The sequence below is a fragment of the Tissierella sp. P1 genome (assembly GCF_002266425.1).
Lineage (GTDB): Bacteria > Bacillota > Clostridia > Tissierellales > Tissierellaceae > Tissierella > Tissierella carlieri.
In genome coordinates this window covers 1-57,671 of sequence record NZ_NPMN01000015.1, presented here as the reverse complement: position 1 = coordinate 57,671, position 57,671 = coordinate 1, and the positions used below count along the sequence as shown (strand labels likewise).

Below are 57,671 nucleotides of genomic sequence, written 5' to 3'. Positions count from 1 at the left end.
TGTTTATTTATCTATCATATTTTTCTAATATCTTAATCCCTTCTTGTATCAAGGACCTAGCACCATCTAAGTCTTCATGGGCTCTAACTGAATTGTGGAATCCTTCTCCATTTTCAACGAATACAAAGTCCCACTTAAATTGTGCTCTTCTATGAATATCTCTTAGATGCGTTAAATCATCTTCACTTAAAACTCCATCTTCAATGGCTGCTGTCAACCTTTCAATAAAGTCTAGAAGCTCAGCACTTACTTTCTCTTGCTTATCGTATACTCCCCTTTGAACATCTTCTACTTTAGCTATAAGGTCATCTGTAGTCCCACCATGACATGATATACAAGATTTATTTAGACCTTTCTCTGATTTAAGCGGACTTGTCCATTGATGAGATCTCAATAAGTCATCACCTTTTTCTTCAATCTCAGGCATATGACAGTCTGCACAAGATAATCCCATATTGTAGTGAATACTTCCATTAAAAGTCTCAAACTCTGGATGTTGAGCCTTTAAAAGATCTGCACCAGTAGTAGGATGAACCCAATCAGTTACGTTGTTTTCTTCATAGTAAGCTAGCATACTATCAGTATCTGTACCCTTTTCCCAAGGTAAAATTACTTTCTTAGTTTCTGCATCCATGTAATACTCAACATGGCACTGAGCACAAGCTAAAGTTTTAGAATTAATTTCCTCATCAATATGATTCAATGCATCTGTTAAATGACTTCTCGTTAAATTAACTACACCAGGCTCATTCTTGTGACAATCGTAACAGCTAATAGTAGACATTTGTGGATTTTCCGCAACAAATTCCTCAAAATTCAACTTGTTAACTTCTACTCCATCTCTCTCTAAAACCTCAATGAAATCAGATGTCTTACAACTCAGACAACTAGCACCTGCTTTTGGTCTTGCAGTATTCATAACATCCTCTAAAGCGTATGAATGTCCTCTTGCTCTTAAGTACTCTTTGCTAAAACCATAACCATCATAAAATACTTTAAGGTCTGGATACTTTTCTAAGTAATCAATAGGTACTGAGCCACCAAAAGTAGTCTCTTCCATTTCTTCATTTCTCATATAGGACGCATATATTTCTGGATACTTATCTTGCCACTCTTCCGCCCTAATGATACCCTCTTTCTTCTGGCATCCAGTAGAAAATAATAAGACTAATAAGCCAATTAGCAATAACCTTTTCTTCTTCATAACAGTCTCCTTTCTCTTAGCTTGGTTTTCTTCTCTACACCTTCACTAAAATGTTGCAAAAGATTGTTAATATTTAATTTTAATTATATAATTTTATCCATTTTATGTCAATAAAGTTCTCCATTTTTGCCTTTTTATCTCATTTCACTTTGATATTTTTTTGTTTTTATATATAATTGAATTATACATCAAATTATAAATATAATAGGAGAAACCATATGGAAAAAATGGGAAATAAAAAGGAATTTGAAAAAAATATTGTTAGGAAAATGATATATATTTACTGTAAGAAAAAGCATAACTCTGAAAATGAATTATGCTCAGAATGTGAAGATTTAATTCTTTATTCCTATTCTAGAGTTGACAATTGTCCACATACGCAATCAAAAACCTTCTGTAGTTTCTGTGATACAAGCTGCTATAGAGAAGACTATAAGGAGAAAATAAAAGCAGTGATGAGATTCTCTGGTCCTAGGATGCTCTATCACAATCCCATTATTACAATAAAACACCTAATATATAGCAAATTATTTCATTAGTACTATTATGCAGTATAGTTATTATATGATAGCAAGACTTAGTTTTACCAGTCCCTACAGGACTTCCATATTCCCATGATTATGAATATCAACAAAACCAGATGCTAAAAAATTTCCTTTTCCATCAATGACCAAATCTATATTTTCTATTTCTATATTGCCTTCCATACCTATATCAACTATTTTATCTTCATCTACAACCATACTATAACCAAAAAATATTTCATAGAGATTCATTAAATTTATATTTCTTATTAAAATCACCTTTTTTAAGCTTATTAAAATTCTCTAGCTAAAGCTCTAATCTGAATATATCTTATAAAGAATCATATTGCAATTTTCTGTAAATAATTATTTTAAAATTATTGAAAATTTATATCTATCCATGATTTTCAAGAAACTTTTCGAAATTCTTAAATTCTTTTTTCACTAATTATTTGTATTCTTTATACTTAATTGGGTAAGTATAGATTATTATAATAGCAGAGGTGATTTTATGAAAAATTTAATAAGTATTGAATACTGTACTTCTTGAGGTTATCTAGGAAGAGCAGTTGCTCTAACACAGAATATATTAAATGAACATAAAAATTCCTTAGAGACGGTAAATATAATTCCATCTTCTGGAGGTGTCTTTGAAGTAAAACTTGATGATAAGCTTATTTTTTCTAAAAAAGAATCAAATCGTTTTCCAAATGATAATGAAGTTGAAGCATTAATTAGAGAAAATTTATCTTAATTTTATAGAGCTACTGGAAATCCAGTAGCTCTATCTCATATGCTGTTAGGTCAATAGTCACTTTTTGTAAAATGAATCAACCCTAAAATTGTCAATACTATACCAGTCATTGAATAAACTATCTTCCCAATCCATACTACTACGGGTACAACAAATGCAACCTCACCATCTGCTCCAAGGGGTAGTGTTAGAGGAAAATCCTGAAAAAAATTGCTGCCAAACAGATCAATGATACGAGGCATTGGTAAATAACTGAACAATAACATAAGAGGCATCAATGCATATAGAAGTGTAGGATGCAATCGTCCAGCAATAATACCTAATCCAAGGATGAACAACATTGAAGGTAATAATGTAATCAATATAGGTAATATAAAGACACCAAAGTTAGTGAAATGAAAATTATTGGCATAAAACCACAAACTAAATCCAATTGGTATGGCAGCAATCAGCAGAAATCCTATGATCATTGCACTGCAACGAAGTAATAGTAATACACTTAGATTAATAGGGGTTGCATTTCTTAAGGTGCTCATTCCCTGTTCTTGGTTTGAATAAAGAAATGAAACGAAGAAAAGCAAAGCAATCAGCAAAATAGGTAAAATTTTCGCAAGAAACATGCCATAACTCCATCCCGAAAAGGGTGCTGTATTGGAAACACCTAGGATAACTACAGTTTCTAATAAATGCTTGCTATATAAAGCAACTATTACTAGTAGACCTAGAAAAAATTTATTTACAAGCAAGCGACGAAGTTCATATTTGAATAACTTAGTCAATGATTAACTCCTCCTTTCTTAGTCCACAGGCTTCTAAAAAATCATTGTAAGTGATATAGGGAGGCATTTCTGTACCACCATTTTGATACAATTCTGCCAAAATTTCATCTATTCTCTCCTCTCCCCCACCAACTCAGCGGCTTTATAGATTGTAAGTGGCATGACACTATACATATTTGTGCCTGTATTACTGGAATATAGTCTAGCAGCATATTTTTCCGGAAGGATGTCCAGATATTCAGGATGTCTATTATAAAAGTTATTTTTTTGATCCTTTACTTCTTGTTTCCAAACTTCTACATAATTTTTTTGTGCATATTCAGCACCAAATTTTTCTTTTGCAATTCTGTAAGTAGTGTAAACAGTAACCCCCTCATCAGTCCAGTCTAGATTTTCCATATCCATAGACTGTGCACTCAATCCCCACCATTGATGAGCAATCTCATGGGATAACACTTCACCACTGGATGCACCATGTTGCTTGTTATTCAAATTCTCATCACTGAAATAGATTTCGCCCATGAAACTACAATTTTTGATTGCACCTCCCCCAAATAAGAAAGCCGAACTTTGTATAATTTTGAATGGATATCCAGGTGTGGCAAAAAGTAATGGACCATAATGGTCAGTGCAATAGGCAATTGTATGCTCCATTATATTTTGTGCATCCATCTTTTCCATAACTTTTTGATGCTTACTACTATAATAAAACTCAACTGGCATATTACCACCATCTATTTCCAACTTCACATAATCACCTGCAAAAATATTTAATCGACTACCAGTATCATGAGCAAGCCAAGTCTTGGTTCCATCATCATTTTCCGATAATAGCTTTACTGTATCGCCAGTTGCTATCAAATTCAGATTCTCGGGAATTGTAAACCGTCCTGTAATCTGACCTCCTTCTTCTGATGATGGAATTTCTAATATAGGGGCTAAGTCCTTTCCACCCAGATCAATATAATTGTCACCAATATGTGACCCTCCAAATGTAGACACCACCACCGACCATATCTGATGCATTCCCCCATAATCTATAGATAGCTCTATATCCTTTTCAGGAGGTAATTCAAAGATAACATATTTAAAGTTATTGGTGTCATTATTCAAATCAGAAAAGGCCACCTCTTCCCCATTGGCCGTGATTTGCTTAATGGTATATCCTGGATTAATCCCCAAGCGACATTTTGGGGAAACAGTATTTTCATTTTGAATATGGTAAATCGCAGTTCCAGATAGTGTCCCTCTCTTTGTGTTGAAGTTAATATCGATGCTTGTATCCTTTAGAGCTAACTTTGTAAACTCTTCATTTATATTTAAAGAAGTATCTATATTCTGCCAATCTAGTGGACTGTGGTCTACATAAGGCTGATTTACATACATATAATATCCACCTATAATCAAAGTTACAGATAGCAAAGGAATATAAATTCTACGTCCATTACGAATCAAAGAGCCAAGTAGTCCTTTGCCATATCTTCGAACACATAACATGGATAGAAGCCATATGCCAATCAGGATTGAGAACCAAAACAGGCGGTTGTAGGATGCCATACGAAATACCTGGGCATTACTGAAATCATCTGATAAAATAGGAACTAACGGATTTACCCAACGAAGAATGTAATCATCGGCAAACCATCGACTAGTGCTAAGTAGGAAAAATACAATGAATAATACAAAGCTAAGGTCAGTTCGATGGATAATCTGATAAAATGCTGCTATAGCTAGAATAGAAATCCAAAGTGAAGGCAACATTAAAATAAAATAACTGTTCAAATATATCTTCAAATTAAAAATATCACCCATTTTCAATACAGTATAAGGTAAATGCACAATTGTAGCCACTAAGACAGTAACTGTTGCTGATACAATTACCCCAAATAATCGTGCAATATTTAATATATGGGGAGAGACTATTGTATCAGTCAATTCTGCAGTAAGATTTTTATGTACTCTATTCAATTCAAATAGGGTCAACAAAGCAAACAATATCGCGCCACCTAAAGCCCCTATTAATACCGGATTAGCAATAAATCGTGAAGCAGTAGTCAATGGCGGAACAGGTCCAGACAGATTATATCCACCAAGGGGTACAAGAACAGAAAGAGCTATAATGAACCATGTAGTTTTCGAACGGAAGATACGATTTACTTCCACTCGAAAATAGGATAAAAAATTCATCGTCCCTCCTCCCCATTTTCAATCAAATATATGTATGCATCTTCTAAGTTTGGTTCCGTCGGATGTGCAAAATCAGGCAATACCCCCGCAACAATTCGACAAGATATACCATTGGCAGTAGTCATACGAGCAGTCACTTTAAATCCATGTTCTTCATTTTCCTGAATTTCTTTATTGTACACTCCTACATGTCCATATGCTGACCGAATTAATTCCTCAGATCGTCCATCAAACAATATTCTTCCATGATTCATAACAATGAGCCGATTGCAGACGGACTGGACATCCTCAATAATATGTGTGGAAAGCAGCACTATTTTATCCTGTGCATTCTTAGAAAAAAGGTTACGAAAATTAATACGCTCCTCTGGATCAAGCCCTACCGTTGGTTCGTCAAATATCAGAAACTGAGGACTGCCTAAAAGCGCTTGTGCAATTCCAACACGCTGACGTTGGCCACCAGATAATGTATTTATCCGTGCCTTTCGCTTTTCAGTAAGATTGGTCTCCCGAATGACTCTTTCTATTTCAGCCTTGCTCTCTTTAATCCCCTTCAAGGCTGACATATAATCAAGGAACTGCCAGACAGTCAACTCGTCATATAATCCAAATTTCTGAGGAAGATACCCTAAAGCAGCCTTGAGTTTTTTTTCATTTTTAACCAGTGGTACATCATCCAACCGTATTTCTCCTGTAGTAGGCAGTAGTCCCGCAACCAATAACTTCATCAGAGTGGATTTTCCTGCACCATTAGGGCCTAGTAAACCAATGAAATTAGGACTTTGCATTTCAAGGGAAACATCCTGCAACGCCTTTTTCCCTGTTGGATAAGTCATATTCAGATTTTGAACAGAAATCTTCATAGATATATCATCCTTTCTTGTTTTATATACAAGAACAGGATAACAAAACAGTTTGAGGTTTCTTTGTTGTTAATATGTAGTTTGTATGAAGTCTAAAAAAACAACGTCTAGGAAGCAAAATGTTCCCAAACGTTATTTATTTCAGTTTAAAAGTAAATTGCACTCCATCGGCTGTGTTTTCAATTTTATAGTCTGCTCCATGTTGCTCTAGAATCATTTTTACAATATATAATCCCAAGCCGCTACCCCCACTCTGACGATTACGTGATTGTTCTACACGATAAAAGGCCTCAAACAACCGTGGCAATACCTCCTGTGGAATATGAATACCAGTGTTCTCAATGATGAATAACATACCAGATTCCTCAGCCTTAGCCTTAATACGAATTAATTGGTTTTCAGGTGAATAGTATGCCGCATTGGAGATAAGATTTACAAGCACTTTATTAATCATAGCAAAATCGGCAACAATTGGGATATATTCATCAATTTCTGTTTTGAGTATAAGGTTCTTCTTTTCTAGAAGTTCTGCGTGCTCTAAAATCTGTTTATGCACAAGCTTAGAGAAATCTAACTCCTCCTTATGTAAAGAGAATTCATAGGTTTCCATGCGTGAAATTGTTAGTATCTCTTGAACTAATTCCTCCATTGTTCCTGCTACAGTTAATGCTCGGGAGAGATATTTGTCCCTATCCTTATAAACCCCTACATGCAGCAGCATTCCCTCAATCTGTCCCTTAATAACCGTTATAGGGGTTTTTAGTTCATGGGAAACTGCTGAGAAAAATTCCATTCGTTTACGCTCTAACTCTCGCTCCCTATCAATATCACTTTTCAGCTCTATATTCGCTTGCTGCAATTCCCTTAAAGCATTTGACAAACGCCGTGATAATTCATTGAGACTGTGTGCCAATACACCGATTTCATCCTTACGATTATCTTTACAATGCCAGTCAAATTCCAAATTTGACATCCTTTTAGAAATACCGCTAAGTTTTATAATGGGACGAGTCACATATCTAGAATAGAATAAAGAGCCGAGAAAGGAGATACACAGGATTGTTACAATCAGCCACAGGAGAATCCTCTCCAGTGCTTCTACTGCTTGATTGACACCCTGTAGAACACTCGATACCACTAGCACATACTGATCATCTGAATCAACGAAGGTAAAAGGATATTCTTTGTTAGTTGTCATAGACATACTATCTCCTATGGATGTTACAGTCATATTGCTTATGGACTCCGATTCAGTAATCGTTGATTCCGACTCAGTAATCATTACTCCAATAAAAACACCATTGTGTATATAAGAAGTCTCGCGATTAATGGGAATATCTATGGAATTGCCTTGTGCATCCAATATCTCAAAATTTATTCCAACATTAGAACCAACTTCCATGATAAATCGCTCAAAAATATCTTCACAGTTTTGAAGATCGGTATTCTTTAGTTCATTCACTAGTTTCTGTAGTTTCCTATCTAGTTGGATACTCAAATCTGAAGTATAAGTAAGAGGCATAAACCATGCAATAAAAGAATATGTAAATACACATGCAAGAGCTAATAGTAAACTAGTCATAAGAAATATTTTTATCGTTAAGCTACTTCTAATTTTCTTTATCAATACGATAACCCACCCCTCTTATGGTCTCGATATAATCAACGCCAAGCTTTTTCCTCAGATTTTTAATATGTGTATCCACCACACGCTCATCCCCGTAAAAGTCATATTCCCATAGACGATTTAATAGCATTTGTCTGGTAAGTACCTTACCTTGATGGATCAAAAGCTCCCGAAGCAGTTCAAACTCCCGTAAGGTCAGGTCAATTATCTTCCCATTCATACAGATCTGGTATCCATCAATATCCAATATAAGTCCCTGATAAGAAATTTGATTACATCTGGGCTTAGCAGCTGTACGCCGCAGCACTACTGAAATCTTGCGTAATAAAATCTCCATAGAAAAAGGTTTTGTGACATAGTCGTCTATTTCCAGATCAAAGCCCTTAATCTGATTTGCTTCACTATCTAAGGCTGTTACCATAATAATAGGTACCGTACTTTCTTTACGGATCAATTCGCATATACTGTATCCGTCAATTTTAGGCAGCAGTACATCTAATAGAACGAGATCATACTTCTTTTCATGGAATCTGGAAATAGCCTCCACACCATCACTGGCTAAAGTAACAATATAATTCGCTGCCTCCAAAAAATTTTGTAGCAATTCTTGTATATCACCATCGTCTTCTACGATTAAAATACGTTTCAAATCCACCACCTCATATAAAACAGTATAGCATTTCTATTTGTACTTTGTATGAAGTTGAAAAACTTTTTTATAAGCAAAAAAGCTAAGATTCCTCTTAGCTTTTCTATATATCTAAATCATTAGATATTATATTTTCATCAATATACTTCTCCACCTCATCTGCCGTAGGCAGGTCTAGTATATAGTCTAATTTTTCTTCGATCTCTTTTTTCGAGGTATTCCTGATTAAATGTCTAGCCTTCAATATAGATGAAGCACTCATACTAAATTCATCTAACCCCATTGCTAAAAGTATAGGTATAAGCTTTTCATCACCTGCAACCTCGCCGCACATTCCTACCCAGATACCTTCTTTATGTCCATTATCTATAGTCATTTTTATTAAGGACAATATGGCTGGATGAAATTGATTATATAGATTAGATATCTTTTGATTTCCCCTATCCACTGCCAAGGTATATTGAATCAAATCGTTTGTTCCTATACTGAAGAAATCAACTTCTTTAGCAAATTGCCTTGAATGTATTGCTACGGCAGGAATCTCAACCATAATTCCTATTTCTATATTTTGGTTGAACTCAATATTCTCTTTCCTTAGCTCTTCTTTAACTCCCTCAACTATCAATTTACTTTCTCTTAATTCCTCTATATTTGAAATCATAGGAAACATTATCTTTACATTTCCATATGCACTTGCCCTTAAAATAGCTCTTATTTGAGTAATGAATATTCCCTCATTATCTAAGCAAAATCTTATTGCTCTATATCCTAAAAATGGATTCATTTCTTTTGGAATATTTAAATAAGGAATATCCTTATCCCCCCCCACATCCAAAGTTCTAATGACTAAGGGCTTTCCTTTTAGTCTTTCTGCAACTATTTTATAAGCTTCAAACTGTTCCTCCTCTGTGGGAAGCTTATCATTATACATATAAAGAAACTCCGTTCTGTAGAGTCCTACTCCCTCACCATCATTCTCTATTACCTTATCTATATCCTGTAAAGTTCCTATATTTCCAGCTAGTTCTACCTTATATCCGTCTTTAGATATGGATTCTTGTCCTTTTAATTTTTCCAATTCTTTTCTCAGCTTCTCTAGGTCCTCCTTTTCTTTCCTATATAATATAACTTCATTTACAGTGGGATTTACGATAATGTCTCCAGTTGAACCATTGATAATCATTAAATCATCTTCTTTTACTATATCAGTAATATCTTTTACTCCGCATATTGCAGGAATATTCATAGTTCTTGCCATTATTGATGTATGGGATGTGCGGCCACCTACTTCTGTCACAATTCCAACTACCATATCTTTGTTTATTTGAGCTGTATCTGACGGAGTCAAATCTCTAGCAACAATTATGGTTTCCCTATTTATTAGGGATAAATCCTTAGTTTCTATATTTAATAATATCCTTAGAACCCTATCGGATACATCCTTTATATCAACAGCCCTTGCCCTTAGATATTCATCCTCCATCTCTTGAAAAAGTGAAATATAAGAATTAGTTATTTCCCTAACTGCCCATTCGCTATTTACATTATCAGTTAATATTTTCTCTTTTATAGCACTAATATATTCTGGATCTTCTAATATCATCTTGTGAGCAGCAAATATTTCTGCTTCTGGCCCCCCTACTTTCTCTAAGGTTATATTGTATATATTATCTATCTCTATTATAGCTTTATGGATAGATTGATTTAATCTTTCTATTTCTTGCTCACTATCAAAAATACTATTTTTAGAAATCTTTATCTCAGGCTCTTTATATATTAGAACCTTTCCTATGCCAATGCCTACTGAAGTTCCTAAACCTTTCACAAAGATCTCCTCCTAATCCATTATCTTATTCTCAATGAAATCTCCTAGTTCTTCCACTGCCTTTTCTTCGTCTTCACCTATAGCTCTTATTACAAGGCAATCCCCCTTTATAGCACCCATACTTAATATACTCATTATACTTTTAGCATTATATTCCTTTTCATTTTTAATAATTTTTATTTCACTGATGTATTTAGCAGCCTCTTTTACAATCATAGATGCTGGCCTGGCATGTAATCCTGTATCATTTAGTAATACTATTTCCCTTTGGACCATAAGATCAACTCCTAACTCATATCTATTTTCATTACTTTAGCTTAAGCCTAAATTTTTGCCATGGTTTTATGTAGTCAAGTAAAAATATTTCTTCATCAATAACTTTTCCAACCACTGAAGATCTATTGCTGTTTTTCATAGGTTTTAAAACCAAATGTACTTCTCCAGCATAATGTGCATATAAGTTAGACTCAATTACAATATCACCCGTCTTCATATCCCTAGGATTAAGCAATTTAAATTCATATCCTTTATACTTTACTCTAGACTGAGTGGATCTAATCATATATTCAGAAACATCTCCTCTGTTAAAATGAAGCTCATTTAATAAAATATTCCTCTCCACTTCTGGAAGGTTTTCATCTATCTCTACATTTAACTCTAAAATATCTTTATTAAGAGAAGCTAAGGTCTTTAATTCTTCTTCTGATGCAAAACAGTTAGAAATAATAATATCATCAATTAGTCCAGTATTTATTAGATCCTTGACTTGAACTTCAATAGGTAGTTCTCTATGCTCTTCCATAGTGGGCAGTCCTTCATTTACATTCCAAGGACCAAAACTTGCTTCATTGGATGAAACGAAGGCGGCAGTTCTAAGTCCATACTTCTTAAATTCTTCTGTGGTCTTCATAAAATGGACTCTAGATATTCCCGTATATCTATGAGGGTAAAAATTATGACACCCAATTATATTATCTTTGTTAGGTAGATAGCTCATAACATTGTCTAAGTACTTTGTGCCACTACTAATATTTAATTCTATCTTTAATCCATAAGGGTTGAATGACATTATACTTTCTTCATTGCCACTAAAGCCCATATCTAATCTAATTCCTGTAAGCCCTATATCACTGAATATCTTTAAATCTTTATAATCTATATTTAAATCCTTAAAAACCTTAGGAGCAACGTCTGCTATAATCTCCATTTTTAATTCTCTAGCAAATTTGACTATTTCCTTGAATCTCTCTAATATCTCTTCATTTTCAACAGTCAAAAAATTGAAAAATACCCTGCTAAATCCATATTCTGATGCTAATTTGAGATATCTTTTATTGTCTTCCAAATTAGATTTATCTGGATAAACAGATACTCCTAGTTTAACCATGATTTCTTTCTCCTCTTAACTCTTTTATTATTTGGTATAACTCTATAAATTCATTTGCCATATCTCTTACAGTAATAGCGTTCATTAAATGATCCTGAGCATGAACCAATAGGAGTGAAATAGGTTTTCCTTCTCCCCTTGCCTCTTCTTGTATCAATGAAGTTTGACTTTTATGGGCTTCTGATAATTTATTATTAGCTTCTTCCATAGCATCTCTTGCCTTTTTAGATTCTCCGCTTTTAGCATATCCAATGGCTTCCATACAGAAACTTCTAGCTTCCCCACTGAAATTTATTATATTTATTATTGTAAGTTCTAAATCCATTCTAATCTCTCCTTTATTGATTTTCTCTATGGAATTCTTTGTTAAAGAACCTTGGCAGGTATTCCTTATTAGACTCAAGCATCTCATCTAATAGCCTATGTCCCAGAATATCATTAGCTATAAGAGGATTTAATGTAATGGCAAGCAATGCTTTATCATAATTGCCTTTCATAGCTGCTTCAGCTCCAAGTATTTCAAAGGTTTTTATTTGATTGATTAAACCTTTTATGCTGACTGGAAACTCATCTATAAACTTATAGGGTACTGGTCCATCTTTTGTAATACGGCTAGTAATTTCTATAGCATACTCCGGTGGAAAATCTTTAATTGTAGTTCCATTAATCGTACTTACCACCTGTAAATCTCGTTTATTATTATAAATCGAAGATATTAAATTACATGCTGCATCAGAGTAATATGCGCCCCCTCTTTTTTCTAATTCAATAGGTTTCCTATTTAATTCTGAATTTTTATAGATATTAAATAATTCGGATTCTGTTTTTATAACTTCCTCAGCCCTTGTAATTCCATTTTTATATTGATTTAATTGACTTTCCAGCATATCACGCTGTTTATAATAGTATTTATGATATGGACATGGAATTAATTTCAACGCTTTTAAAAATTTCTCATCCCATTCCATTGGATCTATATTTTTCATATTAACTAAAATAGAATTTTCGATAAATCTTTCAAAAACTTCCGAAGTCTTATTTTGATTGTCTACAAATATGTTAAATCCATATATCATATGATTTAACCCAGCAAAATCAATTCTTACTCTGCTATGATCTATATCTAAAATCTTAGCAATACCTCGCTCTATCCCCACCGGTGTATTGCAAAGACCAATAAATTTTCTATGTTTTGAATATCTTGCTAAAGCTTCCGTAACCATTCCAACTGGATTTGTGAAATTAATTAACCATGCATCGGGGCATAACTCATTCATTTCGTCAGCTATCTCTAATATTACAGGTATAGTTCTCAGTCCATTAACTAAACCTCCTGCTCCATTAGTTTCTTGCCCTATAAATCCATAGGATAAAGGAATGCTTTCATCCTTAGCTCTCGCCTTTAACTGTCCTACTCTAATGGTGGCACAGTATCAGGCATCTTAATTATCAATCCACGTTTAGTTAATTTTACATATATTTCTGTTCCGATTATTGCTACTATCATACCTGTAAATATTCCACCTGCATTTAAAAATCCCCAATGTATATATCCCCATCCTGCGTCTCCATGAGCTTGAGGTAAAGTAGTAATAAATGCTGCTACGGAAACCAAACCTGCTACTAAACCATCTTCACCATAGGATTTTGCAAGATTATATCCTATAGAGAATGTCACCAGTAGACCTAGTATAGCTAGAGTACCCCACCAAACATTACCGTTAATGGGTCCTAGTATATTTCCTATGGCCGGAATCCAAACACCTATGGTATTATTTAATAAAACTACAAATGTACCTGCTAAGACAATAGGCATAATACCAACAAAACCATCTCTTATGGCAGCAAGATGTCTTTGAGAACCAATTTTACCTGCAACAGGAACAAATTTTTCTTCCATCCATTTCATAAAGCCTTTCATACGTATCCCCCTTTTAAAATAGAATAAATGATCACTTCCCTTTAATCATTGAAATAGCCTGCTCCAATACTTTGGCCCCATTCATAGTTCCATAATCTACACTGTTTATTACATCCACAGGAATCCCCTTAGGCTCCATTAAATCTTTGACCTTAGAAAGCATATACCTGACTTGTGGTCCTAAAAGTAATACGTCAAGATTTTCTAAATTGTTTTTTAAGTCCGCTTCTGCAATAGCTTTTATGTTTACCTCTATTCCCTGCTCCCCTGCTGCTTTTTGCATTTTTGTTACCAACAAACTGGTAGACATTCCTGCTGAACATACTAATACGATATTATACAAATAAATCCCTCCTTTTCCTCACAATATATGCAATAATCAGTGCATCAATATATATTGCAATATATGTGCCAACACAGTATATCCACTAATATTAGTTAATTCCATGTATATATGAGAAAAGTTTCTAAGGTCAGATTATAGATAACTTCTCTTGACCACTGCATAAGCGATCAAAGATGTCAGCAATCTGCTTAAAACTCAATTAAATCAAATTCTTGATATTAATTATTAAAGTAGAACTTTCCTATTCATTATAAGAAAATAGTGTGTAATTAATTACACACTATTACACACTAATATTATTTTCCATAAACAACCTAACAATATAGGCTACTTCATTATCTCCGATATTAATCTTATAATTTTCATTAATGAACCTAAATTGTTCCTTTACTATTAACATCTCATTTAGATATAATTTCCTAAAACTATCTAGCTCATCAAATATTCTGGTTTTTTCCCCAGCTAAAAGGCTATCGATCATAAAACAAATATGGAGAGCCATGCCCATTTTCACATCATTTGTTACTTTGATATTTAATCCTTCTTCTAGTCCATTTATTAGGTATTTAATATCTTTAATTATCAAATCGCTTTCTAAATGTACTAAATGTTCCTTAAGAGAATCCCATATCTTATCATACATTTCAGCTTCTTTAATTATTTTATCTAACTCTTTCACAGTTTCCTTTGAAAAAAGATCAATGGCAGAAATAAATGGTATTGATTTTATATTTATATTAACTGCACTTATAATAGCTAGTATATTATAATTCTTCTCTAATTCTGCTATTCTGTCTTCTATCCTTCTGTCATCAATAATATTAATAGTAATTATCTTAATATTCTTATTAGATATCGTATTGCTTACGATATCCGATATCTTCTTTGCTACTCCATCACCTGTAAAGCAGGCGGAAACAATAATATTCTCTTTTTTTCTATTCCTATCTTGTGAAGTATCTATTATTCCTTTATAACTAATTGATCCTAAAATATCCTCTAATGCATATCCTATTATTGCTTTTCTTGCAATATCTAAAACTATTAGAGTACTAACCATATCAATTGTTCTAACTTCAACACCAGTTTCTTCAGTAATCATATGGCCAAAATTGGTTAGGGAACCCATGTCCACCATTAAAATAACACCTTTATCCCTATGAATTTCTAAGACCTTATCTTTCGTTATCTCATACATTTTCTGGGGCTTCATAGATAATGGCATATCAAGGCCTACAACAAAATCAGAACCTATTAAACTATTTACTACCTCTACCATTGAACTTGCGGTACTTCGACCATGCATTACAACAATAATTTTCACATTTGATTCTATTTCCTTTTTATCTTTGAAATAATCAGATGCAAAAAACATAGCCAAATATCCTATCTCATCTACTGGTATTTCAATATTAAACTTATTATCTATTAATTTTGCTATCTTCATAGCAAATATAAATTCATCTTCATAATTTATTCGAATAAAGTTTAATTTAGGATTATATATCTTTTCTCCATTTCTAATTCTTTCGACGCTTCTTTCAAGATGGAAAGATAATCCAAAATATATCCTCTCATCATATTCCCTATTTAAACCTTCCTTAGCTAATAATAAAATCTCCTCAACTACTCCTGCTATTTCTTTGTTAATTATACTATGGATTTCGTTTTTCCTATAGCGTCTACTTATTTCTCCAATATATTTTTGAAAATGAGATTCTATGTCTATGCTTAGAATCTCATTTATATCTGATTCGTCCATTCCTGACATCTTGAAGGTATCAATCTTTTCTTCAATTATGTTATAAAAATCTTCACCTATATTTTCTTCTTCATGGATAAGTTTTAAAGGTGGTTCCTCGATTTCACTATACTTCAATATATCATTAGTTCCACCTAGTAATTCATTTACTTCCTTCCTATATTCATTCAAATAAAGTAGACCCTTTCTTACATGATTTGGTAAATCCCCTTGATTAATCGTAAGAAAACCATTTAAATTTGCTTTATAATTTAAGAAGGCTTTGGCACAAGAAAGTTGTATATCACTCTTTAATTGGCCAATATTATTTGGACAATCATATAATAAATAAGAAATAATTGAGTTTTTATTGATATAAATACTTTCTCCAAGTCTACGTGATTCTTCTCTAATAAAGGATTCTATCAAAGAATATCTTTCTGCTAAAGACCTCTCATGTAAATTTGGTAATCTTATTACCATAGGTATCCTTCTAGAAAAGGTTTGCAGCAAATATGATTCTGGTTCCTCTGTAGTAGCAGCTATTATCCTAACATTTACATATATCGACTTTTCGCTCTCCCCAAGAGGCCTAAAAAAACCTTTATCTATATATGTAAATAACATCTCTTGCCCTTCTGGAGTTAATCTATGTATTTCATCTAAAAAAAGTACTCCTTTATCAGCTTTTTTTAAAAGTCCATCTCTATCAGTTTCAGCTCCCGTAAATGCACCTCTTTTTACTCCAAAGATATGTGCTGTTAAAAGATTAGGATTGCTGGCATAATCTGCACAATTGAATCTTATAAAGGGTGCATCCTTGTCTAGTATATCGACTTCTTTAGCATATTCATACATCTGCTCAGCAAATAAAGATTTTCCAACTCCAGTTTCCCCTAACAACAAAGTATGAAGACCTTTTGGTGGTATATAATAGCGGCTTTAGCTTTTTCTATAGGAACACTTAAACCCTGCTTAGCTCCAGCTAGTTTATCTAACTATTTAATTCATCACTAAATTTGTTATCAGAGGAGGTAAGAGTATTATTTGATATTGATTGGAATAGAACAGGCCTTCCATCTATTTTCTCTATCCTTTTATCATTATATAAAGCATTGAGATATCTACTAATCGTAGACCTATCTAAGTTTAACTTCTTTGATATATCCGTAGCAGATACACCTGTTTTCTTTTTTAGCTCTAAATCTAAAAGAGTATTATATACCTTATCAATAACCTTCAATCTATCCCCCCTTTAAATTTAATCTTATTAGTTACTACAGAATTTCCATTCTCCCATGACCATAGTACCAAGTACATTTATATCTTTATCTATTAATATCATATCTGCATCTTTACCTATCTCAATACTTCCTTTATGTCCATTGATTCCTATAGCCTTGGCAGGAGACAAACTTGCCATTCTTATTGCATCATTTATAGGAATATCTAAATAATATATCATATTATATACCGCATCTCTTAGATTCAGAGTAGATCCTGCTAAACTTCCAGTTTCTAATCTAGCTGTACTGTTTTTGACTATTACCTTTTGTCCTCCCAGCTCATAATCACCATCTGAAAGTCCTGCTGCCATCATAGAATCTGATACAAGTACTATCTTATCTACCCCCTTCATTCTGACAGCAATTTTTACTGCAGCATCATGTAAATGAATTCTATCATATATAATTTCGCAGTATACTCTTTCATCTAACAATGCTGCTCCTATTATCCTGGCTCTCTATGATTAAATTCTCTCATCCCATTGTATAGATGTGTAGCTACAGTAGCACCATAGTTTATTCCTATTTGTGTTTCTTCAAAGCTTGCATTGCTATGGCTAATGCCACTGTAATATCCTTAGACTTTAAATAAGATATAATATCTAATGCTCCAGAAGTTTCAGGAGCTATAGAAACCATTTTTAGACGACCATTAGATATATTGAAAATTTCCCTTATCTCTTCCTTATTGGGATTCTTAATATACTTACCTGGCTGTGCTCCTTTTTTATCTAAGGAGAAAAATGGCCCTTCTAGATGTACTCCTATTAGTTGAGACAATTCCTTTTTATTTTTATAGTTTGCCAGATTTCTTATTGCATTAGACATATTTTCATAGGAAGATGTTATTACCGTTCCTAAATAAGATGTAACACCATTTTTCAAATGAAATCTGCCAATATTATCTATGGCAGTCTCAGTACTATCCATAATATCAAATCCCATGTTTCCATGATTGTGGATATCAACAAAACCAGGTGCTAGGAAATTCCCTTTTCCATCAATAACTAAATCTATATTTTCTATTTTTATATTATCTTCTATATTTATCTCAACAATTTTATCTTGTTCTACAACTACACCGTAACCAAAAAATATTTCATAGGGATTAATTAAATTTATATTCCTTATTAGAGTTCTCATATTATCACCTTTTTTATCTTTAAGCTTCATAAGCTTCTTCAGTTAAAATAAATGTAACATTCGGATGCAATAAAAGAAGGGTTGCAGGTATATAAGTAGAAATATGTTTAGCTTCAAGTAATTTTTTTACAATAGGAGCCTTTTTCTTTCCATGGGCCATTAAAATTATCTTTCTCGCCTCCATTATACTACTCATTCCCATAGTTATAGCAGTTTTAGGTACTTCTTCAATTGAATTAAAAAATCTGGAGTTTGCATTGATAGTTGTATCATCTAACTTTACGATGCTAGTATATATATTTAATTTATCTGATGGTTCATTAAATGCAATATGCCCATTCTCTCCAATCCCTAATATCTGTAAATCTATTCCACCCTTGTCTCTAATTATTTTATCATAGGATGCACAAGCATCTTCTAGGTTTTCTGACTTCCCATTTGGTATAAATGTATTCTCCAATTTAATATTGATATGGTTAAATAATACATCCCTCATATGATAACTATAGCTATTAGGATCATCTCTATCTAAACCTACATATTCATCTAAATTAAATGTAGTTACTTTAGAAAAATCTAATCCCTCCTCCTTGTATAACCTTATTAATTCTTGATAAGTTCCCATAGGAGTACTTCCTGTAGCTAGTCCCAATGTCAAATTAGGTTTTCTTTCTATTTCATCCTTTATCATCTTTGCAGCTACTTCACTAATAGTTTTATAATCCTTTTCAATCAATACTTTCAAGCCGATCTCCCCCTACTAACCTTTTAGAATTTTACTCTCAATACTTCTTACAAGCAATTATATCATAATTTTCTGTAAATAATTATTTTAAAATTATATATAATTGAAAAAATTAGTTTAATTTTAGAAAGCTACTAATAACTAGTAGCTCTAATTCATTATGTTTTATTATGCTAAAATAAAATACATAGATAGCCTCCATATAAAGCTAATAATAATATTCCTGTAGGTCTTCCTATCTTTTGGAAAACTATTCCTGACAATATAAATATCAACGCCACGATTGTAGCCATAGGAACATCTAGGTCAGTGTTTGCCTTGATATTATTAACCCTTCAGAACTAGCTAAAGTAGATATTCCCATAACTACAGTCATATTAAATATATTAGCTCCTACTATATTGCCTACAGATATATTTTGTTTTCCCTTTATAGTAGCTGCCAAAGCTGTAACTAACTCTGGCAATGATGTTCCAACTGCAAGTAAAGTTAAACTCACTACCTGCTTAGGAATTCTTAGGAAATTCGCTATTTCTACTCCAGTATCTACTAGTATATGTGCACCGTATATAATTAAAATTGCTCCTAACGCAAATTTACCACTATTTATAAATGCTTCTTCTTTTTTAATAGACTTTTTATGTACTTTCTTTCTTTTTCCGTTTTCATTCTTATGATCAAATATATTGATAAAAATAAATAATATAATTAAAAATAATAGAATTCTACCTTCATTGTGACTAATCATACCATCTGACGCAAAATAATAGAAAATACTTAGATATCCAAACATCATAGCTCCTTTAATGCCAAAAAAATACTCTTTAACCTTTATTGGCTTTATTAAAGAGCAAATTCCTATTATAAAAGCAATATTACATATATAAGAACCTAATGCATTACCTACTGCCATATCGGTAAAACCTTCTTTACTTGATAATGTAGAAACAAAAAGCTCTGGTAAAGTAGTAGCTACACTGACTACAGTAGCACCTATTATTCCAAAAGAGATTCCTGTCTTTTCTGCAATCCAAATTGTAGCGTCTAGAAACCAATCTCCACCTTTTACTATCATTATTAAGCCTATAATAAACAATGATAAAGTTAAGAGTCCCCCCATATAATCCCCCTAAAGTTAATTTATTCCTTGACTACTATATATTTATATAAAAATAAATCCTCTATTATTACAATATTTTCATTTCTAAAGTTAATTCCCCTATAACTAAATAGTCATAGGGGAACCCTTACCTAACTCTAATATAATCTACATATTTATATTCTAGATCATCTTGCCTATACACTTCTGATTCCTTTATTATCTTCCAGTCATCAAGTACATCCAAATTTGGAATAAAGGTGTCTGCATCTTCAAAGGATTTGAAAATCTTAGTTATATATGCTTTGTTACAATAAGAAATAGTCTGCTTAGCAATTTCTCCTCCACCTATTATAAAATTCTTCATTTCATCATTGGGATTTAATTCTTTTAATAAGGGAAATAATGATTCTAAAGAATTAATTACCATTGCACCCTCTGCCTTATACTCTTTATCTCTAGTGATTACAATATTTATCCTATTTGGCAATGCTTTTTTATCTGGCAAGGATTCAAATGTTCTTCTCCCCATTACAATAATATTTCCCTCTGTAAGCCTTCTAAACCGCTTCAAATCTTCTGATATTTTATATAGCAAGTCTCCATCATATCCAATGTTCCAATTATTATCTACTGCAAATATTAAAATCATATTTCCTCCTATGAGTTATTTATTATATATAATTTATTTTTTACCAGTTTCAAATCCAGATATTATCTGCTCATAACTTCTTATAGCATATTCTCTTCCCGATTCAGTTAATTTAATTATGCCATCTTCTACATAGATCTTTTCTTTTCCTTTAAGTTCTTTTATTATTGATTTCAAAAACTGCTCATTCCACTGTAAGTGCTTCTCGATAGTATGAATTCCACTTTCCAAGTCTTCATCTTCCTTACCTTCATGATTATATAGATGAAACATTAAGGATTTTCCTGCAAATTCTATTCTCTGACGCTTTCTTCTATTAATAGTGGTTAAGAGACCTCTTCTAGGTGAAAATATGAATACCAACAAAAATACTATCCCTGTCATTAATGCCATAGAACCAGCTATGGAAACATCTAAAATAGAAGCAAGTTGATAACCTAGAATTCCATTTAATCCACCAATCAATCCGCTTAAAATGAGCATATTTTTTAAATCATCTGTAAGAAGATATGCAGTTACTGGGGAACCTATCATAAAAGCAATTACTAAAATAGAACCTACAGATTCAAATGCTCCAACAGCAGTTATTGACACAATAGTCATCAAACTATAATGTATTAATGCAGGCGAAAATCCCAAAACAGTTGCTAGTGCAGGATCAAAAGTTACTATTTTAAGCTCCTTAAAGAATATTATTACAAATAAAAGATTTATTATTAAAATAATCCCCATGGAATACATAGATTTTGCTCCTATATCTACTCCGAATATTCTCATGCGATCAAATGGAGCAAATGCCAGCTCCCCTAATAATACGGAATCTGTATCCAAATGAACTGATCCAGCATATCTGGATATGATTATAATAGCTATACTAAAGAGTAACGGAAATACTATTCCTATAGCAGAATCCTCAGATACCAGCTTAGTGCTATTTAACATTTCAGTTAAAAATACGGTAAATACTCCCATAAGGGCAGCTCCCACTATTAAAAAGGGAGAGGTTAAACTATTCGTCATAAAAAATCCGATTACTATGCCTAATAAAATTGTATGTGTTATGGCATCTGACATCATAGACATCTTTCGCAGTACTAAAAATACCCCGGGAAGAGAACATGCCACTGCCACTATAACTGCTATAATTTGAATCTCTAATTGTGGTGACATTTATAACTCCTCCTTTTTAAAATAATTTTCCACATAGTCTAAACCCTTTTCAGTAATTGCCCATTTATTAAAATAATCTTTCTTAGCAAGCCCCCTATTTCCTAAGGATTCTAGTTTATTCATAAGCTCTTTCTCTGTTCTCCCAGTCATAGATTTATTTGGCTTGATTATGAAAATATCATGACTATGATTTATATCTTCATGATTCATAGCTAAATTATAAAGATTCACTAGCACTTGATCTTCATTTATTTCTCTTTGTTTTTTTCTATCTCTAAAGTATCTCCATATTAATCCTCTATTAGGTGCAAATCCTAGACTAATTATTACTATTATACTTATGACTATTACTATCATTGGACCTGTAGGCAATTTTGAAATTACTGAACTTAATACAGTACCAATAATTCCTGATATTGCTCCAAATACTGCTGATAGGATTACCATAATAGATAGTTTATCTGTCCATTGTCTGGCAGCCACTGCTGGAGCTGTAAGCATGGCACTCATCAAAATAACTCCCACAGTTTGTAGTCCTATAATAATAGCTGTTACTATCATAAAAAACAATAATGTTGTTATCCTCTTTGTAGAGAATCCAAGGCTCTCTGCATAGTCTGCATCAAATGATACTATCTTAAATTCCTTCCAGAAGATAATAGTTAATGTTATTAAAACTACTCCTAGTATTCCCATAACTTGAACATCCCTCTTAAGCAAAGTAGATGCCTGCCCAAAAATAAATTTTTCTAAACCAGCTTGATTCGCATTGGGTATCTTTTGGATATATGTTAGGAGAACAATTCCTCCTCCAAAGAAAACTGATAATATCAATGCTAGGGCACTATCAAATTTGATTCTCGAATATTTTACTATAGAAAGGATTATAAATGTAGATAATAGCCCTGATATTAATGCTCCAATTAACAATACTTCAGTTCTTTTAGTTTGAGTCATTAAAAATGCCAATGCAATTCCTGGTAGTGCAGAGTGGGAAACTGCATCTCCTAATAGACTTTCTTTCCTTATAACAGCGAAACTACCTAATACCCCAGATATTATTCCTAGAAATGCAGAGCCTAATGATACGATCCTTAAAGTGTAATCTGTTAAAATAAGATCTAATATTGACAATTTCCTCACCTACCTCTTCAAAATTTGCCCTGTACTCCTATAGGTTTTCTTTAGATTTTCATCTGTAAAGACTTCACCAACAGGTCCACTAGCTATTATCTGAGTATTTAGCAATACTACCCAATCAAAATATTCTTCCACCGTCTGAAGATCATGATGGACAACTATTATGGTTTTTCCTCTTTCCTTTAATTCCTTTAAAATAGATATTATGGCTTTCTCAGTCTTAGCATCTACACCTTTAAAAGGTTCATCCATGAAATATATATCTGCATCTTGGACTAATGCCCTCGCAAGAAATATTCTCTGTTGCTGTCCACCAGATAGTTGAGATATCTGTCTATCTGCAAACTCAGACATACTTACTTTTTCTAAGGCTTCTCTAGCCTTAATTTTATCTTCTTCTCTTGGGCGTTTTATCCATCCTAGTTCTCCATATCGTCCCATAAGAACTACGTCTAAAACACTTGCAGGAAAATCCCAGTCTACACTTTCAGATTGAGGTACATATCCTATATGTTTCCTTTGAGACTTATAACTTTGACCATTGAATAATACATTACCCGATACTGGTTTTATTAAATCTAGCATAGCTTTTATCAATGTGGATTTTCCTGCACCATTTGGTCCTACTATAGCCATTAAAACAGATTTTGGGATATTAATATCTATATCCCATAAAACCGGCTTTGCCTGATATGCTACTGTCATGTCTTCAACTTCTATTATATAATCAAGATTCATATTTCCTTCCTCCTTGTTACTCAATTATTTCAAAGCATCAACAATTGTATCTATATTTGCCTTAAATGTACCTATATACGTTTCAGCTCCAGTTCCTGCATCTCCTGTAGAGTCTGAATAAAGTTCTCCTCCAATTTCCACCTGAAATCCTTGAGCCTTCACAGCTTCCTGCAATGCTTCAATACTTTTTCTTGGAACTGATGATTCAACAAATATTGCCTTAATCTTTCTTTCTACAATAAATTTTGCCAATTGACTAACATCAGATGTCCCAGCCTCAGATGCAGTACTTATACCTTGTAACCCCTTAACTTCAAATCCATAAGCATTTCCAAAATAGTTAAAAGCGTCATGAGCAGTTATAAGAACTCTATTATCTTCTGGAATTTCAGATATTCGTTGGTTGATATATTCTTCAAGTTCATCAAGTTCTCCCAAATACCTTTCCAAGTTAGCGTCAAATTCACTTGCATATTCTTCATCTAGTTCCTTAAGTCCTTCTGCTACAGTTTTTGCCGCCCCTTTCCAAAGTTTTACATCAAACCAGATATGCGGATCGAAGCTTCCAGGATTAGTTACAAAATCAATAAAATTTGATTCATCAATATCTTTAGATACCGCTAAAATCATTTTTTTGCTACTTCTATATTTTCAAATATATCTCCCATTTTTCCTTCTAAATGAAGCCCGTTATATACTACCATATCTGCATTTTGCATTAACTTAACATCTCCAGCGCTTGCCTTATATAAGTGAGGGTCCACTCCTGGTCCCATAAGTCCTTGAACATTTACATACTCACCACCGATGGACTTCACAAGGTCTGCAACCAAAGTAGTAGTAGCAACTACTTTATATTTACCATCATTTGTTACACTATTTGAATTTCCACATCCCGTTACAACAACCGCTGACATTGATATAATCATTATTAAAATTAGTATTCTTTTCATTACTTATTCCTCCCTTATTATATTTGACCCATGTGGACATACCTTGGGGTAATTTAAATATTCATCTAATTTTTCCTCTAGTTTCTTATTAGTCACATGCTCTAGTTTCTCTGCTTCGTCATGTACTTCCTCTGGATCGTATCCCAATTTTTCCACAAGAAAAACTTCCCATAGAAGATGTCTCCTTCTAATCTTCCTAGCTTCTTCAGCTCCATATTCCGTAAGTCTTATTCCTTGATATACTGTATATTCAACGTATCCATCATGTAATAGTTTCTTTATCATCTCCGACACTGAAGGGGGTGATATCTTAAGTACTTTAGCAATATCTTTGTTACTAACTTGCTCCTTATCTCCACCAAGCTCATATATGGTTTTTAGATAATCTTCTTTGCTTATATTCATAATCTTCCTCCAAAATATTTTAATGTTAGGCATGCCTAACTTATTTATATAATACCCTTTTTTCTAGACTTAACACAATATTTTATAAATAAAAATCCTCATAACTTTTTATGGCTATGAGGAACACACTAAATTAACTGAAATATGGCGAATATTATTGAGAAATAATATATTCAAATTATCTCAACTAAAAATATTTAATTTCTAATTTATATTTATCATAATAAACCTGATACAGTCTTTCTAAATCTTCTTTGAATATATCAATATTTATACTGTCATGTTTTTTTATTATCACAGATTCAACTTTATCTTTATAGCTTTCCGTTAAATATTCTAGTATTTCTATAACTACATCCGCTATCAATATGGGTTCAAATATATTAATATTGACTATTCCCATTCCCATGTTTTTTGCATCTAAAGACCATTTATACTTACCTTTAACTGGATTTAACATAGTCTTCCTATATCTTTTGTCCTCAAGTAAAGTATATTGATTATAATAAGACAACTCTCCAAACGACAATATCTTTTCTTCATGGCTATCACTATTGTCATAGTAAAATTCTGAAGTTTCATATAGGATATTATTTATATCATAGGTTTCTATCTTATCTAACCTATTGTTCTCATATTTATATTTTTTGATAAATATGGCTTCTCCATCTTTTACAGCTTTAGTATTCTCTATTAATTGTCCAGATTCATTATATTTGTTATCATATGTATATACTATTTCATTTTCTTCCTGATACTCATTATCTATCTTAGTTCTTACTGCTTCATATATTTTATTGCCAAATTCATCAAATTTATAGTCGCATAATACTTCTTTTGTAATCTTGCCATCTACATTCTTTGTTGTTTCTCTAATTAAATCATTTTTTTCATTGTATACTAATTCAATGGTTTTATAATAAAATATATTATGCTGATAATGAAGTCCTTCATAAAAATAAGTATTTGTGTTGGTAATATAGTGATTATCCTTATATACAGGAAGTATATAATTATCCTCTTCTTTTACATCTATATAAATATCTACCTTTTCTTCTGCACTTATACAATTTCCGTATCTATCCTCTTCCATTGAAACTTCCAGCCATTTATTCATTAAATCACTTTCCCTTCTTTTCTATCCATAGATACAATTAAAAATCTTCAAGAATTACAATTCCATAATTATCACGATAATAATTATATATTTCAGGATTTTCATATCTGTAAAGCAAATTTATGTTTAAAATATCTATAATTACGCAATCAATTGTATCTTTATAGTTTGCTATGATATAATCCATTATTTCCTTTATCATATCTGCAGTTAATATGGGCTCATGCATATATACTTCACAATTTTTAATATCTTCTTTATTGTATTTAAATCTCCACTTGTATTTGCCTCTTGCCGGATTAACTAGAGTCTTTCCAACTCTTCCATCTTCAAGTGTATTGTATTGATAATAATGTGATAGTCTTCCATTTAACAATACTTCTTCAAAAATTCTGTTGTTCTCATGATAATACATAATTGTAGTTTCATCTATATAGCCTCTTATTGTTTTTTTTAATTAGCAAATTATTTTCGTATTCATAATCTGTAATACTAACCTCTTTATAGTCATCATCTACATCGATTTCTACTGTTCGTATTAATCTATTATCTTCATATATATTTTTATATATAAATTTTCTTATATTCTCTTCTATGCCATAATTTGATATTCTATTTTGATAAATTTCTTTTCTCAATATATTATCATAGCTATCATATACACTTTCATATAATTCTTGATTAATCTCACCAAATGAATACTCAGTAATATCTTTAATTATGTCTCCTGTTTTACTTATATATCTTTTTTGAACTTCATAATATCCTTTATAGACATTCTTAGTATCTAAATTATTTTCTTTATAATCATTACTCTTTTCTATCTTCTTATGAAAGTCATACATGGAGTCATTAAATTGAACCAAATATCTTGTTATTTTCCTATCTATATTATTTTCAATCTTATCCATTATAAACTACTCCCCCCTTACTTCAATCCTTCTATTACTTTACTATTTTATATAGAGCCCTATTTCTAATAATATTCTCAATTCAACAAAAGAGGGCTCTATATAAAAATACTTAACATTATTATATTAAAACAATAGATTTATTATATAATTTTTCCTTAGTCTATATAAAATATTATTCTCTATCTGCTCAATTGATTACCTGGAAAATAAGCTTTCTCCCTAGTTCCTTCATATTGGACTTCATACTTCATAGGAAATGGTTTAACCCTCCATGATAAATTATTTGCTCTTCTCATAGTCTCTGTATCTGTATTTATGTGTCTAGACCCAGACACTCTTATATGTGCATGAAAAATTTGCTTTTTATTAAAATCATACAATATGAATAAAGTAGCTCCACTAATGTCATAATTACTATTTTCATAAGGAGCACCATCTTTTGACCAATTAGAATTTAAATTTGCTTTTATACCTCGACTAATCTCATACTTCAATAATGCTACCTTCCTTTTTGGAGAATAATAGATTTCATAATTTGATTTCTTTCTAGTTTGATCTACCAAGGATATTTCTATATGTTTAGCAACAGAACTTGTCATAGGTGCCGATTTTACAACATAATCTATTACCTGCATATCGGTATAGCTTTCAACATACGAGTTTTTAGCTTGATTAAATCCAGATGATATTGTTGATGCTGATACAGTTGTAAAAGACTCCTGAAAGGCTCTTACAATTTTATCCCATTTGCCTGAAATACTGCTCCACTTTGTTATAATAACTACAGAGCATCCTGCTGCAACTAATATAGAAAAAATAGTTCCAGCTCCTAATGAAGCTATTGAACTAAGCATAGAGCTGGCTGCACCCATTAATGCATATACTACCTCTGTTCCTAGATTTAAGGCATTTAACTTAATATTCAATGTTTTCAATACTAATCCTGGGTTTACAGCGACAGCTGATTGCAATTCATAAGCCTTAGATTCTACTGAAATATTTATGCCACCAACATGCTTCATATGATAGGATAACATTTCCTTGTTTTCCGATAACATGTATTCCAAAAAAATTTGTTTTGCTTCAGGTGATAAATCTTCAAAAACTTGCTTTACATCAATATCTTCATTAAATCCGAGGTTATGTTCAATTTGTCTGTCATACCCTATGGCTGAAGCTGGCTGTGCCACTACATGAAATAAAAATACAAATACTAATAAAAAAGATATTAATTTACTAAACTTCTTCATAATATCCCATCCCCTTTTGCTATATTTTATATACATTAGTTACTAAGTTAACCCCCTTCCCCTGTAGAGGGCCATAAAAGCAATAGCATCAGGGTATCCTATTGTTTTTATTTTCTGAATGTATGATACAATTATAACAATCACAAGTTTTCTTTACAATTGATTTATTTCCCTATATTTCGACATACTATAGGGTCAAGGAAATATATGAAAATTTCTAGTGATATTGAATAATTATAAAGTAAAATTATAAATTAAAGGTCTGTGCTATTCTATTAATTAAATCCTTTATCTCTCCGCCCTCAAAAAAGTATGATAAACTTAACTCTGATGTACATAACTTCTTATATTTTATACTGGTTTCTTTTATCATATCAAATATCTGTGATGTGATCTTGGCTTGGTTTATTCTTCCAGATCCGACTATAGATATCCTCGTAGTATCATTAACTTCCACCTCTATAAATCTGTCTACATTAGTTACTATCTCCTTTCTTATGGTGGAAAATAATCTCATGTATTCTTTAGAGCAAGTAAAAGTAATATTTAAATCTTCATTTATTGAATTATTTTCTGTCATTCCAATATCCAAATTATATCTACCTAATATCTTAAATACATTTGATAATTTATCTATTTTATTAGGAATATTCTTTATTTTTACTTCTATTTGGCTATCGTCCACTACTAGTGATAGAACTTTTAATTCCTCCATCTTATCACTCCCTATCATTGTTCCAATTTCATCTTTGAAACTATTTCCAATATATATAGGCACTTCAAACTTTTTGCCCAATGCTAATGCTCTTTTGTCAATTACCTTAGCACCTAATCTAGCCATTTCCAAGACAATATCATAATCTATCTTTGGTATTCTAAGGGCATTTTCATATACTCTGGGATCAATAGAATATATGCCATCTACATCTGTATATATTTCACAAGGACAATTGAATTTAGCTGCTAATGCTACAGCAGTGGTGTCTGAGCCCCCTCTTCCTAATGTTGTGATATCTCCATTTTCATTAATTCCTTGAAAGCCTGCTATAACTACTACATTTCCTTCTTCTAAATATTTTTTTATTAAATCGTCCTCAATGCCTGCTATACTTGCCCTAGTATAGTTTCCTACAGTATTTATTCTAGCTTGAACTCCTGTTAATGAAACAGCTTTGCATCCTAAATTATTTAATGCAATGGAAAGTAAAGCTATTGATTGTTGCTCTCCTGTTGACAATAAAACATCCAACTCTCTATCCAATGGATTCAAAGTTATTTCTTTAGCCAACTCAATAAGTCTATTTGTACTCTTTCCCATAGCTGAAACTACAACTATAATGTCCTTAGTAGATTTCTTTCTTTCAATTATCTTTTTAGAAACTTGAATAATCTTTTCAGTGGTTTCTACTGAACTACCACCATATTTCTGAACAATCATGAAATCACGTCCTTTTTTACACTTCTAGCCTTGCCACAAAATAATTCTTAGAATCTATCATAAATATATCAATTAATTTTTCTAATTTCTTTTTTGATATCAATTTGGTAGTAAATGCAATACTATCCTTCTTTTCAATCATATCTTCTATAATCTCATTATCAACTATATATTTTTCTATTTTATCCTTGGTATCTTCCTTCACATTAATTCTCATATAATATTTGCCTCGATATAATTGATTAATGTTATTTAACTCACTATTTTCTAAAAAACAATTTCTTTGATAGGTATTGGATGTGATATCTATTAGATCGCTTAATACTGCATTAGCTGTAGGAAATCTTCCAGCACCTTCTCCAAAGAATCTTAATTCTCCTACATTATCTCCTATAAAAGAAACCAAATTATTTGCATCATCAACTTTACTAAAATAAGAATTTTGGCTCATTATAACTGGCTCCACAGAAGCATAATACTTATTATCATTTACAATCGCTGTACCTAATAACTTAACTGTACAACTCATTGATTTTATATTCTTTATATCACTAAAGTTTATACTATTAATTCCATAACATGAAATATCTTCTTCATCTATCTTGTCTTTAAATGCAATAGTAGATAAAATCCTAAGTTTTCTTCTAGTATCATAACCTTCAATATCATCAGTAGGATTTGCCTCTGCATACCCTAACCTTTGACTTGTTTCTAATGCTTCCTGGAAATCCAAGTTTTCTGATATCATCTTTGTCAGTATATAATTAGATGTTCCATTTAATATGCCTCTTATTTCTTGTATTTGGTTTATATTTACCTGCTCTTTTAATGGTTTTATAATAGGGATGCCACCACCTACACTAGCTTCGTATAAAAAAGATTTATTCTTTGCTTTCGCTAAATTTGTTAACTCTTCCAGATGTTTTGCAACCACAGCTTTATTAGCTGTTATTACATCCTTCCCTTTATTTAATGCTTCTTTTATATAATAATATGGGTTATCTAAACCTCCCAAACTTCAATAATTATATCAATATTATCATCTTCAATTATTTCGTAAATATCTGTGGTTAGTTTCTCTTTATCTATTTCAATATCTCTCTTCTTATCTATATCCTTTACCAAAATCTTAGATATGCTAATTTCTTGTTTTATTAGCTTCTCTAGATACTTCTTTCTTTCTTCTAGTATCTGTACAATACCTGTTCCCACTGTTCCCAATCCTAATAAGCCAATATTCAACATTAATTTTTCCCCTCCTTTTGTATTAAATAATATCTTATCCAGTTATCTACTAAAATTTGCGAATAGCCGCTCCATGTATTTTCAGGTACTAGAGTAGAATCATCATTAGGGAAATAATTCTTAGGTAAATCTGGTGATAATCCTTTATCTCTATCTCTTCTATATTCATTGTATAAAGTATACCTATCATACTCTGGATGGCCTGTAATATATATCTGTTTCCCTTTTCTTCCAGCTACTATGTATATCCCAGCATCATTTGATTTTGATAAAACTTCTAATTCTTCTATATCTTTTATATCCTCTTCTTTAATTTCAAAGTACCTAGAATGCGGAGAAAGTATCTTTTCTCCACAACTCTCAAATAGTGGGGAGTTTATATTTACAATTTCATGACTGAATATCCCTGCTACCTTTTTATCTGTTGTATGCCTAGGTATCTTATAATTGTGATATAATCCTGCTACTGCTGCCCAACATAGATAGATAGTAGACTTAATATACTCATTAGAATAATCTATTATAGCTTTCAACTCTTTCCAGTAACATATCTCATTAAAATCTACAAATTCCAAAGGGGTACCAGTTATTATCATTCCAGTATAATTTGTATTTTTTATTTCATCTAATGTTTTATAAACTTTCTCTAGATAACTTAGATTTGTATTCTTAGATCTATATGTTTCTGTATATAAAAAATCTACCTGTACATCTATAAAACTATTTCCTAGTAATTTTAACAGTTGAAACTCCGTATCTAATTTATTTGGCATTAAATTTAATACTAATACCTTTGGCAAATCCTCAGATTTACTTTTAAAGTTAATATCTATATTTTCCTTTCTAAGTAAATCTATGGCTGAAATATTTACATCAATTACTAATCCCATGTCTTACCCTCCTAATCCTATTTCAAAAGCTTTTATTATATCTCTAATATTCTCAGAACTAAATATCGCTCCTCATACATGTAAGTTCTAAGCTTTCCTCTGACAGCTATTAGCATGAAAATCACTAACTCTAGTTTTTTCATTTTCTAATCCTCCTTTTCATAATTAAAAAATCCCTTTCTAAGATAAGAAGGGATTTATAATATAAAAGGATATAGATTCCGCTTCTTATCTCTCAGTTTTCACCGCAGGAATTAGCACATTTTTTAAGCTATATAGCTTAAAATTGTTGCTGGGTTTCATCGGGCCAGTCCCTCCACCTCTCTAGATAAGAAAATATTAAGTTGTAATTAAAAAACCTTCTTAGCTAATGCTAAGAAGGTCGATTTTCTATGAAATCTCTCTTATCGCCATTAGCAGAACCACCTTGCCAAATGGCAGGTTGGCGTAGGGTCATAGAGCTAATTCTCTACCCTAACTCTTGATAAGCAATACTATTAAATTGTTAAAATGATATTAACACAGAGGATTAAATATGTCAATGAAAAAATATCTTTTATTAATTCTTATGCCTTGAAATTATAAATTGGTTTTATTATGTCAATGACCTCAGCAGTTTCAGTAATATTATTTAATATTTCTTCAATTCCTTTATATGCAAATGGTGATTCATCTAAAGTATGTTCACTTATGGATGTAGAATAAATTCCTTCCATACTCTTTTTAAACTCCTCTAAAGTGACAGCCTCCTTTGCAACATTTCTGCTCATAAGCCTTCCCGCTCCATGAGGAGCTGAATAATTCCATTCAGGATTACCCTTTCCAATGGCGATTATGGATCCATCTCTCATATTTATAGGAATTAGAACTTTTCCACCTTTATAGGCTGCTATGGCACCCTTCCTAATGATATTATCCTTGAAATTAATATAGTTATGAATAGTCTCAAAATAGTTAAATTCACTTAGCTCTTTTCCAAGTGAGTTTTTAAGAATAATATCTGACATTACTTCACGATTTAAACTTGCATATTCTTGACATATCCTCATATCATGTAAATACTTTTCTCTATGCTCCCCAGTTAAATAGCACAAAGCCTTGGGGTATCTAGGCTGAAGTCCTGCATAGTCCTTTTCTAACTCTTCAAGAACCTTCTTTATTTCTTTTCTTCTGCCTTCTGCTTTATAGTGAGCAATTATTTCTTCTCTTTTAATAAAATAATCACCCTTGCCGCTACATAAATCTATTGCTAGTCTTTGATATATCTCTGCAACTTGCTTACCTAGGTTTCTGCTGCCTGAATGGATCACTAAATATTTATTGTTTTTGCTATCTACTCCAATCTCTATAAAGTGATTGCCACCCCCGAGAGTTCCTATACTTCTTTCAATTCTTTTAGTATCTTTTAAATCTCTAAGGCAATATAAATCCTTTAATTTATCAAATTTAAACTTTCTTTCATTATGTGTAGATTTTCCAGAAGGAATCTTTTTGTTTATTATATTATCTAATCTTGGCAAGTCTATGTCTATATCCTTAAGCTCTACAGTAAGCGTTCCACATCCTATGTCAACTCCAACAATATTGGGTATCACCTTATCCCCCATATCAGCAGTAAATCCAATTACACAGCCTATACCTTGATGAACATCAGGCATTATTCGAACCTTTGAATCCTGAATAAAGTCTTGATCTAACAGTTCAGTTATTTGGTCCTTTGCCCCTTCTTCAAGGTTATTAGTAAACACCTTGGCAATATTATATTTTCCTTGTAATTCCATTTAGTCACATCCTTATTTAATCATATTATATATTAAGGGTGGCTCTATTCTTTCCTTCTTTTTTAGAATTATATAAAGCCATATCAGCTCTTTTAACTACAGATAAAAAATCTTCATCATCTTTATCAAAATAAGAGGCACCTATTGATATAGTTATATGATATTTTTCTCCCTGACTTTCATATTGAAAATTCTCTACATCTTTTAGAATCTTATCCGTAAATGAATCTAGATTCTCTTCTTTTAATCCTTCACAAACAAGAAGAAATTCTTCTCCTCCCCATCTATAAAGATAATCTGTTTTCCTTGTAGACTTATTTATTATTTCTACAAGATTTCTTAAAACACTATCCCCTACATCATGTCCATAGGTATCATTTATTTCTTTGAAATCATCTATATCGAAGATAATAACAGTATAAATATTATTATATCTTTTAAACAAGTAGAATGTTTCTTCTAGTTTTTTTGTGGCAGCCCGCCTGTTAAAAGCCTTAGTGAGTTCATCTATATTTAATTCTTCTCTTAATTCTTTATTAGAATTTTGGTAATACCAATGTTCTAAAATTAATACTATTAAAATTCCTATAAAGATTAATCCAAGTGATAGAATTCCTACTAATGTAGTCATCTTAGAAATAGCTTTATCACCATCCTCAGAAATCTCATCTATATAAGGTTGAATGTCATCAAAATAAACACCCATTGCAATAATCCAATCGTATTTTTTATATAATTTTGCATAAGTTAATTTTTCAGCAACTTCCTCACATGTTTTCTTCTTAAAAAAATAAGTAAAATATATTTCTCCGTTTCCTTTAATTCCGTTGAGTTCTGTTAGATAAGGATAATTACCTTTAATATCTTGAGTATTTGTAGATAAATACGTACCTTCTGTGTCTTTTAGGTTTGGATGGATAAGGCGAATAGCATAATTCTCTCCACCATCATAATTCACAATCTCATTAATCCAAATATAAGCGTCATTTTCAAAGCTATCACTATGTATTCTTTTTTTTATAGATTCTGTAGTCGCATGTTTTATGTAGTCTTCGGTAACTCCATAAAAAATATAATACTTTCCATAATCATCTTCATTATATGTTATAGAGTTTTTCTTTAAATCATCAATATAATCATAGATATTCCTTATATCCTCTATATCGCCTATATTATTTTGGTATAAAATCTTATCTGTAGACCTATCTAATATAAATATATCGAAAGCCTCTTTAATAGTTCCTGTCTCAAAGTAGTCAATGGTTTTCTCTAAAAAGTCTTCTTTTTTTGAGCTATAATATTCTCCTATAACTTTAGTAGCCCTATTTATACGATTTCTATTTATCTCCATTATCTCAGCTTGTGTTTGCTCAATGTTATTTATCATATTATTAACGGAATCCTCAAGGAAATCCTTTTTTATATCTATAATGCGATCCTTAGTGTATTGGGCATATAATACTTTTACATCCTTAAATGTAGATATGTAAGAATAATTCAAAATAACTAATAAGAAAACTATAGAAAATATAAGTAAAAAAATATATAGCTTTCTTACTCTCTCTAGGTTATCAATTCTATCAATCAATTTATGTATCCGCTTTTTCAATTGGACCATCCTTTCAAATCACTAATTACCTTCCTGCTTGTAATTTGATTGTATCATAACTGCTATAGTAGTTGTAACTTGTTATATAAAATTATTTGAACAATTGTATTGCTCTGTTATATAATTAAATACAGAAAAAATAGTAATTTATTATGAATTAAAGGATTATTTAAATTAATGGAGGGGGATAACAGTGAGGTTTGGGGCAATTGGGTTATATGTGAATAATATGGAGGTCATGGTTAAGTTTTATGGAGATGTGATGGGATTAAATTTAGATTGGGATGGCAGTGGATTTACAGCTATTGAAATGGAAGGACAAATTCATCATTTTATTTTATGTGCAAGAGGAGGTTTTGAAAATTCTATACCCCAAATATCTAATTGGAATAAGGGAATAAACGGTAATATGGAGTTATGTTTTGATGTTCCTAACTATTCTGATGTAGATAAAGAATTTGAACGTGTTATAAAGGCGGGGGCAAAACCAATTTACAAACCAACTACTGAGCCTTATGGTATGCGTGTCTGTTATGTTGCAGACCCAGAAGGAAACCTTATTGAAATATGTTCAGGTAATGACGATATTAGCCATATTGAATAATCATAATTATAGGTTTAGTTAGTTCATTATCCTCTTAAAATCTTTTATTAAATATAGCAAAAATAAAGAGGCTTCTGAATTTTCAGAAATCCCTTTATTTTATAAACTATGCTTACATACTTATTCAGAAAAAAATTTTTTTGATCCTTTTTCTACAATTGGATATTCATAAGATTTAGTTTGAAGAAGCAATACAATATCATCCTTATTCCTAAGCAATACATTTACCCCAAGCTATTTTACTCACTATTAGTCCAATTGGAATATAAGCATATACACCATAAGGAATTATAGTTAACATATAATGCCCTAATACAAATAAACCCATTATAAATAGACCTACTAAAATATTACCCCCACCAGCAGGATTTTCTGTTACTTCAAAGGCTTTGGAAAATGGCAAATTATTATCTAGTATCTTAAATTCAATAATAATATAAAGTAACATATTTATTCCAGCTACTATAACATGTTCAACTATCTGCATCCTATATATAATTAAAAATATTAAACTAACTAAAATAAATACAGGTACAAATAAATTTACAATTGCCGCTTTAGCAGTACCTCTATAAATAGCAGACTTATCTTCTATAGGTATAGTTTGGTATATCCAAGCACCTTTATAATTTCCAGAATAACCTAATGCTCCTAATACAGTAGGAATCATCATAAATACTATATAAAACCATAAATAATTCTTTGTATTAGAAACATTTAAGAACTCCCTTCGATTCATGCTAAGCATCATAAAGAATGGGAATATAATAGACATTCCTAAACTTGGATAAACCTTTAGCTTAAATGTTCTTTCATTTTTCAACATATTAGTGGCAAACTTATAAAAGACTCTCTCTTCTTTATTTTTACACAATATCTTTGACATAAAAATATTGGTCTTATTTTTATCCTTAGTTTGCCCCTCCGTACTGTTTAGCTTCAGTAAATTTCTTTCGAATGTAGGTATTAGTTTTATATAAATCACTATAGATAAAATTGGAATTAAAGCCCCAAGTATAGAGTAGATTATAATATAACTCTCACGATTGCCCTTTAATATTAACTCAAAGGGTGCAGCAAACCATAATGGCGGAAAAAAGTATTTCCATAGACTAGGATTATATTTCATATTATTTATATCTATAATATTAAAAAGTCTACCTATCATCTGATATCCTAGGGACATAATTATGGTTAATCCTATTTGAACATAATTTATAATATCCTTTAACCTTTCACCGCTAGAAAATCTGAGAACCACAAGGTAAATAAGGGCAGTAAGTATAATTATAAATAGTGCAATCAAAATAACTTCTAATAAGTATATAAAAAAGAAAGTCAATCCATGCTTTTTTATAGATACAATAAGTGAAGGTCCAGCAATAGCCATAGTGATAGTTGTAATATACATAAATATATGTAATATCTTAGCCATATTTAAGGTTTTACTATCTACGGGTTTTGAAAGTAATATTTCCTTATCTTTCACATCTAACAATACTGAGCTAAAATCTGCTATTAAAGAAGTCATTAATAAGAACATAGTTATTCCAAATATAAAACTCATTTGGAACAAAAAATTTTTTCCAACTACTATAAATACAATTAAAAAAGCCCCCATTAGAATATATATCCATAAAGATTTTAAGAAATTATTCCTATCATCAGCTTCTTTTGCTTTTTTCTTATTACTTTGATTACTCAAAACAGTAGATACTCTTCTTCCATCCAATATTAGCTTTACATTAAGTATCTTTCGCATCATAGGATAATCTACACCTATTTTTTCAAACAATTTCTTGAAGAGATCCAAGAATTTTAACACTTTAAAATCCTTCATCTACATCACCTCTTCTATAGTAGCTACTATTTCCTTAGCTATTTTCTCATGCTCATTGAAGCCTGTTAATTGATTGAAAATCTTCTCTAAAGAGCTATCCATAGTTCTGTCCTTTAAATCATCAAAGCTACCATCTGCTACTATTTCTCCATTGTTTATAAGTATTATCCTACTGCTGATTTTTTCTACTACCTCCATAATATGAGAAGAATAAAAAATAGTCTTTCCTCTTCTAGCCAATTCTGCTAGTACTTCTTTAAATACCATAACACTGTTTGCATCCATTCCACTTAAAGGTTCATCTAGGAATAGAATATCAGGATCATTGATTAAAGCTGATATTACAAGGGTTTTCTGCTTCATTCCCTTAGAATAAGAACTGATTCTAGCATCATAAACATTTTTAATCCCAAATAGATCCATTAACTTCTCAGCTTTTTTATTTGCTGTTTCGTATTCCATACCATAAAGTTCTCCAATAAAAGTAAGATACTCTCTTGCTGTAAGATTTTCATAAATCTCAGCTGTCTCTGGTACATATCCAATTTTCTTTTTATATTCTACTTCTCCATTTCTTATATCTTCTCCAAATATCTTTATCTCCCCGGAATAATCTCCAACTAAACCTAACATAATCTTCACTGTAGTACTCTTCCCTGCTCCATTTGGCCCTATATACCCTATGATTTCTCCCTTATGTACATCTAGGTTAATATCTCTTAATACCTCTTTACTTCCGTAGCTTTTTCTTAGACTTCTTATGGTTATTATTGGCTCCATATTCCCATCCCCCTGTTAATATATTAACCACATTATACCATAATGAATTCTATTTCTTATATGTTTATGAGGATACTATGAAATTTTCTCTAGTTATATTCTTTTATATATTCCATCCTTTCTTTCCATAAGATTGAACCCTACTAAATCTCTCCTTATGGTACAAAAATCATCATGAAAGTCTGCAATCATTAGATTAACTTCTTTTTCTGTATAAGTTCTATCCCTTTCAAAGCTTTCTATTATCTTCTCTAAAACAATTTGCTTTTTCTTTTTCTGTACTGGTATTTCCTTTAACTTATTATATTTGAAAAATGATTCTATTACTTTTTCCTTGTATTTTTCTTCTCTTTGATTTAACATTTCTTCTTCATTTCTATTATCTTTTATTAGATCTTTAAGATTCATTGAAAATATCTTTTCATTTAGGCTATAAATTGTATAGTATTGCTCTTTTTTACATGATACTATATCAGCATCCATTAATTTTTTAAGGTGAAATGAAATAGTTGAGGCAGATAGTTCTAATCTTTCAGCCAGTAGTTCCACATACATGGGTTCTATCATTAAACTATTTATAATTCTTAATCTTGAATTATCCGCTAAACATTTAAAAATCTCTAATGAGTCCAATTCTATCACTCCTAATTAATGATTATCTCATTATAATATTCTTTAAATCGACTTTTCAATTCTTCAGCTTCTTGTATTTTTATACCTTCAATTATTACTTCCTTTTCATCTCCAAACTTTAAAGCTTTTTCTTTATTTATATACCAAGGCTTTGTTATTTTATCGAAGAAACCTAGGTATTTTTCTTCTAAATCTACAGATTTATCGCTAAGACTAATGTTAAACATCTTATAAAATATTTCAACTATATTTAGTCTTACTTTTTCTAAATTAGCCTCATCTACACATTCCTGTTTTTGTAAATCCTCTATACTCCTTTTAAAATTCTCTTGTTTTTCTCTTAAGAAATTCAAATAATTTTCCTTTAACCAATTTATATCTTTCATCTTCTTCCCCCCTATGATTTATATCATTATTCTATACCACGGGAGTTATTATTTCAATATATATCTATATATATTTTATATATTTAATTCTATAACTATAAAAATAGATTGCTTTTTGAAAAGTTTTATATTAGAATATGATTTGATATATATCGAAACAAATTTATTTAGGAGGTATTGATATGAAATTTATAGACCTTATTCCAAATATTTGTGAAGGATTTCCCTTTGAGAAAGGAGATTTTGTTTTATTAAACTTTTGGGGTGATAATGAAGATTTAGAAATTTTAGATTTACTTTCAGAGAATATAAGTAAAAAGGGGGACATTCCTTTTAAACATCATTGCTCAAATTCTTTCTTTGAAAAGGTAGTTCTCAACTTGATCCGTAATAATCAGAAATTTTCACAAGAATACTTGAACTATCTATCATCTTTTAAACATGTAATAGATATATTCATGTATACACCAAGTTTACCTAATGGAATTTCTGAGCCAGAAATCCCTAAGTTTAAAGAGTATTTAGGCGAATTATTTAATTCTTTAACTCAAGATAAAAAATATTATATACAGCTTACTGTTCCTACAGAGATTAACGCTTCTAACGCTGGTTTAGACTATGATATTTATAATTCTGCTTTATGTAATGCTTTATCTGTAGACTTTCCTAAATTAAAAAAATCCTGTAAGGAAAAAGTAGAGAGCCTTAGGGATAAGAGCAGTGTGGAAATACTCACCGGAAAAGGGTATTCATTAAAATTAGATATTAGTAATAGGGAATGGTTTGTAGATGATGGATGTGGAGATTTTCCTCCAGGTGAAGTTTATATAGCACCTATAGAAAATAATAGCAATGGAGATTTATTAGTTTCTATAATGAATTTAAAGGGACAAATATATAAAGATGTACTTATGACCTTTAAAAATGGTAAACTTATAAGATCTTCTCACAAAGAAGTAGATGAATTTTTTAGCTCACTGCCAGAAAACTTCAAAATCCTATGTGAGTTTGGAATTGGACTAAACCCTCAAGTTAAAGATTTAATAGGTTTTACATCTATTGATGAAAAGGCTTTAGGCACTTACCATATAGGATTAGGAATGAACCATCTATTCGGCGGAGAAAATAATTGTCCCTTCCATATGGATTTTGTATTTACTTGTGATGATGTAATTTTAAATTAGATTTATTAGGAGGTAATTAATTACCTCCTATAAATCTAAATCTATGGAGTTAATCTTGTTCTATCTCTTGTAATTAATGAGGCTTCCCTTATATTTTCTAATTCAAGAAGCTGCATTGTTATTCTTTCAAGTCCAATGGCAAGACCACCATGAATAGGCATTCCATATTTAAATACAGAAGTGTAGTTATGATATTTCTCTGGATTTAAACCTTTATATTTTATATTATTAATTAACATATCATACTCATGAATCCTTTGTCCTCCAGTGGTTATTTCTATACCTCTAAATAACAAGTCAAAACTATGAGTTTCACTTTCTCCGCAAGGCATTGTATACATAGGTCTTTTCTTTCTTGGATAATGAGTCAAAAATATGAATTCACATCCCAATTTTTCCTTTGCATATTTACAGATTAACTTTTCTCCTTCAGGGTCTAAATCTCCATCAATATCAACTTTATTATATTCCCTTCTTAGAATTTCTAGAGCTTCACAAAATTTAATTCTTGGAATATTATCTTCTATTTTAGGTATAGTTATATTTAATAGTTCTAAATATTTCTGCCCTTCTTTTTCCACCTTGTCTAGTATATACTTTAAAAGACTTTCCTCCATATTCATTACATCTTCTTCACTCTCAATGAATCCCATCTCGAAATCCATGCCTATATATTCATTTAAATGCCTATTTGTATTATGCTGCTCTGCCCTATATACATGAGCCACTTCAAAAACTCTTTCATATCCAGCTCCAACCATCATTTGTTTATAAAACTGAGGCTTTGTGTAAGATATGCCTTATTTTCAAAATACTTCATTTCAAATATCTCTGTTCCTCCCTCAGCCCCTTCTGCTACGATTTTAGGCGTAAAAGTTTCCGTAAATCCTTCATTAATTAAAAACTCTCTAAATCCTTGTACTATAAGATTCTGTATTTTAAATATAGAGTTTATTTGTTTATGACGCAAACTTAAAATTCTATTATTTAGCATAGTATCTAAACTAATTTCTAATTCTTCTTTATTGATTTCAATAGGTAGCTCTTCTATTGCTTCATTTAGTATTTGAAAGTTTTCTACAAGAACCTCAAAGGGATTTAATGCGTTATTGCTTTCTTTCACTTCCCCTAAAATAGATACTACAGATTCCAATTTTATACTGCTAATATCCATTAATTTATTATCTATGACACATTGTACCAATCCCGTTCTATCTCTTAGGATTACAAAGGTAATTGCTTTGAGTTTTCTTATACGATGAATCCAGCCCTGAATCTTAATTTTTTGATTTACATAACTATTTAATTCTTCTACCATAATTCTTTTCATTCTTCATCTCTCCTTTTAAATTTATTAAATAAAAAACCCCTTGAGTTCTAGTACTCAAGGGGCGAAAATTCGCGGTGCCACCCTAATTAACTTATATTATCAGTCTATAAAACAAAACAATCACACTCTAATTAGAACAAATCTATTTCTAATTAAAAAAAGCTCTCACTCCCATACATATAGGAGTGAAAGCTTATACTTCACGGTGCCATCCTGTTTCAACTAAGCTAATAAACTTAAGTTATCTTTAATCCCTTTAACGGTGGAATCCGATTTATCTTACTTTGATTTTCAGATAAACTTCTCTAGGATGTCTTTCAATATTACTTTTCTCATGGAGCTTCCACCGACCTCCACTCGCTTTAGATACTAGGATAATATTTACTCTTCCCCTCAATGAATTTTATATCTTTTTATATTTATGGTAAAATATTATAATTTAATACTTATCTTGTCAAGAGAATTAAAATAAAATCTATCTTTTATTTTCTATTTCCATTGATTTAAAAAGGTGAAATTTATATAATTATCAAAATACCTCATTAAGAATCTTAATTTATACTTAATAGTTCTTTCACCATTTCCCTATTCTCAAAAAGTGCACAACCACCTTTATGCTCTTTTAGTATCTCATGAATACTTCTAACCTTTTCCAATAAGGGAGAATTTAATGCTTCCTCAAGTGTTACATCTTTTAGATTGATATCTGAATATGGAGCAAAAGGACATGGTTCTATTGACCCTGTTGAATTAATATGCACAAATCCTCGACCTGCTGCTAAACACCCTCCAAATTTTTCTTCGTCCCCAGGAAATGCTATGAATATTGCCCTATATTTTTCTCTTAATTCATCCATACTGACTTTAAGCTGCTCTCTCTGATCTGCTGATATTACAATACTTTCTGTGGAACTATCAAATGGAATATACTCAATAAAGAAAAATGCTCTACATCCTTTGTCTATATAAGTTCCAATAAATTCATCATTTAGGACATTTTCAAAATTCTCTGTTGTGATAGTTATTGATATCCCATAGAATATACTCTTTTTTGCAAGTAAATCAATGCTAGATAAGACCTTTTGAAATACTCCCTTACCTCTTCTTTTATCTGTTTGACATCTGTCTCCTTCAATGCTTATAACCGGCATTATATTTCTAGCTAAAGAAAAAATTTCAACCCATTCTTCATTTATTAACATCCCATTTGTAAACATAGGAAAAATGATCTCTGGAAACTTTATGCACTCTTTAACAACCTCTCCTTTAATAAGAGGTTCTCCTCCAGCTAACAATATAAATGATATGCCCAGTTCTTTTCCTTGGGCAAAAATATTTGACCATTGATTTTCATCAAGCTCTAATGAGTTATTATGAATTTTTTCTTTATCATAACATCCTCTACATCTTAAATTGCAAACACTTGTAATAGAGGCTATCATAAAAGGCGGTACATGAAGCCCTTTTTCTTCATATTTAACTCTAATTTTTTGTGCATTCCTTTGCTCTAATGCAATTTTTATAATACTCTTTGCTGATGTAAAATCTTTAAGAGCTATTTTGATAAAATCCTCCATAAGAAATTCTATTGATCTATTAAGCATTTCTGATAGCATTATATTAGATTCTTTTATATCGTTTAATTCTTCCATCATTGTCCCCCTAAATCATTATTTTCTAATACTATTCCAAAAGAAGTCTATATGATGATTTATTTGTATTTCAATATCATCAATATCAATATATTCTACATCCTTTAGCATAAATTCTTCATACATTTTATAAATTGCAAAAGCCTGAAATTCTTGAGAATATAAATATGGATTTCCTTCTCTAATAATTCCTTTATCCATAAGTTCCTTCATAAGCTTTTCCATGACTTTCCTTGGTTTATCTATAAACTCTTCTAAAAAAAAGTTTCTTATCTTTTGATTCTTAAATTGTTCTTTTATAATGATCTTTAAGATATTAATCATTTCAGGTCTTTTGAGAATATTAATAACACTATCAAATCCACCCTTGAGAATATAAAGGATTTTATCTTCTTTCAAATCAATGAGTGGTACTTCTTTTATCTCAAATACATCTCCCATTTGATAGAAAAGATTTCTATAATATTTGAATATCTCTTCAAGTATTTCTTCTTTACTATTAAAATGATTATATATAGAACTTCCCTTTATTCCTACAATATCAGCAATCTTTCGTATTGAAGTATTATCGTAACCCTGATCTGAAAACTGTTCTATAGCCACAGCTATAATCTTATTTTTTGTATCCATTAATTCTAAATCTTCATTAAATAAATCTGCCATCTTCCCACCCTCCTAACTAACACTGTTAGTTTTATATTATGCTAACAGTGTTAGTTTGTCAACAAATAAATTATATTCTAGTAAATATTTTATTTATTATAATATCCTACATATCTTGTATCCTTGACTATGGCTGTTTCTTCAAATATAATTTAGTTAAGCGAGGTGACGCATATGATTGAATGTAGCGTAAATAATTTAATTAAATATTATGGAGCAAATAAAGTTTTTGAGAATATATCCTTTGAACTGCATAGTAACGAAAGGGTTGGATTAATTGGACAAAATGGATGTGGCAAAACTACCTTAATGAAGGTTCTAATGGGTGTTGAGGATTATCATGGGGGAAATATTAGTTTTAGAAAAGGAAATAGAGTTGGATACCTAGACCAGATATTCAAATGCTCTGACGATACTACTGTGATAGAAATCCTTGAAATGCCATTTGAGAGTATATTTAATATTAAGCTAGAATTAAAAGCCTTCGAAGAACGCTTGAAGAATTTATCTGGTGAGGCATTAGAAATTGAAATGAAAAACTATGGTCTACTTATGGAAGAATTTGAACGCTGTGGCGGATATGACATAGAAACTAATATAAACAAAGTATGCAGTGGACTTTTTATCCCAGACAGCTTTAGGGAAAAAACATTTGAAGATTTAAGTGGCGGTGAAAAAACAAGAGTCCTTTTAGCAAGGTTACTCTTAGAAAATCCTGATATACTTTTATTAGATGAGCCTACTAACCATTTAGATATAAAATCTATTGAATGGCTGGAGGAATTTCTCTTAGGTTACAATGGTACTGTACTCATGGTCTCACACGATAGAAGCTTCCTAGATAAAGTAGCAAATAGAATCATTGAACTAGAACCTACTGCCACAAAAATATATGATGGAAACTACAGCTATTATATTGTAGAAAAGGAAAGACGATTTGAGCTTGAATATAATGCTTATATCAATAATCAAAGAAAAATCGAGAAAATGGAACAGCAAATTGAAAGATATAGAATTTGGGGTGCCATGAGAGATAGTGAGAAGATGTATAAACGTGCCAAGGAACTTGAGAAACGATTAGAAAAAGTGGAAGTATTAGATAGACCAACATTAGAAAACTCAAAAATTAGACTATCGGCTGATAACGTAAGTCGTTCAGGAAAAATTGTTCTTAATGTAGAGAACTTAAGTAAATGCTTTTCTAATAAGAAGTTATTTTCGGATATATCCTTTACTTTATTTTATCAAAATAAATTGTGTATAATGGGAGAAAACGGAAGTGGAAAAACAACTCTTCTAAAGATCATATTAGGAGAACTTGAGCCAGATAGCGGCAATCTGACCATAGGTTCCAGCATAAAGTTAGGATATTTACCACAAAACGTAGTTTTTGAAAATGAAGATATGACAATCCTCGATTATTTTGCTGCTAAACATAGTATCAATCAATTAGATGCAAGATCTGAACTAGCAAAAATGCTATTCATTAGAGATGATGTTCATAAGAAAATAAAGTCTTTATCTGGCGGAGAAAAATCTCGACTTAAATTATGTTCCTTAATATTCGATAAAGTTAATTTTATGATTCTAGACGAACCTACTAACCATTTAGATATTGATTCTAGAGAAGTTTTAGAGGAAACCCTCTCTAACTTTAATGGCACCATCCTTTTTGTCTCACACGACAGATATTTTGTTCAAAAAGTAGCTACAAAGATAATGATACTAGATAAATCTGGAGTAAGACTATATCCTATGACATACGATGAATATTTGGAAGTAAGGAAAAAAGAAATAACAGAGAAGATCGCAATTAAAGAGTTGAAACCAATTAAAACACAGCCAATAAAAACAACTAGAAAACCTAACAATGCTTTTAAAATAGCAAAGGCTGAAGAGGAAATTGAAGAATTGGAAAGCAAATTAAAATTTATTAATGAAGAAATGGCTTTAAACAGCGATAATGCTGATAGGTTATATGAACTCTTTGTTGAAAAGGAATCAATTGAAAAACAGCTTGAAGATTCTTATGAATTATGGGAAACACTTAATACCTAAAGTCCCTTTAGTTTTATATATTTATATCTAATATATAGACCTTAGCTTTATGCTAGGGTCTATACTTAGAAAAGGTTATACTGTATCTATAACCTTTTTATTGACTTTCTTAAAGCTTCCTCCGTTTTTGTCTCTATTACAACCGTTAAATTATTTTCCTCTGCAAATTTAATCCTTTCTTTTATAGGAATAATCCCTTCAAATAGAATTTGATGGTCACTATTTCCATTGTAATCATGTAAATGCATGTGACTTACTTTATGAGGATTTTTCAAATATATTTCTTTCATTTTATAATTAGACATAGCATCATGTCCAACATCCCATGTAAAGTATAAGTCATCTATGCTAGCCATCTTTCTAAAAGCTTCTTCCATAAAGTCATGTACTTTCATATTTTCTACACATACTTTTATTCCTAAGGGTTTAGCAATATCTATTATTTTAATCATAGAATCTATAAACTTTTCAATAAATATTTCCCTGTGTCTATCATAGACAAATACTTTCTCCTCAGGTAAGGTAAAATAAATTCCCGGATTTAAGTGAATATTTATTTTCTCTACTCTAAATTTAGAAGCCCATATTGCCATATTATTAAACAATAGAATATTAGCATGTCTTATTTCATCATAGAAACATCCAAAATCAATTTCTTCAGGAAAATGAAGCGTAAAGTTAATATTATATTCTTCCATTAATTTTAACATTTTTTCTGGATTATTCTTATCTGGCATACAATAAGGTAAATTCATATTTAATTCTACAAAATCTAATTCTAATTCATTACATAATATTACATTATCTAAAATAGTATCTTTTTCAATTAAAGTAGGCATGCCAAATTTACAAGTCATTACATTCCTCCCGCTATAAATATAATAATTTCTTAAAATAAACTAATCTAAAGCTCCAAATATTCAATTTTTATTTATGATTTTCTAATCTATATACAACCATATTGTAAACTTTGCTGCTAAGGTATCCTTCCTCTTGAACTCTATTTATCTCAACAAATTTGCATTTCTCTAAAAGATTAATTGATTTAAGATTATTTTCCTCTGTATATGCTAATATTTCCTCCAAGTTCATTATATTAAAACCATATTCAATTACACTTAATAACGATTCTTTCATTAATCCTTGGCCTTGATAATCAGGCATAATTCCATATCCTAATTCTCCGATTTTTTGTTCTTCATTAATGTTCCAGATGCAAACAGTTCCTATAACTTTATGTGATTGTTTATATTCTATTGCCCATATAATCCATTTATTATCATCGATGCCTTCATTCATTCTATCAATGTAAGCTCTTGTTTCATAGATATCTTCCTCTAGCTTCATATCTGTATATTCGTTCATTCGTGGATCTTTTCTCATTTCAAATAGATCTTTAGCATCATTAGAATTCATTCTTCTGAGAATAAGATTTTTCGTTTCCATATTAGGAAAAGGATTGAAATCTATCATTTTAATTACCTGCCTTCGTACTATTTTTATAATCATAAATAAATACGCTATTCCCTATTTATATATTAATACCCTTAATGCATAAGTAAATTATTCATAATTATTGATTTGCAATACCTATATAACATATATTACCATTAATTCCTTGCTAATATCATAAAAATTTTATGATAAAATAAATTAATTATTTTTTAAAAGCTAAAACTTTTTAGACAGCATATCCGTCTATATAATGTAAGATGAAAAAAGGCATCTATACAATTGAAGGGAGAAATTCGTACGAATGGCAAATAATTTAGAAAATCAACTTGAAGACTATATTATTAAAAATAAAGAACTTTTTTATAGGCTAGCTTATAGTTATGTTAAAAATATTGATGATGCCTTAGATGTTGTTCAAGAATCTATCTATAAAGCTTTTTCATCTATTGATTCCTTAAAAGATTTTGGCTATATAAAAACCTGGTTTTATAGAATTATAGTAAATGTTTCTCTAGATCTTCTCCGTAAGCGAAAACGGGAAATTATAACTGACGAAGAATTTATATTAAGTAATGACGTTGGTGCAGTTGACCATTATACAGATATAGACTTAAAAAAAGCCTTAGAAACTTTACCCGAGAGCTATAGAAGTATAATAGTGTTAAGATTTTTCGAAGACTTGAAACTAGAAGAAATTGCAGAAATTTTAGATCAAAATATTAATACTGTGAAAACCCGTCTCTATAAAGCATTAGAAATATTACGCTTATCAATGGATGATGAAGATAAGGAGGCTAAAAATGGATAACAGAAAGTTAGAACAACTAAAACAAGAACATATAGATATTCAAATTCCAGAAGAATTAGACCTTTTAGTAAGAAGTTCAATAAAACAGGGGAGGAAAAACATGAAAAGAAAAAATAATATTAAAAAAATAAAGATAGCATCAGCTTCAGTGGCTGCATCCGTTGTTCTATTAACAGCAGGAGTGAATACTAGTCCAGTACTTGCAGATACATTGTCAAAAGTACCTGTTGTAGGCGGCATAGTACAGGTATTGACTTTCAGAGAGTATAAAGTAGATGAAAATAATTATGATGCAAATATCAAAGTTCCAGAAATACAAGGACTAGAAAATAAAGAATTGCAAAATAGTTTAAATGAAAAATATTTAAATGAAAGTAAGGAATTATATGACCAATTTATGAAAGACATAAAGGAACTAGAAGAAGCAGGGGGAGGTCATTTAGGAGTAGACAATGGATATATAGTCAAAACTGATACAGATAAAATACTTTCCATAGGTCGTTATGTTGTAAACACGGTAGCTTCATCTTCAACAACATTCAAATACGATACTATAGATAAAGAAAAACAAATTTTGATAACGTTACCTAGTTTATTTAAAGATGATACTTATGTGGATATCATCAGCAATAATATTAAAAGTCAGATGAAAGAGCAAATGAAATCCGACGAAGACAAATTTTATTGGGTTGAAGAAGGAGAAGAACCTATAGAACTATTTGAAAAAATTTCAAATGAACAAAGTTTTTATATCAATGATAAAGGAAAATTAGTGATTTCATTTGATAAATACGAAGTAGCTCCTGGATACATGGGTACACCTGAGTTTGTTGTTCCAACAGAAGCAATATCTGACATCTTAGTAGGAAATGAGTATATAAAGTAATAAGTTTTAGTAAATTACCCCTTAAATATTTAAAAATAATTTTACCCTCTTAATCATAATGAATAAGAGGGTAAATCTATATTTATTAAGATTCTTTTGGAAACATTAAATCTTCTTTAAAGTCTTTTATAACCTTATCAAGTAATTCGTAATCTACTACACATCCATACTTATTATCAATTCTATCAAGTTTTATAACCTTAGCCTGAAGCAAATTGTTTATATGGTAAGATATGGTTGCACTAGATACACCTAAAGCATTTGCTATTTCTTTTGTAGATGTTTCTCCTGAAGATATTAATTTTAATACTTCATACCTAGTTTTATCTCCTAGGTTTTTGAAAACCTGTATCCTTCCATTTATTTTATTCTCATTTATTTCCTTCATTTTTCTAAAAGCCTTTTCCATTTTCAATCCCCAGGCTACATAATGGTACTTACCTACATCTGATATGGCAATAGCCATAGGCATTATTAGAGAAATTAATATATTGTTTTCTTCATTATTCATAATTTTGGGGTCAATTATAGAATAAGTTATTTCTTCCAAGCCTTTTGCACCATTTTTATTTAAGAAGTCTACTAGATACTGTCCATAAGCTTTTACTTCATTTTCATATAATGAATAAATTTCCTCGAAGATAGGCAGTAGTTTATTCATTAAATCAATATATGTTTTCATATACTTAGTAGGTTCTTCCACGATTAAAAACAGAGTCCATTTTGTAGATGCTTCAATTGGCAAATCCTTTATAATTGAAACTAATTCATTTTTATTTAGACTAATGGTTTCAGCCTTGTTCATAATCTCATCTGAATATTGGTGATTATTTTCATTTCTTGAAATTATCGAATAAGCAATGCATTGATTAATGTCTTTTTCATTTAAAGTTGATAACATTTCCAAATATTTTTTTTCATTTTCATAACCAAATATTCTTTTTGTCTTTGAAATTAATCCTATAAAATCATAATCTCCAACAAAATTGTTCATATAAAACAATTCTATTTCTTTTGCATATGGTTTTAATTTATCTTCTACCTTATTAATTAAATCAAAGTAATCATCCATTGGAAATTTTTCGTAGTCATAATCTTCCTTTGAATTTTCATAACGTTCCTTAACAAAGATTAAATTTGGAAACTCCAAAAAATCATATATTCTACTTTCTATAGGATAAAACTTAAACTTCATTTATCACATCTCCTATTAATTCAGATTCTCGTTTAATTTCTGACTTATCTTCTAATTCATCATAGCTTATTAAGGCAGCCTTATATTTCATAACAGTTATAACCAATATAAATCCACTTATGATTATTACAATACTTGGAAGTATTATATCATATAGAAATCCAAAAAGCATTTGCCTATTGGGATAAACACTGTAACTGCTAAGTTAAAAACTGTCGATGTTCTTCCCATCAGTTCCAAAGGAACTATTTGATTGAAAAGAGTACCTAAAGCTATATTAGCCACGGTAGCTAATATACCTACCATAAATGAAATACTCAGCAATCCAATATATGGAATTATATTTGTATTAAAAGCATTTACAAATATATTTGATGGTATAATTGCCATAATTAATATTAGAAAAGATATAAATATAAAGCTTGTAAAACAGAGCCTACCTATTTTTACTTTCTTAATAATACTACCACAGAGAATTGGTGCTACTAGCATAGATGCTGATAAGATCATTTGAAAAATACCAAATTGAAAGTCATTGGTTTTTAATACTTCTTTAATTATAAATATCAATCCAATGGAAAATAAAGGTCCTATGCAAAAATTAATTATGGTTCCTAGACTTATCATAGTAGATATTAGTCTATTGCTCTTAATTATATTTATTCCCTCCATTAAATCTGTCTTAAAAACATTCATATTAATCTTCTTTGGAGCTTTATGATTCTTAGGTATATTTATAAACATCTCACTAATAGCAGATAATAGAAAGCTAATAGAGTTTACTATCAATATAACCCTCATACCAAAAGTCCCATAAATAAAAGATGCCAAAACAGGCGCCAATATATTTCCTATATTCATTACAAGAGAATTTAGTAAATTAGCTTCTAATAATTCTTCTTTCTCTACTATACTAGGTAAAACTGCTGACATTGCTGAGTGAAAAAATATTTCAGTAATTTCTAATAGAATAACTAAAATATAAATCATAGGAATAGATATACCTCCATTGATTATATAAATTACTGCAAATGTCCCAATTATGATTGAATTTAAGAAGTCCAATAATACTATAGTTTTTTTCTATCAAACCAATCTCCAAATACTCCAGCTATAGGAGATAATATTATTCTTGGTAAAATAGATATTGACAACATAGATGCAAAAATTGTAGCAGATCCAGTAAGTGCTAACACGTATAATGATAATGCAAATTGCTGCATATTGCTACCTAGCAAAGAAACTAACTTACCTAATATTAATAAGGAAAAATCTTTTCGTTTAATAAGTTTTAAATTCATTGCACTACCTCCCTGTATTATCTCTTTACTATACATTATACAAATAATTATCTAATGTCAATATAAAATTAGATAATTATCTAATTTTTATGCATTTGTTGAGTTTTATCTAAAAATCAAATAAAGATATCCCTCAATTATCTTGGGGGATATCTTTATTTAATATTATTTTTCATATTATTTTCAGATTTCAAGGCTTCATTATAATTTTTAATGATTTATATTTTATCTTCTAATGAATTTTATATAACTCTTATCAATCGTCTTGTATAATTAGTAACAAATTCAACTAAATCATAGCTTCCACCATGCAAACACCAATCAAATATTACTCCTCTTAGTGAAATAAACAGATATCTTACAATTTCCTCTGATTGCATATCTGTATTTATTTGGCCCGATTCTTTTCCAGCATCTATTATATCTTTTAATACAGATTGCATATGCCTACCTTCTTCTATAAATAAAATATTACTTGTACTATATATCTGTTTTAATTGATCTATCTTTATAGCTTCACAGTACTTAGCATAGTGTGCAAAGAAATTTACTATATTTTCATAAGCATCTTGTCCAGTTGATACATTTGAAACAGTATTTAAGAAATAATCATCTGCTATTCTAAATATTTCATTCAATATATCTTGCTTTGATTTAAAATAGTTATAAAATGAACCTACAGATACACCAGCCTTAGTGCATATTTCCTCTACAGTAATATTTTCAAATCCTTTTTTTTCAACTAAACTCATGGCAGCATTGTAGATATTTTCATAGGTAATCTGTGCCTGAATTTGCCTCTTATTAAGTCTTTTATTCATATTAATTCTCCCTTAGACTATTATTATATAAATTATACATCACAATAGTGTTTTGTCAAAATTATACTCTTTTGATAAATATTTATTAAACATTATTGACATTTTATTAACCAAATTATATAATGAATTCATTCACTGAATGCATTCATCGAATTAGTTCATAATAAAATATTTTAAACATTAAAATATAAAAAGGGGGAGTTTTATTGAAAAATTTTAAAAGGTTATTGTCCTTATTATTAGTAATTTCTATGGTTTTATCGTTGGCAGGATGTAAAAAAGCTACTGAAACAAATAATTCTACTTTATTTAAACCGGGTAAATACATAGGTGAAGGAAAAGGAATTAATGGTACAGTAAAAGTCGAAGTTACAGTAACTGAAGATGAAATAACAGATATTAAAGTATTAGAGCATAATGAGACCCCAGGTGTAAGCGATTTAGCTATTGACGATCTTCCTCTTCAAATTATTGAAGCTCAAGGTTTGGGGATTGATACTGTTGCAGGTGCTACAATGTCAAGTAATGCTATATTAGAGGCTGTTGGTCAAGCTTTAGAAAAGGCTGGAGCAAATATTGAAGCTCTAAAAGAAAAAACTGTTGGGAATGACTTTTCTTCAGCTACTGTTACGGAAAAACAAGTTGATGTTGTTGTAATAGGTGGAGGTGGTGCTGGATTAGCCGCTGCAGTATCAGCACATCAAAATGGGGCAAGTGTAATCATACTAGAAAAAATGCCTAGAGTTGGAGGAAATACCATGATCTCTGGTGCATCTTATAATGCTGTTGACCCTAAAAGACAGGAAGCACAAGGTATAGAGGATTCTGTAGATAAACACTTTCAACAAACCTATGAAGGTGGAGATAAGCTTGGAAATCCAGAACTTATAAGAATATTAGTTGATAATGCTTACCCTACCATTGAATGGCTAGAAAGTATGGGTATGGAGTTCAAAGATACACTTCATACTGTTCTTGGTGGACTATGGCCTAGAGCTCATGCACCAGTTGAACCTTTAGGTACAGGATTTATCAATACCTATATGAACTATATCAAAGAAAATAATACTGAAATGGAAGTATTAGTTAATACAGAAGCTACTGAACTTATAATGAAAAATAACAAAGTTATAGGTGTTAAAGCTAAAAGCCCAGATGGAGAATTAATCCTTAAATCTAATAATGGCGTAATTATAGCAACTGGCGGTTTTGCAGGAAATGTTGAAATGAGAGATGAATATAATAAGAATTGGCCGTCATTGACAAATCTTAAAACTACAAATCATCCTGGTGCAACAGGAGATGGGCTAGCTATGGCAAAGGCAATAGGTGCAAATCTTATAGATATGGAACAAATTCAATTATTGCCTATGGGAGATCCTAATACAGGAAGCTTAAGTGGAAATATCGAACAAGGTGTTGAAAATCGTATCTTCGTAAATAAAAGCGGAAATCGTTTTGTTGACGAAGGAGCTCGTAGAGACGTAATGACAAAGGCATTATTTGAACAAGAAGACTCCTTCATGTGGGTAATTCTTGATAGTCATTCATATCCCACTGGCGATGTTAGAAATCACTTTAATGAAAGTATTGATGAGTTAGTTACAGAGGGTAGAGCTTATAAAGCTGATACCTTAGAAGACCTTGCTAAACAAATAGGGATTAATCCTGAAAACTTAGTAGAATCTGTTAATAAGTTTAATAGTTGTGTTGAAACTAGTAAAACAGATGAATTTGGTAGAACTCTATATCAGTTTAAAATTGATACTGCACCTTTCTATGCAGGTGCAAGAGTTCCAACTGTTCACCATACAATGGGAGGAATACAGATCAATACAAGTGCACAGGTATTAGATAATAATGGAAATGTAATACCCGGACTTTATGCAGCTGGTGAAGTTACTGGAGGTATTCATGGTACTAACCGTTTAGGAGGAAATGCATTAGCTGATATTAGTGTATTTGGAAAAATTGCTGGAGAAAATGCAGCAAAAAATAATCAATAATAATTTAGAAAAAACTAGCCTCTCTGCTATATAGCAAAGAGGCTAGTTTTATTAATTCCTGCCTTTATATACTATTTAAAAACTCTGAAATTTCATCATAGGTTTTGAAAAGCATTATTTTCTAATGAAATTTTAATCTTCAGTTAATAATCTTTTAATTATATTACTTTATTATATAAATATAGAAAATAATCAAATGGAGGTATTAAAATGGAAATTACTCTTGAACAAATTGATTTAATAAGAAAAAGAGCCAATGTAAGTTATAAGGAAGCTAAGGAAGCATTAGAAAAATTTAATGGAAGTATAGTTGAAACTTTATCTTTCCTTGAAGAACAAAATAAAATAAAATCTGAAGGAGGAATTAAAGATTCTTCTTTTATGAAAAACATTCAAGATTCTGCATCAAGATTAAATAAAATCAATTTTATCATATATAAAAATGAAAAGACCGTATTAAATATTTCTTCCTTAATTGCCTTAACAATAGGAGTATTTACTTTACCTTTCTCCATAGCTGTAATACTTTTACTTGTATTGACACATCATAAGATAAGGCTTGAAAAAGATAATGGAGAAGAATGTAGCATAAACGATAAAATTGATAAGATATCTAATGACTTAACTTCTGCTACAGATAAAATTGTAAATGAATTTAAATAATAAATAGAGCCTGCTGAATAAATCAGCAGGTTTTATTTATACTGTTTCTAGAATCATAAAGATAGTATAATGATATTTAAAGGAGTGGTTGTTATGGATAATAAAAAAATCTTAATTATAGAAGATGAGATCAAAATAAGTAGATTTCTTCAGTTAGAACTTGAACATGAAGGCTATATTGTAAATACTGAACAAGATGGAAGACTTGGATTAGAAAAAGCCCTCCAAAAAGACTATGACCTTATTCTATTAGATGTAATGCTTCCATCTCTAAATGGGATGGAGATATTGAGAAGATTAAGAACAACCTCTCAAGTTCCTGTTATCATGCTTACAGCTAAAGATGAAGTAATGGACAAGGTAATGGGGCTAGACATAGGAGCTGACGATTATATTACAAAGCCCTTTGCAATAGAAGAATTATTAGCTAGAATAAGGGTAATCTTTAAACATAGTAGAATTCCTGCTACTGAGCCAAATATTATTCAAATAGATAAATTAGTTCTTGATATGGATAAATACTCTTTAACCTATGATAAAGACCCTATTGATCTAACTAAAAAAGAATTTGATTTACTTAAATATCTTATGCTAAATAAAGGGATTGTCTTGACAAGAGATAATATTCTGGAAAAAGTTTGGGGCTATGATTATGTAGGAGATACAAATGTAGTAGACGTATATATACGTTATCTTAGAAGTAAAATTGATGATAAATATAATAAAAAATTCATCCATACTATTCGAGGAGTGGGGTATCAATTAAAAGATGAATAAATCAAATCTAGGGCCAGTATTTACATTTTTATATAAAATTATTAAGAATGTATTGTATATTGCAGTGTATATATTGCAATTCTTATTTGACTTATTAAAGAAATCTATAGAAAAAATAAGTAATAGACTTAGATTCTCTATAACATTTAAACTAACCCTTAGTTACGTATTTATTTTTATATTAATATCTATTATAACTAATACTCTTATCATAGTAGGATTCATACGCTATGTTGGTAATACTCCTTATTATGATTATGTAACAATCTTGGCACTTATCCTATTAGCTTCTAATGTATTAGGTATACTTCTTATAGTATTGATTGGATCAAAGGCAAGCAGAAAACTTCTTTCTCCAATAGATACGATGACAAAAATGGTAAAAGAAATATCTATAAATGACCTAGATAAAAGGCTAGACGTAAGGGGATCGAAAAATGAATTAAAAGATCTTGCTATAACCTTTAATGACACCCTCAACAGGCTTGAAGAATCCATAGAAAAACAAAATCAATTTATTTCTGATGCATCCCATGAGCTCAGAACCCCTATTTCAGTAATACAAGGATATACAAACCTGCTTAATAGATGGGGAAAAGATGATAAAGAAGTTCTTGAAGAGTCTCTTGAAGCCATTAAAAATGAATCTGAAAACATGAAAAACCTCGTTGAAAATCTACTTTTCCTAGCTCGTGGAGATAAACATACTCAAAAAGTAGCTAAAGAAGATTTTCCTCTCAGCAAACTCATAGAAGAAATATTAACAGAAACTAAATTAATTGATGATAGTCACATAATAACCATTGAAAAAAATGAGGAGATCATTGTAAAAGCAGATAAAAACCTCATAAAAGAAGCATTAAGAATATTTCTAGATAATAGTATAAAATATACTCCTGCTGGAGGTACTGTAAAATTAATGTCTTATGAAAGAAATGGCAAAGCTGTAATAACTATAGAAGATAGTGGTATAGGGATTTCAAAAGAACATCTTCCTCATATCTTTGATAGATTTTATAGGACTGACAAATCAAGAACCAGAGAAAGTGGGGGAACAGGTCTGGGACTATCTATAGCAAAATGGATCATAGACAATCATTCTGGTAACATTGATATTGATAGCAAAATAAATGTAGGAACAAAAGTTACTGTAGAATTGCCTTTACGATAAATAGTAAATATAAATAATAGGGACAACCCCTGGAGCTTTAGCTTGGGAGTTGTCCTTAAATATTACTTATCTATCC

General features: G+C 30.7%; 60 protein-coding genes, 2 pseudogenes, 2 riboswitches and 1 other annotated feature. Of the genes and pseudogenes, 11 read left to right on the top strand and 51 right to left on the bottom strand.

The genetic code is table 11. The annotated features are described in order from the left end of the window. Nucleotides 1-7: 7 nt before the first annotated feature. Nucleotides 8-1,204 (bottom strand): ammonia-forming cytochrome c nitrite reductase subunit c552, encoded by a 1,197-nt coding sequence (locus CIW83_RS11950; protein ID WP_094901470.1) that lies wholly within the window; start codon nt 1,202-1,204, stop codon nt 8-10. Nucleotides 1,205-1,422: 218 nt separating this feature from the next. Here CIW83_RS11950 and CIW83_RS11945 point away from each other — a divergent pair, with 218 nt between their 5' ends. After that, the gene (locus CIW83_RS11945; RefSeq protein ID WP_094901468.1) at nt 1,423-1,743 is read left to right on the top strand and encodes a nitrous oxide-stimulated promoter family protein; all 321 of its coding nucleotides are present in this window, start codon (nt 1,423-1,425) and stop codon (nt 1,741-1,743) included. A 54-nt stretch (nt 1,744-1,797) separates the two neighbouring features. Here CIW83_RS11945 and CIW83_RS11940 read toward each other — a convergent pair whose 3' ends face one another. Continuing rightward, nucleotides 1,798-1,980 carry a hypothetical protein gene (locus tag CIW83_RS11940; RefSeq protein ID WP_094901466.1) on the bottom strand — a complete coding sequence of 61 codons (183 nt, stop codon included), beginning with the start codon at nt 1,978-1,980 and terminating at the stop codon, nt 1,798-1,800. A 310-nt stretch (nt 1,981-2,290) separates the two neighbouring features. Between CIW83_RS11940 and CIW83_RS24380 the strand changes: the two are divergent. Beyond that, a pseudogene (locus CIW83_RS24380) lies at nt 2,291-2,482 on the top strand (Rdx family protein); the annotation flags it as partial. 50 nt (nt 2,483-2,532) lie between these two features. On the opposite strand, the gene CIW83_RS11930 reads toward CIW83_RS24380, so the two are convergent. From CIW83_RS11930 to CIW83_RS11770, 36 genes are all read right to left on the bottom strand, one after another. Beyond that, complete coding sequence (locus CIW83_RS11930) at nt 2,533-3,261, bottom strand: hypothetical protein (RefSeq protein WP_094901462.1); 729 nt, start codon at nt 3,259-3,261, stop codon at nt 2,533-2,535. 108 nt (nt 3,262-3,369) lie between these two features. Beyond that, entirely contained in the window at nt 3,370-5,448 is a 2,079-nt protein-coding gene (locus CIW83_RS11925; protein WP_094901460.1) for a hypothetical protein, read from the bottom strand. Beyond that, nucleotides 5,445-6,311, bottom strand: a complete 867-nt coding sequence (locus CIW83_RS11920) for an ABC transporter ATP-binding protein (protein ID WP_094901458.1) — start codon at nt 6,309-6,311, stop codon at nt 5,445-5,447. Before CIW83_RS11920 ends, CIW83_RS11925 begins: the two co-directional genes overlap by 4 nt. A 136-nt stretch (nt 6,312-6,447) precedes the next feature. Further along, nucleotides 6,448-7,938, bottom strand: a complete 1,491-nt coding sequence (locus CIW83_RS11915) for a cell wall metabolism sensor histidine kinase WalK (protein WP_094901456.1) — start codon at nt 7,936-7,938, stop codon at nt 6,448-6,450. Further along, nucleotides 7,922-8,593 carry a response regulator transcription factor gene (locus tag CIW83_RS11910; protein ID WP_369819395.1) on the bottom strand — a complete coding sequence of 224 codons (672 nt, stop codon included), beginning with the start codon at nt 8,591-8,593 and terminating at the stop codon, nt 7,922-7,924. The genes CIW83_RS11915 and CIW83_RS11910 overlap by 17 nt, the downstream gene beginning before the upstream one ends. A 97-nt stretch (nt 8,594-8,690) precedes the next feature. After that, the gene (ptsP, locus tag CIW83_RS11905) at nt 8,691-10,412 is read right to left on the bottom strand and encodes a phosphoenolpyruvate--protein phosphotransferase (RefSeq protein ID WP_094901452.1); all 1,722 of its coding nucleotides are present in this window, start codon (nt 10,410-10,412) and stop codon (nt 8,691-8,693) included. Between the two features lie 12 nt (nt 10,413-10,424). Further along, entirely contained in the window at nt 10,425-10,688 is a 264-nt protein-coding gene (locus CIW83_RS11900) for an HPr family phosphocarrier protein (RefSeq protein ID WP_094901450.1), read from the bottom strand. A 31-nt stretch (nt 10,689-10,719) separates the two neighbouring features. Beyond that, nucleotides 10,720-11,799 carry a DUF871 domain-containing protein gene (locus tag CIW83_RS11895; protein WP_094901448.1) on the bottom strand — a complete coding sequence of 360 codons (1,080 nt, stop codon included), beginning with the start codon at nt 11,797-11,799 and terminating at the stop codon, nt 10,720-10,722. Then, on the bottom strand, nt 11,792-12,124 hold the full coding sequence (locus CIW83_RS11890) for a PTS lactose/cellobiose transporter subunit IIA (RefSeq protein WP_094901446.1): 333 nt from the start codon (nt 12,122-12,124) through the stop codon (nt 11,792-11,794). Before CIW83_RS11890 ends, CIW83_RS11895 begins: the two co-directional genes overlap by 8 nt. A 13-nt stretch (nt 12,125-12,137) precedes the next feature. Beyond that, on the bottom strand, nt 12,138-13,178 hold the full coding sequence (locus CIW83_RS11885) for a 6-phospho-beta-glucosidase (protein WP_235601309.1): 1,041 nt from the start codon (nt 13,176-13,178) through the stop codon (nt 12,138-12,140). 32 nt (nt 13,179-13,210) lie between these two features. Then, complete coding sequence (locus CIW83_RS11880; protein WP_094901442.1) at nt 13,211-13,720, bottom strand: PTS transporter subunit EIIC; 510 nt, start codon at nt 13,718-13,720, stop codon at nt 13,211-13,213. 31 nt (nt 13,721-13,751) lie between these two features. Continuing rightward, nucleotides 13,752-14,063 (bottom strand): PTS sugar transporter subunit IIB, encoded by a 312-nt coding sequence (locus CIW83_RS11875; protein WP_094901440.1) that lies wholly within the window; start codon nt 14,061-14,063, stop codon nt 13,752-13,754. 286 nt (nt 14,064-14,349) lie between these two features. Next, nucleotides 14,350-16,713 carry a sigma 54-interacting transcriptional regulator gene (locus CIW83_RS11870; protein WP_201259843.1) on the bottom strand — a complete coding sequence of 788 codons (2,364 nt, stop codon included), beginning with the start codon at nt 16,711-16,713 and terminating at the stop codon, nt 14,350-14,352. A gap of 88 nt (nt 16,714-16,801) precedes the next feature. Next, nucleotides 16,802-17,050, bottom strand: coding sequence for a helix-turn-helix domain-containing protein (locus tag CIW83_RS22990; protein ID WP_094901438.1), 249 nt, complete (start codon nt 17,048-17,050; stop codon nt 16,802-16,804). A gap of 27 nt (nt 17,051-17,077) precedes the next feature. Beyond that, complete coding sequence (locus tag CIW83_RS22985) at nt 17,078-17,527, bottom strand: amidohydrolase family protein (RefSeq protein ID WP_201259842.1); 450 nt, start codon at nt 17,525-17,527, stop codon at nt 17,078-17,080. A gap of 88 nt (nt 17,528-17,615) precedes the next feature. After that, the gene (locus tag CIW83_RS22980; RefSeq protein WP_201259841.1) at nt 17,616-18,266 is read right to left on the bottom strand and encodes an amidohydrolase family protein; all 651 of its coding nucleotides are present in this window, start codon (nt 18,264-18,266) and stop codon (nt 17,616-17,618) included. Then, nucleotides 18,256-18,981, bottom strand: a complete 726-nt coding sequence (gene nagB / locus CIW83_RS11855; RefSeq protein ID WP_094901436.1) for a glucosamine-6-phosphate deaminase — start codon at nt 18,979-18,981, stop codon at nt 18,256-18,258. Before nagB ends, CIW83_RS22980 begins: the two co-directional genes overlap by 11 nt. 173 nt (nt 18,982-19,154) lie before the next feature. Further along, the gene (locus CIW83_RS24890) at nt 19,155-19,274 is read right to left on the bottom strand and encodes a hypothetical protein (protein ID WP_369819394.1); all 120 of its coding nucleotides are present in this window, start codon (nt 19,272-19,274) and stop codon (nt 19,155-19,157) included. 8 nt (nt 19,275-19,282) lie between these two features. Beyond that, a complete protein-coding gene (locus tag CIW83_RS11850; protein WP_094901434.1) occupies nt 19,283-20,101 on the bottom strand; it encodes a calcium/sodium antiporter in 819 nt (272 codons plus the stop codon). A gap of 127 nt (nt 20,102-20,228) precedes the next feature. After that, the gene (locus tag CIW83_RS11845) at nt 20,229-20,732 is read right to left on the bottom strand and encodes a dihydrofolate reductase (protein ID WP_094901432.1); all 504 of its coding nucleotides are present in this window, start codon (nt 20,730-20,732) and stop codon (nt 20,229-20,231) included. Between the two features lie 33 nt (nt 20,733-20,765). After that, nucleotides 20,766-21,902: a metal ABC transporter permease gene (locus CIW83_RS11840; RefSeq protein ID WP_094901430.1), complete on the bottom strand. Its 1,137-nt coding sequence runs from the start codon at nt 21,900-21,902 to the stop codon at nt 20,766-20,768. Further along, nucleotides 21,903-23,036: a metal ABC transporter permease gene (locus CIW83_RS11835; protein WP_094901428.1), complete on the bottom strand. Its 1,134-nt coding sequence runs from the start codon at nt 23,034-23,036 to the stop codon at nt 21,903-21,905. It abuts the gene before it with no gap. Between the two features lie 9 nt (nt 23,037-23,045). Then, the gene (locus tag CIW83_RS11830; RefSeq protein WP_094901426.1) at nt 23,046-23,780 is read right to left on the bottom strand and encodes a metal ABC transporter ATP-binding protein; all 735 of its coding nucleotides are present in this window, start codon (nt 23,778-23,780) and stop codon (nt 23,046-23,048) included. A 24-nt stretch (nt 23,781-23,804) separates the two neighbouring features. Continuing rightward, the gene (locus tag CIW83_RS11825) at nt 23,805-24,410 is read right to left on the bottom strand and encodes a metal ABC transporter solute-binding protein, Zn/Mn family (RefSeq protein WP_201259840.1); all 606 of its coding nucleotides are present in this window, start codon (nt 24,408-24,410) and stop codon (nt 23,805-23,807) included. Next, nucleotides 24,407-24,733 (bottom strand): metal ABC transporter solute-binding protein, Zn/Mn family, encoded by a 327-nt coding sequence (locus tag CIW83_RS24375; RefSeq protein ID WP_201259839.1) that lies wholly within the window; start codon nt 24,731-24,733, stop codon nt 24,407-24,409. Before CIW83_RS24375 ends, CIW83_RS11825 begins: the two co-directional genes overlap by 4 nt. A gap of 3 nt (nt 24,734-24,736) precedes the next feature. Continuing rightward, complete coding sequence (locus CIW83_RS11820; protein ID WP_158220108.1) at nt 24,737-25,138, bottom strand: metal-dependent transcriptional regulator; 402 nt, start codon at nt 25,136-25,138, stop codon at nt 24,737-24,739. Nucleotides 25,139-25,325: 187 nt separating this feature from the next. Then, a complete protein-coding gene (locus CIW83_RS11815; protein WP_094901422.1) occupies nt 25,326-26,255 on the bottom strand; it encodes a hypothetical protein in 930 nt (309 codons plus the stop codon). Nucleotides 26,256-26,292: 37 nt separating this feature from the next. Further along, nucleotides 26,293-26,670: a hypothetical protein gene (locus tag CIW83_RS11810; RefSeq protein ID WP_094901420.1), complete on the bottom strand. Its 378-nt coding sequence runs from the start codon at nt 26,668-26,670 to the stop codon at nt 26,293-26,295. Nucleotides 26,671-26,680: 10 nt separating this feature from the next. Further along, on the bottom strand, nt 26,681-27,166 hold the full coding sequence (locus CIW83_RS11805; protein WP_094901418.1) for a hypothetical protein: 486 nt from the start codon (nt 27,164-27,166) through the stop codon (nt 26,681-26,683). Between the two features lie 182 nt (nt 27,167-27,348). Continuing rightward, nucleotides 27,349-28,419 (bottom strand): hypothetical protein, encoded by a 1,071-nt coding sequence (locus CIW83_RS11800; protein ID WP_143598558.1) that lies wholly within the window; start codon nt 28,417-28,419, stop codon nt 27,349-27,351. A gap of 247 nt (nt 28,420-28,666) precedes the next feature. Then, nucleotides 28,667-29,857, bottom strand: a complete 1,191-nt coding sequence (locus CIW83_RS11795) for an aspartate kinase (protein ID WP_094901414.1) — start codon at nt 29,855-29,857, stop codon at nt 28,667-28,669. Between the two features lie 16 nt (nt 29,858-29,873). Then, nucleotides 29,874-30,872 (bottom strand): homoserine dehydrogenase, encoded by a 999-nt coding sequence (locus CIW83_RS11790; RefSeq protein WP_094901413.1) that lies wholly within the window; start codon nt 30,870-30,872, stop codon nt 29,874-29,876. Beyond that, nucleotides 30,860-31,102 carry a hypothetical protein gene (locus CIW83_RS24370; RefSeq protein ID WP_094901411.1) on the bottom strand — a complete coding sequence of 81 codons (243 nt, stop codon included), beginning with the start codon at nt 31,100-31,102 and terminating at the stop codon, nt 30,860-30,862. Before CIW83_RS24370 ends, CIW83_RS11790 begins: the two co-directional genes overlap by 13 nt. Further along, entirely contained in the window at nt 31,102-31,992 is an 891-nt protein-coding gene (gene metA, locus CIW83_RS11780; RefSeq protein ID WP_094901409.1) for a homoserine O-succinyltransferase, read from the bottom strand. The genes CIW83_RS24370 and metA overlap by 1 nt, the downstream gene beginning before the upstream one ends. Nucleotides 31,993-32,217: 225 nt before the next feature. Beyond that, nucleotides 32,218-32,327: riboswitch (SAM riboswitch) on the bottom strand. A gap of 66 nt (nt 32,328-32,393) precedes the next feature. After that, nucleotides 32,394-32,483: riboswitch (SAM riboswitch) on the bottom strand. Between the two features lie 75 nt (nt 32,484-32,558). Next, nucleotides 32,559-33,773, bottom strand: a complete 1,215-nt coding sequence (locus tag CIW83_RS11775) for an RtcB family protein (RefSeq protein WP_094901407.1) — start codon at nt 33,771-33,773, stop codon at nt 32,559-32,561. A 25-nt stretch (nt 33,774-33,798) separates the two neighbouring features. Continuing rightward, a complete protein-coding gene (locus CIW83_RS11770; RefSeq protein WP_158220107.1) occupies nt 33,799-35,382 on the bottom strand; it encodes a sensor domain-containing diguanylate cyclase in 1,584 nt (527 codons plus the stop codon). Between the two features lie 193 nt (nt 35,383-35,575). Here CIW83_RS11770 and CIW83_RS11765 point away from each other — a divergent pair, with 193 nt between their 5' ends. Continuing rightward, on the top strand, nt 35,576-35,986 hold the full coding sequence (locus tag CIW83_RS11765; RefSeq protein WP_094901403.1) for a VOC family protein: 411 nt from the start codon (nt 35,576-35,578) through the stop codon (nt 35,984-35,986). A 211-nt stretch (nt 35,987-36,197) separates the two neighbouring features. Here the strand turns inward: CIW83_RS11765 and CIW83_RS11760 are convergent, their stop codons facing one another. The 4 genes from CIW83_RS11760 to CIW83_RS11745 form a co-directional block, all read right to left on the bottom strand. Next, nucleotides 36,198-37,826, bottom strand: coding sequence for a hypothetical protein (locus CIW83_RS11760; protein ID WP_094901402.1), 1,629 nt, complete (start codon nt 37,824-37,826; stop codon nt 36,198-36,200). Next, entirely contained in the window at nt 37,827-38,606 is a 780-nt protein-coding gene (locus CIW83_RS11755) for an ABC transporter ATP-binding protein (RefSeq protein WP_094901400.1), read from the bottom strand. Nucleotides 38,607-38,699: 93 nt separating this feature from the next. Then, nucleotides 38,700-39,239: a metalloregulator ArsR/SmtB family transcription factor gene (locus CIW83_RS11750; RefSeq protein ID WP_201259838.1), complete on the bottom strand. Its 540-nt coding sequence runs from the start codon at nt 39,237-39,239 to the stop codon at nt 38,700-38,702. Between the two features lie 11 nt (nt 39,240-39,250). Next, nucleotides 39,251-39,625, bottom strand: coding sequence for a hypothetical protein (locus tag CIW83_RS11745; protein WP_094901396.1), 375 nt, complete (start codon nt 39,623-39,625; stop codon nt 39,251-39,253). Nucleotides 39,626-39,807: 182 nt separating this feature from the next. Between CIW83_RS11745 and CIW83_RS11740 the strand changes: the two genes are divergently transcribed. Next, entirely contained in the window at nt 39,808-40,809 is a 1,002-nt protein-coding gene (locus CIW83_RS11740) for an aminopeptidase (RefSeq protein WP_094901394.1), read from the top strand. Nucleotides 40,810-40,850: 41 nt separating this feature from the next. On the opposite strand, the pseudogene aspS reads toward CIW83_RS11740, so the two are convergent. The 3 genes and pseudogenes from aspS to CIW83_RS11725 all read right to left on the bottom strand — a co-directional run bounded on the left by aspS (nt 40,851) and on the right by CIW83_RS11725 (nt 44,454). Then, nucleotides 40,851-42,127 (bottom strand): annotated as a pseudogene (gene aspS, locus CIW83_RS23710) (aspartate--tRNA(Asn) ligase). Between the two features lie 190 nt (nt 42,128-42,317). Then, nucleotides 42,318-42,545: a binding site (T-box leader), on the bottom strand. Between the two features lie 145 nt (nt 42,546-42,690). Beyond that, nucleotides 42,691-43,791: a radical SAM protein gene (locus tag CIW83_RS11730; RefSeq protein ID WP_158220106.1), complete on the bottom strand. Its 1,101-nt coding sequence runs from the start codon at nt 43,789-43,791 to the stop codon at nt 42,691-42,693. An 18-nt stretch (nt 43,792-43,809) separates the two neighbouring features. Next, nucleotides 43,810-44,454 carry a TetR/AcrR family transcriptional regulator gene (locus CIW83_RS11725; RefSeq protein ID WP_094901390.1) on the bottom strand — a complete coding sequence of 215 codons (645 nt, stop codon included), beginning with the start codon at nt 44,452-44,454 and terminating at the stop codon, nt 43,810-43,812. 174 nt (nt 44,455-44,628) lie between these two features. Between CIW83_RS11725 and abc-f the strand changes: the two genes are divergently transcribed. Continuing rightward, a complete protein-coding gene (gene abc-f / locus CIW83_RS11720; RefSeq protein WP_094901388.1) occupies nt 44,629-46,512 on the top strand; it encodes a ribosomal protection-like ABC-F family protein in 1,884 nt (627 codons plus the stop codon). Between the two features lie 86 nt (nt 46,513-46,598). Here abc-f and CIW83_RS11715 read toward each other — a convergent pair whose 3' ends face one another. Together CIW83_RS11715 and CIW83_RS11710 are read right to left on the bottom strand one after the other, a co-directional pair. Next, a complete protein-coding gene (locus CIW83_RS11715) occupies nt 46,599-47,369 on the bottom strand; it encodes a sugar phosphate isomerase/epimerase (protein ID WP_094901386.1) in 771 nt (256 codons plus the stop codon). Between the two features lie 70 nt (nt 47,370-47,439). Continuing rightward, entirely contained in the window at nt 47,440-47,985 is a 546-nt protein-coding gene (locus CIW83_RS11710) for a GNAT family N-acetyltransferase (RefSeq protein WP_094901384.1), read from the bottom strand. 283 nt (nt 47,986-48,268) lie between these two features. Here CIW83_RS11710 and CIW83_RS11705 point away from each other — a divergent pair, with 283 nt between their 5' ends. Next, on the top strand, nt 48,269-48,775 hold the full coding sequence (locus tag CIW83_RS11705; RefSeq protein WP_094901382.1) for an RNA polymerase sigma factor: 507 nt from the start codon (nt 48,269-48,271) through the stop codon (nt 48,773-48,775). Further along, on the top strand, nt 48,768-49,661 hold the full coding sequence (locus CIW83_RS11700) for a DUF3298 and DUF4163 domain-containing protein (RefSeq protein WP_094901380.1): 894 nt from the start codon (nt 48,768-48,770) through the stop codon (nt 49,659-49,661). Before CIW83_RS11705 ends, CIW83_RS11700 begins: the two co-directional genes overlap by 8 nt. Nucleotides 49,662-49,746: 85 nt before the next feature. Here the strand turns inward: CIW83_RS11700 and CIW83_RS11695 are convergent, their stop codons facing one another. The 4 genes from CIW83_RS11695 to CIW83_RS11675 all read right to left on the bottom strand — a co-directional run bounded on the left by CIW83_RS11695 (nt 49,747) and on the right by CIW83_RS11675 (nt 52,978). Then, on the bottom strand, nt 49,747-50,856 hold the full coding sequence (locus CIW83_RS11695) for a helix-turn-helix transcriptional regulator (RefSeq protein WP_094901378.1): 1,110 nt from the start codon (nt 50,854-50,856) through the stop codon (nt 49,747-49,749). A 144-nt stretch (nt 50,857-51,000) separates the two neighbouring features. Further along, nucleotides 51,001-51,921 carry an MFS transporter gene (locus CIW83_RS11685; RefSeq protein WP_158220105.1) on the bottom strand — a complete coding sequence of 307 codons (921 nt, stop codon included), beginning with the start codon at nt 51,919-51,921 and terminating at the stop codon, nt 51,001-51,003. Nucleotides 51,922-51,926: 5 nt separating this feature from the next. Next, nucleotides 51,927-52,157, bottom strand: coding sequence for an MFS transporter (locus CIW83_RS11680; protein ID WP_094901372.1), 231 nt, complete (start codon nt 52,155-52,157; stop codon nt 51,927-51,929). 242 nt (nt 52,158-52,399) lie between these two features. Further along, the gene (locus CIW83_RS11675) at nt 52,400-52,978 is read right to left on the bottom strand and encodes a TetR/AcrR family transcriptional regulator (RefSeq protein ID WP_094901370.1); all 579 of its coding nucleotides are present in this window, start codon (nt 52,976-52,978) and stop codon (nt 52,400-52,402) included. A gap of 206 nt (nt 52,979-53,184) precedes the next feature. Between CIW83_RS11675 and CIW83_RS11670 the strand changes: the two genes are divergently transcribed. The 4 genes from CIW83_RS11670 to CIW83_RS11655 all read left to right on the top strand — a co-directional run bounded on the left by CIW83_RS11670 (nt 53,185) and on the right by CIW83_RS11655 (nt 57,595). Beyond that, on the top strand, nt 53,185-54,984 hold the full coding sequence (locus CIW83_RS11670; RefSeq protein ID WP_201259835.1) for a flavocytochrome c: 1,800 nt from the start codon (nt 53,185-53,187) through the stop codon (nt 54,982-54,984). Between the two features lie 210 nt (nt 54,985-55,194). Beyond that, nucleotides 55,195-55,647: a DUF4342 domain-containing protein gene (locus tag CIW83_RS11665; RefSeq protein WP_094901368.1), complete on the top strand. Its 453-nt coding sequence runs from the start codon at nt 55,195-55,197 to the stop codon at nt 55,645-55,647. 93 nt (nt 55,648-55,740) lie between these two features. Continuing rightward, the gene (locus CIW83_RS11660) at nt 55,741-56,424 is read left to right on the top strand and encodes a response regulator transcription factor (RefSeq protein WP_094901366.1); all 684 of its coding nucleotides are present in this window, start codon (nt 55,741-55,743) and stop codon (nt 56,422-56,424) included. Beyond that, the gene (locus CIW83_RS11655) at nt 56,417-57,595 is read left to right on the top strand and encodes a cell wall metabolism sensor histidine kinase WalK (protein WP_094901364.1); all 1,179 of its coding nucleotides are present in this window, start codon (nt 56,417-56,419) and stop codon (nt 57,593-57,595) included. The genes CIW83_RS11660 and CIW83_RS11655 overlap by 8 nt, the downstream gene beginning before the upstream one ends. Nucleotides 57,596-57,671 lie beyond the last annotated feature (76 nt).

Coding starts and splice junctions, on each gene's coding strand:
- CIW83_RS11840 (WP_094901430.1), bottom strand. CDS start 21,902: ATGTCACCACAATTAGAGATTCAAATTATAGCAGTTATAGTGGCAGTG.
- CIW83_RS11945 (WP_094901468.1), top strand. CDS start 1,423: ATGGAAAAAATGGGAAATAAAAAGGAATTTGAAAAAAATATTGTTAGG.
- CIW83_RS11845 (WP_094901432.1), bottom strand. CDS start 20,732: ATGATTTTAATATTTGCAGTAGATAATAATTGGAACATTGGATATGAT.
- CIW83_RS11890 (WP_094901446.1), bottom strand. CDS start 12,124: ATGGATTTAGAACTTACAATAATAAATATAATAAATTTCAGTGGGGAA.
- CIW83_RS11740 (WP_094901394.1), top strand. CDS start 39,808: ATGAAATTTATAGACCTTATTCCAAATATTTGTGAAGGATTTCCCTTT.
- CIW83_RS11680 (WP_094901372.1), bottom strand. CDS start 52,157: ATGAATTTAAAACTTATTAAACGAAAAGATTTTTCCTTATTAATATTA.
- CIW83_RS11920 (WP_094901458.1), bottom strand. CDS start 6,311: ATGAAGATTTCTGTTCAAAATCTGAATATGACTTATCCAACAGGGAAA.
- CIW83_RS11940 (WP_094901466.1), bottom strand. CDS start 1,980: ATGAATCTCTATGAAATATTTTTTGGTTATAGTATGGTTGTAGATGAA.
- CIW83_RS11825 (WP_201259840.1), bottom strand. CDS start 24,410: ATGATTTTAGCGGTATCTAAAGATATTGATGAATCAAATTTTATTGAT.
- CIW83_RS11830 (WP_094901426.1), bottom strand. CDS start 23,780: ATGAATCTTGATTATATAATAGAAGTTGAAGACATGACAGTAGCATAT.
- CIW83_RS11810 (WP_094901420.1), bottom strand. CDS start 26,670: ATGTATTATCATGAGAACAACAGAATTTTTGAAGAAGTATTGTTAAAT.
- CIW83_RS11820 (WP_158220108.1), bottom strand. CDS start 25,138: ATGAATATAAGCAAAGAAGATTATCTAAAAACCATATATGAGCTTGGT.
- CIW83_RS11730 (WP_158220106.1), bottom strand. CDS start 43,791: ATGGAAGAATTAAACGATATAAAAGAATCTAATATAATGCTATCAGAA.
- CIW83_RS11660 (WP_094901366.1), top strand. CDS start 55,741: ATGGATAATAAAAAAATCTTAATTATAGAAGATGAGATCAAAATAAGT.
- abc-f (WP_094901388.1), top strand. CDS start 44,629: ATGATTGAATGTAGCGTAAATAATTTAATTAAATATTATGGAGCAAAT.
- CIW83_RS24370 (WP_094901411.1), bottom strand. CDS start 31,102: ATGTTGAATATTGGCTTATTAGGATTGGGAACAGTGGGAACAGGTATT.
- CIW83_RS11925 (WP_094901460.1), bottom strand. CDS start 5,448: ATGAATTTTTTATCCTATTTTCGAGTGGAAGTAAATCGTATCTTCCGT.
- CIW83_RS24375 (WP_201259839.1), bottom strand. CDS start 24,733: ATGAAAAGAATACTAATTTTAATAATGATTATATCAATGTCAGCGGTT.
- CIW83_RS24890 (WP_369819394.1), bottom strand. CDS start 19,274: ATGGCTACAATCGTGGCGTTGATATTTATATTGTCAGGAATAGTTTTC.
- CIW83_RS11700 (WP_094901380.1), top strand. CDS start 48,768: ATGGATAACAGAAAGTTAGAACAACTAAAACAAGAACATATAGATATT.
- CIW83_RS11900 (WP_094901450.1), bottom strand. CDS start 10,688: ATGGTCCAAAGGGAAATAGTATTACTAAATGATACAGGATTACATGCC.
- CIW83_RS11655 (WP_094901364.1), top strand. CDS start 56,417: ATGAATAAATCAAATCTAGGGCCAGTATTTACATTTTTATATAAAATT.
- CIW83_RS11815 (WP_094901422.1), bottom strand. CDS start 26,255: ATGAATAAATGGCTGGAAGTTTCAATGGAAGAGGATAGATACGGAAAT.
- CIW83_RS11850 (WP_094901434.1), bottom strand. CDS start 20,101: ATGGGGGGACTCTTAACTTTATCATTGTTTATTATAGGCTTAATAATG.
- CIW83_RS11950 (WP_094901470.1), bottom strand. CDS start 1,204: ATGAAGAAGAAAAGGTTATTGCTAATTGGCTTATTAGTCTTATTATTT.
- CIW83_RS11805 (WP_094901418.1), bottom strand. CDS start 27,166: ATGGATAAGATTGAAAATAATATAGATAGGAAAATAACAAGATATTTG.
- CIW83_RS11800 (WP_143598558.1), bottom strand. CDS start 28,419: ATGAAGAAGTTTAGTAAATTAATATCTTTTTTATTAGTATTTGTATTT.
- CIW83_RS11675 (WP_094901370.1), bottom strand. CDS start 52,978: ATGAATAAAAGACTTAATAAGAGGCAAATTCAGGCACAGATTACCTAT.
- CIW83_RS22980 (WP_201259841.1), bottom strand. CDS start 18,266: ATGAAGCTTAAAGATAAAAAAGGTGATAATATGAGAACTCTAATAAGG.
- CIW83_RS11715 (WP_094901386.1), bottom strand. CDS start 47,369: ATGACTTGTAAATTTGGCATGCCTACTTTAATTGAAAAAGATACTATT.
- CIW83_RS11695 (WP_094901378.1), bottom strand. CDS start 50,856: ATGAAGTTTAAGTTTTATCCTATAGAAAGTAGAATATATGATTTTTTG.
- CIW83_RS11665 (WP_094901368.1), top strand. CDS start 55,195: ATGGAAATTACTCTTGAACAAATTGATTTAATAAGAAAAAGAGCCAAT.
- CIW83_RS11895 (WP_094901448.1), bottom strand. CDS start 11,799: ATGGTTAAACTAGGAGTATCTGTTTATCCAGATAAATCTAATTTGGAA.
- CIW83_RS11710 (WP_094901384.1), bottom strand. CDS start 47,985: ATGATAGATTTCAATCCTTTTCCTAATATGGAAACGAAAAATCTTATT.
- CIW83_RS11755 (WP_094901400.1), bottom strand. CDS start 38,606: ATGGAGCCAATAATAACCATAAGAAGTCTAAGAAAAAGCTACGGAAGT.
- CIW83_RS11705 (WP_094901382.1), top strand. CDS start 48,269: ATGGCAAATAATTTAGAAAATCAACTTGAAGACTATATTATTAAAAAT.
- metA (WP_094901409.1), bottom strand. CDS start 31,992: ATGGGATTAGTAATTGATGTAAATATTTCAGCCATAGATTTACTTAGA.
- CIW83_RS11725 (WP_094901390.1), bottom strand. CDS start 44,454: ATGGCAGATTTATTTAATGAAGATTTAGAATTAATGGATACAAAAAAT.
- CIW83_RS11880 (WP_094901442.1), bottom strand. CDS start 13,720: ATGAAAGGCTTTATGAAATGGATGGAAGAAAAATTTGTTCCTGTTGCA.
- CIW83_RS11775 (WP_094901407.1), bottom strand. CDS start 33,773: ATGGAATTACAAGGAAAATATAATATTGCCAAGGTGTTTACTAATAAC.
- CIW83_RS11795 (WP_094901414.1), bottom strand. CDS start 29,857: ATGATTGTTCAGAAATATGGTGGTAGTTCAGTAGAAACCACTGAAAAG.
- CIW83_RS11745 (WP_094901396.1), bottom strand. CDS start 39,625: ATGAAAGATATAAATTGGTTAAAGGAAAATTATTTGAATTTCTTAAGA.
- CIW83_RS11760 (WP_094901402.1), bottom strand. CDS start 37,826: ATGAAGGATTTTAAAGTGTTAAAATTCTTGGATCTCTTCAAGAAATTG.